Below are 44,914 nucleotides of genomic sequence, written 5' to 3'. Positions count from 1 at the left end.
GAACCTAAAAAAGATGACCCCTGTTCAATACAGAGATCATCTTTTAAAAATTGCTTAGGCTTTTTTAAAATGTCCTTTACACAGGGTACACTTTATAAAGGAAGAGATCTTTTATTAGGATGGGCATATAATATGTCTTCCGTCACTGGACGGTATCTTAATTTATAGAATATATAGGAGCCTGTAATCCTTTTACAAAAAAAAGACCGCAAGTAAATTCAGAAGAATTTCTTGAGGTCTTTTTATATTTCACTTTTTACTCGAGATTTGCGTGTCGGCCATACATTTTATTCGTATCCAATCCCTTTTTATCCATTATCCTTAAAATGACGCTATCGAAGAAAAGTAAGAGAGTCTGCTCAAATAGAGAGCCCATCGGTTGGATTGTTTGGTAATCACCTTCCGACTGGTCTTTAGGTGAACCAGGTAGCTTTATTGAGAAATCCGCCAATTTTCCAATGGTCGATTCGGGGGAAATTGTTACGGTCGCAATGGTTCCACCGATGTTCGTTGCTTTCTCTGCTATGGAAATCAAACTTTTTGTTTCTCCCGAACCGGTTCCAAGGATTAAAAGGTCATCTTTTTCGAAGGTAGGGGTGACGGTTTCACCTAATACATATGCATCTATCCCCATATGCATCATTCGCATGGCAAAGGATTTACCCATCAGCCCGGATCTTCCTGCACCTGCTACAAAAACTTTCTTTGCTTCAAGAATCCCATTAACCAGTTGTTCAGCTTCTTCGTCAGCTATTAAGTCTACTGAACGACTTAGCTCTTGTATGATTTTAGCCATATATTGTGAAGTCTGCATGTTAAATATTAGCCTTGTTTAATTAATTCTTGTATTTGGGCAGCTGTCCCTTTAATATCGGCTTGTCCAGTGATGCCTCCGCCAACAATGATAAGGTCAGGTTGTACTTTAATGACTTCCGGAAGTGTATCTAATTTTATGCCGCCTGCAATAGCCGTTTTTGCATTCTTTACAACGCGTTTAATGGTTTGAAGGTCCTCAAAAGAGTTTTTTCCAACAGCTTGAAGATCGTAGCCAGTGTGCACACAGATATAGTCGACGCCAAATGCATCCAATTCTTTCGCACGTGTTTCAAGATCTTTCACAGCGATCATATCAACAAGGATTTTTTTGCCTTGTTTTTTAGCTTCTTCAACAGCCCCTTTGATGGACATGTCTTCAGCTGCACCAAGAATCGTGATGATGTCAGCGCCAGCTTCAGATGCCTTCATCACTTCGTAACCGGCTGCATCCATAATTTTAAGGTCAGCTAATACTTTTAAAGAAGGGAAAGCTTCTTTCATTTCTTTAACAGCCCGAAGCCCTTCATTAATAACTACCGGTGTACCGATTTCTACGATATCTATATATTCTTCCACCTGTTTAACCAATTCAATTCCTTCTTGAATGTTTACTAAGTCCAATGCCAATTGTAATTCCATTTATCCTTCACTCCCACTAGTATGTTTTAGTATGTTGCACAGTAAGTATGTACCTCTCACGTTCATTCAATGCACAGCAAGAAAATCATCTTGGCTATACAATGTATCATATACTAAGTATAATATTTTTGTTAGTACGCACTTTTATTATACATAGTGTTAAAAAGTATACTATGGGATTTAGGATTATAAATATGGAGGTAATTCAGATGACAAGGCTAGAGAATAAAACATTCAATTGTGAGAAGGAATTGACCCTTTCTGTTATAGGGGGCAAATGGAAGATGCTTATTTTATGGCACTTAGGCAAGCAGGGGACCAAGCGTTTTGGTGAATTGAAGGCACTTATGCCGGGCATCACTCAAAGAATGCTGGTTAACCAGCTTCGAGAGCTGGAAGAAGATCTTATTGTTCATCGCGAGGTCTATCCAATCGTACCTCCCAAAGTGGAATACTCTCTGACAGAACAAGGAGAAAGCCTGATGCCGATTCTTGATTCGATGTATAATTGGGGTAAAAATTATATGGAGAATGTCGTTGGAGGCCAAGAAGATAGTAAAGAGAGTATCAAGTAGAAAACGATTTCTTTTAAGCCTTATAAGGATAGCATTAAAAAAGTGCTGACCCCGTACAAAGTTCTGTACAAGGTCTGGCACTTTTTTATTTTTCATCTATATAGCTGTCTTTCTTCTTGTAAGGGATATTGCCCATTTTAGAATCAATCTTCCGGTCATCGAGCATGTCTTCGTATTCTTCTTTGTTCTCGTTGGATACGACTTGACGATTTTTCCCTTCTATATCATTGGCTGCATAACCTTCATAGTCTTCAGGGAATGTCTCGGTATCGTCTTCTGTATCATAAAGTTCGTTATAGCTTGTGCGATTATGCTGATAGTCTGCCGGAGTGTCTGATGTTCCGAATTGAGCGACTTCACCGAAACTGTCCTCTTTGACCGTATTTTCGTCGTCTGTATCTGAATGGCGCCTGTTCTCAAAGTTATCTCCCTTAGAAGGGATCAGGATATCTTCCTCGGCTGGCCTATATTCATCGGTCACGTCGTCATGGACTTTTTGTTCTGGTGTATGCTCGATACAATATAAGGTGGAAGGAACCACTTCAAGCCGTTCATATGGGATATCTTTGTCGCACTCCTTACAAACACCGTATGTTCCTTCTTTTATGGCTTCTAGGGCAAGATCGATTTTTCCGATTTCCTCTTCCGCGTGCTCATTGATGGCTTGATATCGTTCCTTGTCGAAAAGCTCGGTGCCTAAGTCGGCGGGGTGATTATCATAGGAAGAGATTTCGCCGGAAAAGTCGGTTTGTGACTGTTTGGTTACAGTCTCATCATTCTTGATTCTTTGTTGAAGCTGTTCTTTTTCACTTAACAGTTCTTCTTTTAATTTCAGGATTTGTTTTTCAGTCGCCATTGGTTTCCTCTCCTTTTATAAGTACGATTATGGTTTCATCGTTGTTTTTTGTGTAGTTATTAGTAAGTACCCGAATCAGCGGGGTGGGAAACAACGAAAAAACCCCATGCACCATGCACGGGGTTTAAAGCTTTGCGTTTATTGAATGAAATAATGGATGAGTAAACCGATGAACATCAGTAAACCGAAGAACGTATTCGTTTGTGCCGTTGCTTTCATCGCTGGCACCATTGTGATGGCTTCCGTTTTACCTGCAAAGCCTTTGATGGCAGTCAGGGCCTTCGGAATGCTTAGGAAAGAAAGCAGGATCCAAGGTGTTACATCTCCCAAGAGAATCAGTCCGACAACCCACACATAACAGAATGCAAACATGACGGACATGAAAGTTAGTGCATTTTTCCTTCCCATAACGACAGGCATCGTTTTGCGGCCATGGGCCTTATCGCCGTCATGGTCCCGAAGGTTATTCGATAGATTGATCAACCCGACAAGAACACCGCTTGGTACGGCAATCAGGATGGCTAAGGAAGAAACTGTACCGGTCTGGATGAAGTAGGCGATCAAGATGATCAAGAAGCCCATGAATAGACCGGAAAAAAGTTCCCCAAATGGTGTGTATGATATCGGTAGCGGACCTCCGGTATAAAGGTAGCCGACCAGCATGCAAACAAGGCCGATAGCGGCAATCCACCAAGATGAAGCGGCGCAAATATAGATTCCTAGTAAAAGAGAGATTCCATACATGCTAAGGGCCAAGGTCATGATCAGTTTCGGGGTCATGCCATGACGGACGATACCGCCACCGATGCCGACTGATTCTTCGGTATCAAGGCCCCTTTTGAAATCATAGTATTCATTAAATAAGTTCGTTGCAGCCTGAATAAGGATGCTTGCAATCATCATGGCCGCAAATAATAGCCAATTTACGCCATCCTCTAACAAGGCAATGACGGTTCCAAGCAGGACGGGAACAAAAGCTGCGGTAAGTGTATGTGGACGAATTAACTCCCACCAGATTTTCCAGGTTCGTTTAAGGGGAAGCTCGTCGTATTCTGTGTGCATTATTTCTCTCCTCAAAATCATGATCAGTACCTTAAAATTATAACAAAGATTGAATTTGTTCACAAAAGGATATCCTATAAAATGTAGGAAAAGTGTTCGAGCGTGTCAAAGGGATTTGATGAGCCGGGACTTCCAAATTGAAGGAGATGCTACATCATTATCTAAGAATCATATAATAAGGAAAAAAGCTGGCATGATTTGTCGGTTCGAGGGTGGTTTTATTGACATGAGGTTAAACGGAGGTGTATCTTTAAATAGGTTAAAAAGCTTTTAAAATGTACGATTTGGGGGGATATTTTTGGCTATCTCGAAAGAAACTGAACGGTTTCAGGGACTGGCTATGGCCATACAAAAGGCGAAGAACTTGAATGAACAAGTTCTATTCAGTCATATTAAGAAAATAGAGTGCAACAACCCCCTTTCATTTTATCAAGCTGGAAGAGAACGGTATAAGGGTGAACGCTTCTTTTGGCAGGATCCCGCAAAAGATATAACCATTACTGGTTTAGGCAACGTTAAGAAAATCCAGGCGGCACCAAATGCCGACCGTTATAGAGAAGTTGAAATGAGCTGGATCAAGCTGCAGAATACTGCTGTTACAACAGGAGTGACCGATGTGGATGCGACCGGCCCTTTGCTATTTGGGGGCTTTTCTTTTGATTATGAAACCAACAGTTCGTTCCTATGGAATCAATTTGGGGACAATCTGTTCTATATACCTGCCTTCATGCTATCGATAGTGGAGGGGGAGGCCTACTTAACGACAAACCTACTTTGTTCGCCGGATGATTCAGAAAAACTCTTCATAGATATGATAAACGAAAGGGAAGCATTCCTTACCGAAAACTTGGATGATGGCGAAATACCGGCCAATGTCTTTGTTGAGCAGAAGGAAGTCGAACCTGAGGCATGGAAGAAGACCGTTGCGCGGGCCGTTGAGGAAATTAAGACGACGGATCTTGATAAGATCGTTCTGGCAAGGGAATTGCGCCTTGTGTTTGAACGCTCCATCGATTCGAAACAGGTTCTAGAGCAACTGCTTGCCGAGCAGCCGATGAGCTATATTTTCTGTTTAGAGGCAGGCGGTGACTGTTTTGTCGGGGCCACTCCTGAGCGATTAATCAAAAAGCAGGGAAATGAAGTCTTTTCAACTTGTCTTGCCGGATCAATGGGCCGGGGGAAAAGCGAAGAAGAGGATACTCGTCTAGGTAATGAACTTCTTTTGGATCAAAAGAATCTACAAGAGCACAAGTACGTCGTTTCGATGATTACCAACGCTTTTGAAGCCGTATGTGATGAGGTCATCATTCCATCAGGACCGAAGTTGATGAAGAACCGTCATATACAGCATTTGTTTACACCGGTGAAAGGAACGTGTAAAGCGGATACGACTATTTTCGAGTGTGTCGAGAACCTCCATCCAACGCCGGCATTGGGTGGGCTTCCAAAAGAGAAAGCTGTCACACGCATTCGGGAAATAGAAGGTCTGGAACGAGGCTTTTATGCGGGACCACTCGGCTGGGTGGATTCGAAGGGGAACGGTGAATTCGCGGTTGGAATCCGTTCCGCACTATTACAGGACAATGAGGCATCGCTTTTTGCAGGATGTGGCGTGGTAGAAGATTCAACACCGGAAAGTGAATTCCAGGAAACGGGGATTAAATTCAACCCGATGTTAAGTGCTTTAGGAGGAAAAATGAATGAATGACCGAGATGCATTGACAGCCTATGCTGCTTCATTTGTCGATGAGCTGGCACAAAATCGAATGAAGCATGTGGTCGTGAGCCCTGGTTCACGTTCTACACCTCTTGCTTTATTGATGGTGGAACATCCTGATATTCAGGTACATATTAATGTCGATGAGCGTTCGGCGTCTTTTTTTGCTCTTGGATTGGCTAAGGCATTAAAAGAACCAGTCGGACTTCTTTGTACGTCCGGAACGGCTGCGGCGAACTTTCATCCTGCCGTCATTGAGGCTTTCTATTCAAGGGTGCCCCTAGTTGTCCTGACAGCTGATCGCCCCCATGAACTGCGAGATGTCGGAGCTCCACAGGCCATCGACCAAATCAATTTATATGGAAAGCAAGTGAAGTGGTTTGTCGAGATGGCGCTTCCGGAGAGCAGTGATGAAATGATCCGGTATGCGAGGACCATTGGGGCAAGAGCGGTAGCGACGGCATCCATGGAACCTTCAGGACCTGTCCACTTGAACTTCCCTTTACGTGAGCCACTCATTCCAGATTTAAAACAAGCCAAGGAATATAGGCAAAGTAAAGAAACGCCGACTGTGATGATCGATAGTGGGATACGCTCACTAACGGCCGCACAATTAGACGGATTGACCTCTACTTTGTCAAAAGCAAAACAAGGCATCATCGTGTGTGGGGAACTTAGGAACCCAGAGATGAAGGATGCCATCATCACATTAGCAGACAAGCTTGGGTTCCCGATACTGGCTGACCCGCTTTCTCAGTTACGGAGCGGCACACATGACAAAGACGCCATCATCGAGGCTTATGATACATTTTTGCGTGATGAAGCTGCCAAGGCTGCATTCCAACCGGATGTCGTGCTTCGATTCGGCTCGATGCCAGTTTCGAAGCCCCTGCTTTTATTCTTGAAAAAACAAAAGCAGGCTTTGACATTGGTCATCGATGGTGGTGCAGGATGGCGTGAACCGGCTGGATTGGCCACGAGCATGATCTATTGTGATGAAGTCGACTTTTGTCATCGCATCGGTGAAAAATTACCTGAAGCAACAGACAGAGACTGGCTTGGTTTGTGGCAATCCATCAATGGAGCGACGAAGAATGCCTTATCTTCCATCCAGGATGAATCGGAGTTGAGTGAAGGAAAGCTCTTTTCCTTACTCCAGGACATGATGCCGGTAGGTTCGACCATATTTGTCGGGAACAGTATGCCTATCCGGGATTTGGATACGTTCTTTTTAAACAACGAGAAAAGCATCAAGACGATGGCGAACCGTGGGGCAAACGGAATTGATGGTGTCGTTTCCACGGCAATCGGGGTGAGCACGGTTACCGAAAATACGGTGCTGGCCATAGGTGATTTAAGCTTTTTCCATGATATGAACGGATTGCTTGCAGCCAAACTGCAAAAGCAGAACATCACGGTCCTGTTGATCAACAATGATGGCGGAGGGATCTTCTCCTTCCTTCCACAGGCGAAAGAAAAGGAACATTTCGAAACGTTATTCGGAACGCCGCACGGACTTGATTTCTCCCATGCTGCTTTGCTTTATGGAGGGAAATATAACAAGGTGCGGAATTGGGATGAATTAAAACAAGTGTTCACGGATTCCTTTGAAATACCTGGATTGAAAATCATTGAAGTGCCTACAGAGCGGGAATCCAATATGCAAACCCATCGAAATTTGTGGAGTTTTGTTTCCCAGGAAATAAAACGGGTGCTTGATGGGGAAATTTCATGAAAATTGTCAGTGGAGATGTCACATATGCTGTTGAAATAGCGGGAAATGGTGAACCTATAGTATGTCTACATGGGTTCACCGGGAACCGGGATACATGGGACTTTCTTGTTCCCATGTTGCAGGACCGCTATTCTTTGATCATGGTTGATATCATCGGCCATGGGGAAACGATGGCGCCTGATGATTTCCAGCGGTATGGGATGGAGCAAGTAGCAAAGGATTTGAAGCTTATTCTAGAGAAATTGAAGCTGCGAAAAGCCCATATCCTTGGTTACTCGATGGGTGGCAGATTAGCATTGGCGTTCTCTTGCTTGTATCCAGAGTATGTTCATACATTGATGCTGGAAAGTTCCTCTCCGGGTCTAAGGACAGAAGAGGAGCGAGAACACCGCAGGGGCAACGATGCGAAGCTTGCCAAGCGAATCCTTGAACATGGCATGGAAGCGTTTGTCGAACAGTGGGAAAACATCCCGTTGTTTGAAACCCAAAAAAGGTTGTCCACAGATATACAAACTGCCATTCGACAGCAACGGCTCGCAAATACACCGATCGGTCTGTCGAACAGCTTGCTCGGCATGGGGACAGGAAACCAACCATCCTATTGGGAAAATCTTGAGACCCTGGATTTTCCCGTGTTGCTTGTGACAGGTGAATTGGATGAAAAATTCTGCCATATCGCTGAAATGATGCAAAGTCGATTGAAAAATGTCGAATGGAAAAAAATTAATGACGTCGGGCATGCAATTCATGTGGAAGATGGGCAAAAGTTTGGTAAAATAATAAATGGGTTTTTAAAGCGAAATTAAGGAGGAAATACGATGACAATTCAATGGGAAACTATTCGTGAATATGACGAAATTTTATACGAGAAGTATAATGGCATTGCAAAAGTATCGATTAACCGTCCGCATGTACATAATGCATTCACGCCAAAGACGACTGCAGAAATGATTGATGCTTTTGCTAGAGCACGTGATGATGCAAGCATCGGTGTTATCATTTTGACAGGTGTAGGCGGAAAAGCCTTCTGTTCAGGTGGAGACCAAAAGGTACGCGGGAATGGCGGATATGTTGGGGAAGATAATATCCCACGCCTGAACGTACTTGATTTACAACGCTTAATCCGTGTGATTCCAAAACCGGTCGTAGCGATGGTTGCAGGTTGGGCAATTGGCGGCGGTAATGTATTGAATGTCGTTTGTGACTTAACAATCGCTGCTGACAATGCGGTCTTCGGTCAAACTGGTCCGAACGTGGGAAGCTTCGATGCCGGTTACGGTTCAGGTTACCTAGCTCGTATCGTTGGACATAAGAAAGCGCGTGAAATCTGGTACCTATGCCGTCAATACAATGCACAAGAAGCATTGGATATGGGCTTAGTCAACACAGTTGTGCCTCTAGATCAATTAGAAGCCGAAACAGTTAAATGGTGTGAGGAAATGCTTGAGAAGAGCCCAACAGCGCTTCGTTTCTTAAAAGCAGCGATGAACGCCGATACAGATGGACTTGCTGGACTTCAACAACTTGCTGGAGACGCAACTCTTTTATACTACACAACAGATGAAGCAAAAGAAGGCCGCGACGCGTTCAAAGAAAAACGTGATCCAGACTTCGGACAATTCCCTCGTTTCCCTTAATGAAAAAAGTAAGAGAATGAGTGGTTAGATTAGGGGGCAGCTTGGCGGAATTATTCGTCGAGCTGTTTTCTATATACAAAGGAAAAGGAGAGGGCTCTTGGATGACTGAAGAGAAATTGCCGAATTGGCTGAAAAACCGTGCTCATTTATCACCTGACCGTCCGGCGATCGAGTTTGAAGGGAGCACGTATACGTTTCTTGAATTACATAGGTTGACGGAAAATATGGCGGGGAAATTGGCAGCTAGTGGGATAAAGGCTGGTGAACCATGCGCGGTTTTACTTCGGAATCATATTGATAGCGTCGTCATGATTCATGCACTCTTTTATTTGGGCGCGAAAATCGTGGTGCTCAATAATAAGCTGACGGTCAGGGAATTATCTTGGCAAATCAAGGACAGCGAGTCAATGAGGCTGATTTCGGAAGAAGGGTTTATCGAAAAGCTTTCCGGGATCCAATCGTTGCTTCCGGATGTAGAGGTTCTTTTAAAAGAAGAGTTGCCTGCCCAAGGAACCGCTGATGTACGCGATGACTTCTATCTGGAAGATACTGCGACGATCATGTATACATCGGGTACGACGGGCCATCCAAAAGGCGTCATCCAATCGTTCGGCAATCACTGGTGGAGCGCGGTCGGCTCCGTATTGAACCTTGGCTTGAGGGAAGAGGACAGCTGGTATTGTGCCGTTCCAATTTTTCATATAAGCGGGTTATCGATTCTGATGAAAAGTGTAATCTATGGAATGAAAGTCGTGTTGGTCGAGAAATTCGATGAACATGAGGCAAACCGGGCCATCTTGAATAATGGTGTGACGATGATATCGGTTGTGACGGCGATGTTGAATAGAATGCTGCATGACCTTGGTGCTGCGCGTTATCCGGAAACATTCCGCTGTGCACTGCTAGGCGGAGGCCCTGCACCTGTACATATGCTCGAAGCCTGCAGGGAAAAAGGAATACCCGTTTATCAGACCTACGGCATGACGGAAACAGCTTCGCAAATCGTGACACTTGCCCCGGAAAATGCGATGACAAAGGTTGGGTCTGCCGGTAAGGCCTTGTTCCCTTCCCAACTAAGGATAGAGAAGGACGGCAAGATATGCGGACCGGGTGTACCGGGTGAGATTGTCGTATCGGGTCCGAATGTAACGAAAGGCTATCTCAATCGTTTGGATGCGACAGAGCAAGCGATTTCAGGGGGCTGGCTTTACACGGGGGATCTGGGTTACCTTGATGAAGAAGGGTTTTTATACGTGCTTGACCGGCGTTCGGACTTAATCATTTCTGGAGGGGAGAATGTCTATCCAGCCGAGATTGAGAATGTCCTAAGTACGCACCCAGCCGTTTTCGAGGCGGGTGTCACCGGTATCGATCATGAAACATGGGGGCGGGTGCCGCTTGCTTTCGTTGTCAGGCATAAAGGCATGGAAGTTAGCGAAGCTGAGCTGTTGGCCCATTGCCGAGAGGGGCTAGCTGCTTATAAAATTCCCCGCAACGTATTATTTCTTGAAGAACTGCCACGCAATGGTGCAAGTAAGCTCTTGCGCAGGGAACTGAAGAAGCGATGGGGGGACCAGAAATGAAGTTGACATCCATCACTTTAAGGCTCGTGAAGGCCCCTTTAAAGCGGCCATTCACGACCCATCTGGAAACCGTGACGGAACGGGAAGTCATCGTTGTCGAAGCACGAGATCAAGATGGGGGTATTGGATACGGGGAGGCAGTGCCATTTTCGAGTCCATGGTACACCGAGGAAACGGTGAAAACCTGTTTTCATATGTTGGAGGACTTCCTGATTCCTAAGACGTTGGCATTCGATTTGACGCATCCCAATCAGCTTGCGGGCCTTTGGAGCGGTATCAGAAGGAATGCCATGGCAAAGTCGGCCTTGGAACAGGCAATCTGGGATTTGTATGCCAAGCAAGAGGGCATCTATCTCGGAAAGCTATTCGGGGGGGAACGAACCGAAGTGGATGCTGGGGTCGTCGTTGCCTCCGATCACATAGAGGATGCACTCCGGCAAATAGAGGAAGGCTTGGCGGTCGGCTATCGACGCTATAAAATCAAGATCAATCCAGCAAATGATACGGAATACCTGACGCAAATCCGGAGGGCCTATCCAGATATCCCCTTGATGGTGGATGCGAATTCGGCCTACTCGCTTTCGGATGTCCCTCACCTGCAAAAGCTGGATGACTTTCAGCTTATGATGATCGAGCAGCCTCTTGGGCATGATGATATCGTCGAACATGCCATTTTGCAAAAGCAGCTGAGGACACCGATCTGCCTTGATGAAAGCATCAATTCCTACCATGATGCGAAAAGTGCGCTGATGCTAAAGAGCTGCGGAGTGATCACGATCAAAATGGCGAAGGTCGGAGGTTGGTCCCAAGCGGTCAAAATCCATGATCTTTGTGTGGAGCAGGATATTCCCCTTTGGTGTGGTGGCATGATCGAGTTCGGCATATCACGTGCCCATAACCTTGCACTGGCCACGTTAAAGGGATTCACGATTCCGGGAGATATTTCTTCCTCGTCACGTTATTGGGAGCATGACATCATCGAACCGGAAGTCATCGTGAAAAATGGCGTCATTAAGGTTCCGGACAAACCGGGAATCGGTTTTGGCATCCGTGAGAAGAGGTTGGATGAACTGACAAGCTATAGGATCGTGTATAAGTAATGTAAACCACGATGCATTTGGGAAATGATAGAAGAGTGGAGGAAGCTGTCATGGTGCAGCTTTTTTTGCTATGGATAAAGGAGAGAACTGGATCGGTTTCCGATTCGGCGCCTCTATTACAATCGTAACTGGTTTTACCTTCCTCCTCATTTATCGATTGAATGATTAGTCCTTATTAAAATAACTCAAAAATGGGTCTTTGTCTATTTTTCCTTTTATGGATTATTTTGTATAATGTAAGAAAGCGAAAACATTTTAGAGAAAGGGAGGGGGGAAGAATATGAAAAAGCCGTACCTTATTGCAGAGGTTTTGTTAAGAAGGGGGATGCCGGATTTTGTCATTAAGGAAATCACTGCATTAGCGGAGTGCGAGTTGTTTCTTTTGAAAAGAAAATGGGGAATGTATGACCGGACGAAGGAAGCATGAAAGGAACCGTCTTCATGGTATGAATCGGTCCCTTTTCATATGGGCTATTCCTTGTTAAGGCGGTATCGATTGACAGGGCGGCCAATATTGCCATACTGGACATCAAGTTGAAGGATTTCTTCATCATGTAAGTACTCGAGATAGCGTCGGGCCGTCACCCGCGCAATGCCGATTCCATCGGCGACGTCCTCTGCGGATAGAGAGCCAGGTTGGGTTTTGATGAATTTCGTGACCTGTTCCAGAGTGGATCCGTTCAACCCTTTGGGGACATCTTTTTTCAATGTCTGCTTAGGAGACGATTGGTTTTGGAAGAGAAGGCGATCCAGTTGGGTTTGAGAGATAGAATGATCTGGCTCCACTTCCATGCGAAAGGCATAATATTGCTCAAGTGTGTGTTGCAGCCTTTCGAATTTAAAGGGTTTGATTAAATAATCAAAGGCTCCATTCTGAATCATTTTCCGGATGGTTTTCTGATCATTGGCCGCCGAGATGATGATGACGTCGACATCAAGTTGATCTTTCCTTATTTGATAAAGCGTATCCACGCCATTCAAGTTCGGCATGAAGATGTCCAAAATGACAAGATCCGGTTTTAGCTTCTTGATTTTTTCAAGACCTTCCAGTCCATTATTAGCCGTATCCACCACGGTAAAGGCGGAAAGGCGCTCGATAAATTGTTTATTTACCTCCTGGACCATAGGGTCATCTTCAATTAAAAGTACACATATTTGATTGGTCATTTGATCTCCTCTATGTCCTGCATGGGAAAGGAAAGAAAAAAGCTGGTCCCTTCGTTAGGCCGCGTCGTAAAACTCATTTCGCCATGCGCCTTTTTTACAATTTGATTGATTAGATAAAGTCCTATTCCCGATCCCTCGGAACCTTTTGTCGTGAAACCATACTCGAAAATATCCTTATGTATAGGTTCGGGAATGCCCGGTCCATTGTCTTCCAGCACGATTTGACAATGCCGTTCATCTTGATAGATGGACAGATAGACCTGCTTGGATTCTTCGGTCGAATATTTGAGTGCCGCAAAAGAATTCTCAATCAGATTTCCGACGATCAAGACAAAATCATGATAATCCAAGTCAGGTGGAAAGCGGTCCAGCTTCGTATGCTTATCCATGGTAAGCTCGATGCCAAGCTCCCTGCCTATGGAAACCTTACTCAAAAGCAGCCCCACTAAATTATCATCGTGTATGTGCTTCGTTAAGAACCTGGTCAATTCCTCCTGTTCCTCGGTGATCTGAAAAATATACTGTAGAGCATCGTCTAAATTTCCTAGTTGTATCAATCCGGCGATCGTATGTAGCTTGTTCATATGTTCATGATTTTGTACACGCAGAGCTTCCACGAATGCCTTTACGCTTGTCAGTTCCTCGGCAAGCTTCGTCACATCCGTCCGGTCTTGGAAAATGGCCACGGCGCCGACGGTCTTATCGTCTATCTTGATCGGTACCCGGTTGCTCAGGATGTTTTTTTGTTGGACGGAAATTTCCTGATTGACGATGGGAGTTGTCCGTTCCAAAACTTCTGGGAGGCGGGTATCATCCACCACATCCGTGATTTTTTTGCCGATCACGGAACCGCTTATGTTCAGCATCTGTTTGGCCTTTTCATTGAATATCGTAATGATCTGATTAGTGTCAATGGCGATGACCCCTTCATGCATGGCATTGAAGGCGGCCGTCCTTTCAACGAGCATCTGGGAAATCTGGTGGGGCTCAAGCTGGAAGGTTTCCTTTTTAATGCGCCTGGCCAGGAGCCATGAGCCGCATACACCAAACAGAAGCGTCAAAAAGAGAAGAATCAGGATTTCCGTCTTTAAGTCAGTGATGACTTCCGGGATCGTCGGCAGGATGTTCCCGACAAGGACGACACCTATCTGTTTGTTTTCTTCATTTAGGATGGGAACGAAGGCACGAACGGAAACGCCAAGTTTCCCTACGGCTTTCGAGATATATTCATGTTCTGCAAAAGCGGCCCGCTCGTCATTGCTTTTCGATAAGGTCCCCAGTTGGCTATAAACCGGATGGGAGTACCGTATATGCTGATCATTCAGGACAACGATATAATCGGCCTGATGAATCTTTCTTAAATTTTCAATGATGGGATTCAGTTCGGTCCAGCCTTCCGGTTCCAGGACCATCTTTTGTACTTCGGGAAGTTCCGCAATCGTATGGGCCGTGATCATCGAACGGGTACCGGTTTCCTCTTCCCTGATGGAGACGATATTCCCAAAAATGATAATTCCACCAATGAGGATGGAAAAGGCCACGATTATAAAGGATAGCAGGGTGATCTTTAATTGAATCGGCATATGAAAGGATTTATCCATTTGTTTTCCTCCATTAGATCTCTCCTTAATACTACCAGAATCTTCGGTTATTTTCGCCCAATTTCCTAGGTTGTCAAACAACGGTGAAAAAGCTGTGATAGAATGAACGTATAATGTGAAGCGTTCGTTAAGGAGATGTCACTATGCGTGCTTACGGGGGATACCTGGTGTTGATCGGAATAGGGGTATTTGTTGCGGTTTATATCGCCTTTCAATCGTTCTTTACAAGCTTTGGGTTCGATTTGCCCATAGATGAGGAACAGGTTGGAATGGAGGATCAAATCGTGATTAAGTTCAGTCATGTGGTGGCTGAGAATACACCCAAGGGTTTGGCTGCAAGCAGGTTTGCGGCCCTTGTGGACGAATATACCGATCATCGTGTCAAAATTGAGGTGTATCCGAATCAATCGTTGTATAGTGATCGCGAAGAAATAGAGGCATTACAAGAAAATAAGGTGCAGATGATTGCACCGACCACTTCTAAAATTACGAACATATCGGAAAAATGGATGCTTTTGGACCTTCCTTATATCTTTCCCACGGATGCTGCCCTCAAAGAAGCGCTGAATGGGGAAGTGGGAGAAGAACTTCTGAATCATTTAGCTGAGGTAAATATCGAGGGTCTTGCCTTTTGGTCCAATAACTTTAAACAAATGACAAGCAATGAGCCCATCCGCCGTCCTGAAGACTTGTCCGGGAAAAACTTCCGGATCATGCCTAGTCCTGTGCTGGAGAGTCAATTCGAACACTTTGGCGCGTCAACCTCGAAGTTGGAGTTTAATGACACATTCAAAAGTCTGGAAATCAAGAAGACGGATAGCCAGGAAAATACGATCTCCAATATCTATTCCAAGAAGCTATATGACGTGCAGAAATATTTAACCATAAGTAACCATGGCTATTTAGGGTATGTCGTCATGATGAATCAATCCTTTTGGGAAGACCTTCCTCCGGATATCCAACAGCAAATCACGCGGGCGATGGATGATACAACATCTTGGCTTTGGGACAAGGCGAAGGAAATGAACCAAACCCAGCTACAAGCCATTAAAGAGAAATCCACGATTGAAGTCTATACCTTATCCGATAAAGAGAGAAAGCTGTGGATGAAAGAAATGACAAGCATCTATCCTGAATTCGAACCAGTCATCGGAAAAGACTTGATGGAGAAGATGGAAAGAATACGCGAGAAATATATCGAGTGAAAAAATCCGGACTCAAATCCAATCTTTGAGTCCGGTTTCTTATGCTTACAAATCCTCAGCGGGTTTGAAGGTGCGGCATCCAGTTTGATGGCTTGTGTGAGCACGTTCTTCGGAATAGTGCTCGATTTTAATCATATCAGCGGAACAACGATTGCCGTGCTTCCAAAACGTACAGCTGTCAACAGCACATTTTACATCCTGAGCCATATGAATTCCTCCTCCTTTAATGGTACATCTATAGCTTTGAACAAAGGAAGTGCATTTACACTGGATTAAAAATGGAAAAGAGGCGAACCATGTGGGTTCGCCTCCTGATGTGTTTAGTGTAATGCCGTTTGTAGGGTCTTGATGTTATTTTCCATGAGGCTGAAGTAATCCTCACCGGCTTCGATGTCCTTATCTGTCAGAACGGAAAGATTGTGGAACTCGAGTGCTTCCGCTCCCATTTCCTTCTGGATGATTTCGGTCAGCTTGGAACTGATATTCTGTTCGAAGATGACGTAATGAAGGTCTTCATCTTTAGCCATGGAGACGATGCTAGCCAGCTGTTTTTGGGACGGTTCATTTGACGATGTAAGTCCGGTTACCCCGATTTGTTCTAGGCCGTAGCGTTCTTCCCAATACCCATAAGCAGAATGGGAAACAATTACCTTATTCGTACGGCCGGCCTTGATTGTTTTCGCGAACTGCTTGTCGAGTGCCTTCAATTTATCTGAAAGCTCGTTAAAACGCAATGTGAAGTAGCTTTCCTGTTCCGGCATCTGCTTCGTTAACTCGTCTTTCACGGTTTCGGCCATCTGAATGGAATAGATGGGGTCTAGCCATAGATGTGGGTTGACGCTGCCATGATCATGGCCATCGTCATCGGTTTCTCCATGATCGTGTTCCTCATTATGTTCATCTACTGAAACGGTTTCACCTACAGCGACCGTAGTTACGCCTTCACCCTTTAAGATCGGTTCAGCTTTTGTGACAAAGCCCTCTAAATTATATCCAATATAGAAAAATAGGTCTGAGTTCGCCATGCCTACAATATCCTTTTGGGAGGGATCGAAGGTATGCTCATCTGTACCCGGAGGATAAACCGTTTCAACGTTCACAAATTCGCCCCCAATGGTTTCCGTGAAATATTCCAGAGGATAAACGGTCGTGTATATATCCAGCACATCTTTATCTTCCTTCTGCTTTCCTTCAGACTTGCCGCAACCTGTAAGGGCCAATGCTGCAATGAGTGAAAGAGAAAGTAATAATTTTCTTTTCATGAAAAAATTCTCCTTTTTAAATAATTCGTATTGATTACGATTTAAAATGTATGGTTTTGAAAACGAAATGATTACGATTTGACTATAGTATAATACATAAAATCGTTCCGAAAAGCAAGGTTTTTTTGACTCGTTCCTTCTTATTACTGTTTTTTCTTTTTTTCTGGAACAAGGTCAATACCACCTGGATGGAACGGATGGCATTTAAGAATCCTGATGATGGCTAGCCAGCTTCCTTTGATCGGACCGAAACGGTTCACGGCCTCTAAACCGTAATGAGAACAGGTAGGGTAAAAACGGCAAGTTGGCGGTTTTAATGGAGAAACCACGATCTGATAAAAACGTATGATGCCCATGATCATTTTTTTCAGCAAGGCACTTTCATCTCTTTTCGAATAAATTCACTATCGTTTATTATACCATATTTCTTTTGTTTTCTAGAAGGTTAATAAAGGATGTGGGAAAGGATTTTAGGCCTGGTCAGCCAATTGGCATAAATTTAAAAGGGTGAAATATATTGTGTTTCAAGGTAAAATAGAAGAGACATACAATTAAGGAGTGAATAAAATGCCTTCAGTTGAAAGCTTTGAATTAGATCATAATGCTGTTAAAGCCCCCTATGTAAGACATTGCGGTGTCCATAAGGTCGGAACAGATGGTGTTGTTAATAAATTTGATATCCGTTTCTGCCAGCCGAACAAGCAAGCGATGAAGCCGGATACGATCCACACTTTGGAACATTTGCTCGCGTTCAACATCCGTAAGCATTCCGAGCAGTACGATCATTTTGATATCATCGATATTTCGCCAATGGGTTGCCAAACAGGATATTACCTGGTTGTGAGTGGTGAGCCGACCGTGACGGAAATCATCGACGTTTTGGAAGATACGTTCAAGGATGCACTACAAATCACGGAAATTCCAGCTGCTAATGAAAAGCAATGCGGCCAAGCAAAATTGCATGATCTTGAAGGAGCCAAGAAATTGATGAATTTCTGGTTATCACAAGATAAAGCGGACCTTCATAAAGTATTCGGTTAAACTCTAAAAAAATCCTGTCTTTTCCAAGACAGGATTTTTTTATTTATCTTGGTCTTTTTCCTCTTCTTCGTTTTTTGGCAGCGGGTCAATTGGATCGACAGTATGCTTGTAGCTATAGCCTTTACCGATCGTCAGGACGGATAGCCCTAGTACAATCAAGATGACTATGATGGATATCACTAAAACCGTAAACATATTGACAGCTCCTTTGGGACAAATTATATATTCATTTTAGCATAAGAATTGAAGCGATAAAGGTTTCAATTTTTGTGGAGAGGGAACTATATAGGTATAACCAACTAACGGAGGTAGATATTATGACTCAAAAAAAATTAGGTAAATTAGTAAACAAAGAAATTGCAAACTTCAATGTCCTTTATACAAAAATCCACAATTTCCACTGGTTCGTAAATGGACCCCACTTCTTTGAACTTCACCAAAAACTAGAAGAATTATACACAGAAATCGGTACAGACATGGACGAGCTAGCTGAACGACTTTTAGCCATCGGAGAAAAACCGGTCGCTACGCTTAAAGAATATTTAGAATTGACGACTCTTGAAGAAGCGACAGGTAAAGAAAATACAGAAGATATGGTACAAAGCGTCATCACCGATTTCGAAAAACTTTCTACGGAATTCCTAGAAATCATCGAAGCCGCTGAAGAGGAAGATCCAGTAACAGCCGATATGCTTACTAGCATGAAGAAAAGCTTGAACAAACATGCTTGGATGCTACGTGCTTATTTAGGAAACTAAGCTTAGAATGAGATGGGCCCTACTTCGGTAGGGCCTTTTTTTGTTTCTAGATCTATTTCGTCAAATCACTTCTCGTGTCTTCTGTCTCGGTTTTCATTCGTGGTGTTCTTGCTACACGCCGAGTCGCTGCCACACAAAGCACCACAGCTATATTCACAGCTATGAGTGTGGGACCAATCTCCTCATGCAGAAAGACAGCTGCAAGCAACAGCCCGAAAAATGGTTGAAGGAGCTGCAGTTGCCCAACCGCCGCTATACCACCCTGAGCGAGACCACGGTACCAGAAGATGAAGCCGATGAGCATGCTGAATAAAGATACATAAGCAAGGCTCAATAGTGAAGGTCCACCAATGTCGTCCCACGAATCCGGGGATAGATAGACGGAAAGTGGAAGCATAAGGGGAAGGGATAGAACGAGAGCCCAACAGATCACCTGCCAGTCCCCTAGCTTCCGTGAGAGTCGAGCGCCTTCAGCATAACCGAGACCACATATGATGATCGAGGCCACCATGTAAATGTCGCCGATTGGGGAAGCTTCCCCATCTTGGATGAGGGCATACCCTGCAACCAGGAAGCTACCAGCAGCAGAAAATATCCAGAAGGAGGGACGTGGGCGTTCCCCACCCCGAATCACTCCAAATATAGCCGTCGAGAGCGGAAGTAGACCAATGAAGATGATAGCATGTGCCGATGTGACAGATTGCAGGGCCAAGGCAGTCAGCAGTGGGAAACCGACCACGACACCAACCGCTACGATAATAAGAGGGACGATATCCGTTCTTTCAGGACGTGACTGCCGGAAGAGAAGAAGAAGGGCACCTGCCAATACACCTGCTATCGCCGCGCGGCATAAGGTAAGGAACACTGGATCGAAATCCGCTACAGCTAAGCGAGTCGCAGGCAGTGAGCCGCTAAAAATCAGTACGCCAATAAAACCGTTCACCCAACCATTTGATGTTTTCTTCATTACAATCACTCCCAATCATATTTCTCCAACATCCTTTTTTATCTGCGTCTTATTCCTTTTTATGGATTACAATGAATATAAACAGAAAATGGTTCTTAATAAACAGCCAGTTTCTTTAAATAAAAGCATGCCAGTTAGGAGGGATCATCGAAGTGGATATCACATTTTTTTTAAATCGAAACCACGATACGCCCCTTTATCAACAGCTCTATCAGCTTTTCAAGAAAGAGATGCAGGAAGGGCATCTTCAAAACGGGATGAAACTTCCTTCCAAAAGGGTGCTCGCGTCTCAGCTTTCAATCAGCCACACGACAGTCGAGCGTACCTATGATCAGCTTGCGGCTGAAGGGTACATTGTGAGCAAGCCGAGAAGCGGCTGGTATGTGGATTATAGGGAAGCCGATTTTGTACATATGGCAAACGACTCTTCCATTAAGCCCAAAGTAAAGGAGAATGAACAATGGATTGATTTTCATTATGGCCATGTGGATTCAACTCACTTTCCTTTTTCTTCTTGGCGAAGAAGTATGGTCAGTAGCTTAGATCAATATGGTCAACAGCTTTATCGGCCAGGGAATATATTGGGGGAACCTGTGTTGAGAGAGCTTATTGCCGAACACTTATATCATTCACGCGGTGTTCATTGTCAACCTGAACAGGTCATTTTAGGGGCGGGTAATCCTATACTGTTGCAGATCTTATGCCAAGTCTTTGGGCGGGATATTTCCATAGGGTATGAGGATCCGGGCTTTCCGAGAGCGAGGAGGATCTTTGAAATCAATTCTATGAAGATTCTCCCTATGCCAGTGGATGAAGAGGGAATCGATATGCAGGGAATCCGAAATAAAAATCCATCTCTTGTGTATGTAACGCCTTCTCATCAATTTCCACTCGGCACCACCATGACGATCAACAGAAGAAGGCAGCTCCTTAAATGGGCAGCGGATAATCAATCTTATATCATTGAGGACGATTATGAGGGGGAGTATAGATACAGCGGACAGCCGATTCCTTCTTTGCAAGGGATTGACCAGCATAACCGGGTCATTTATATGGGCACTTTCTCTAAATCCCTTCTCCCCTCGTTGCGCATCAGCTATATGGTTCTTCCTGCACCTCTATTAGAAAAAGGTACCGAAATCACTTCCTTGTATAAACAAACGGTATCCTGTCACATTCAGTTTACGCTTGCTGAATTTATCAAAAGGGGCGAATGGCAAAAACACATCAACAGAATGAGAAAGCTGTATCAAAAAAAGAGAGAGATGGTATTAGAGACCATCCAAAACGAATTAGGAAGACATGTGAAGATTCGGGGAGGAGACTCAGGACTACATATCCTGCTTGATGTGGACTCACGGTTTAATGAAGTAGAGCTCATTGAGAGAGCAAAAGTGCATGGCGTGAAAATTTATCCCGCTTCACTGTTTTATACAAAGCAACCTCCGACCACCACCGTCTTAATAGGGTTCGCAGGGGTATCAGAAGAAGACATACAAGCGGGTATGAAGAAATTGAAAGGAGCCTGGAATCTAGAAGACGATAAGTTGAAGTAGGTAGACTGAGGAAATTAGGAGGGTCTTCGATGGAACGCAATATTCGGTTATTAACAGATACGGATTTAGAGGAAGCAGCAAAACTGTTCACCAGCGTTTTTAGTTCCAATCTTTGGAATGAACCTTGGAGTGTGAAGACTTCTTACAAACGCTTGTTGGACATAAGCAGGACTCCTGGATACATAGGAATCGGTTATTATAATTCCGAGGAACAATTAATTGGATTTTTAGTTGGAAATGAAGGGCAATGGGCTGATAACAAGAGCTACTATATAAACGAGATTTGTGTGTGTGGTAGCATTCAACAAACAGCTATTGGCACAAACTTGTTAAACTATTTGACGGAAATCTTAGCAGAGAAAAAAGTTGATTCGGCCTATTTATCGACTGAGAGAGGCGAAGGAAAACCGGAGATGTTTTTCACGAAAAATGGTTATACGACAAGTGAGTCTAGAGTGTTAATGACGATGAAGATATGTTGAATCGAAATGATCGAATTTTTTTAAGAGAGAATCTACAATCAAAATGATAGCAAATTATCTAAATAGACATTTTAATCGTTATATAACACTTTTTCAGCTCTATTTGTTTCAATAATGAAGATTATCAAAAAAAGGGGCTGTCCAAAAAGGGGGGAGCCCGAATTGAAAAAAGTGAAGAGGCATAAACGTTGATGTAACAACATTTATGCCTCTTCACTTTGTCGTCCGTTTCCTTCCTAGTATAGTTCCAGCTTTAGTTGTTCTCTGCTATGTATATCTAAAAAAAAGAATCGAAATAACATCAAAAAAGGACCAATATGTTCACATAATGGTCCTTACCGAAGACCTGAGCAATGTACAGGTATAACGTTTTTTTTATAAGAACTCTTGTTTTTGTATGCCTTCCTTCAGAAATAAAAAAGGAAGGCATACAAAAACCTAATATCCAAGCTTAGACAAAGTATTAAATGAACTGATTTTTTTTGTAAAGCTTTTATTCACATTTTCTTTACTCAAATTGCTGACTGTGAAATACCTACAAGAAAATATCTTTCGTTTTTTGTACATTTGCAAACCATTGAGCATGTATATCGTTATGGTGATTGATAATTTGAGAAGCGTTTAAAATGTTAGAGTCGTATGTGCTATGACCATCCTCTGCAAGAATCACTTCATAACCTAGGCTATATGCACGACGACAAGTAGCATCTACACAAACTTCCGATTGAATCCCTGTTATAATAATTCGACTGATTTTTTTGTTTACTAATTGTTGCTGAAGATCCGTATGTTGGAAGGAATCAGGAAAATCTTTTTCAATGATAACGTCCTCTTTAAAAAGAGGGATCGACGGATGAACTTCCCATCCACGATTTCCTTTCTGATTAAGGGTTCCCGCTTTACCATTGTGTTTCGTGAAAAAAATGGGGATCTGCTCAATACGGGCTTTTGAAATGAGAAATTGAATATTGTTTAATAATTCATCTCCTTTATATATCAGTTTTTCCTTCAAAAATGATCCTATCTGAAGATCAATTATAAGTAATGCCGTGTTTTTTTCCGTGTTCATAACCATCCCCGCTCATTCTGGATTTTTCCTTTCTAATGCTTTTTTAAAATGAGGTAATATTCTATCTAGTTTCCCCTAAATCAAGAGTTTATCCCTAAGATGATTAGCCTATTAAAACCGGAAAAATTAGAGGAAGTACAAGCCGTTGTATGACAATTTTTAGCGAACTTCGGCAATAAATAAGGGTAACCCTTTTAACAGACAACAAAAAGAAAGGCGTCCCAAGATGCGGGACGCCTAATATGGTATGTAATTAATGTATATTCCTTGGTGAAAAGTGAGTAGGTTTCGTATCATTTAAACTATTTTGTGCGAATTTTCCTTTTAACGTTTCAATAATGTAAAGGCCCATAAGATCGGTTAGTTCTTGGTCATCCATCTCTTGAAGCAATTCGAAAATTTCCTTGCGGTCCAATTGTTCCAGGACAGCAAAGGTTAGCATATCAATGTCTTCTTCATCACCAGTCAATTTATTACGGTACATGTTGTACAATTCTTCAATCAACTTCATAACTTTCACCTCACATTTCTTGAAAATCCGTTATCTCTTTATATGTAGGTTATCAAAAAAACCTCATGATGCATATAAAAATCTGTAGGATGCTTGGGCTTATTATATGTTTTACCCTTTGAAAGATACTTTAATCTATTATTTAACATCTTTCCCATTTGTGCAAACAAATTTTTCCATCGTATGAAGGTGGAATCTGGTGAGAAAATAAGCGTAGGAGTTAGGGAAAGGATGATGATGAATGGAAGAAACCAGGAAAAAGTATTACGTATACATCCCAAACGGGCAAATCACGCAGGACCGGGAAAGTTCTCCATGGAATTTTGAAATCGAGGCAACGGATAATGAAATCATCCAGCTTCGGGAATTGTTCGATTACAATTATTCTGTAGGGGAAGATAATTTTTATCGTGCCCACGTACCGTATTTACAATATCATTATGACCGTGAAAACGATGAACAGGATGTCACGCTTCAAAAGATTTATGAAATGATCTATATGCTAGGAACAGAAGAAGGCAAGCGGCATATCGAAAGCATGGGTATTCTGCAGGCAAAGCGGACAGATGATGGCCTCGAATATTAGAGGTCATCTTTTTTGCTACATTCTCATTTTTTTATCTTATAATAAGTATAACTCAAATGGAGAGAAATGGGTGAAATAAGGATTGGTTGTGGGAAATATGAAAAGCTTTATAGACGAAAATGGATATATGGTCGAGTTTTCACATGATGAGGCTTTCGGGGATGCCTATCATGTATTTGTCATATGCCGATACAGTGGCAAGTGGGTATTGACGAAACACCGGAAGCGCGGGTTGGAATTTCCAGGTGGCAAGCGGGAGGATGGAGAAACGATTGAAGGGGCAGCCAAGCGTGAAGTGTATGAAGAAACAGGCGGATTGGTGAACGAGTTGATTTTTTTAGGGCAATACAAGGTCCATGATCCCATAAAACCGTTCATTAAATCCATCTATTTCGCCGAGCTAGGTGGTCTGGAAAGCAAAAAGGATTATCTGGAGACGGACGGACCGCTCCTTTTGGCTAAGCTGCCGGACGTCCCAGGGAAGGAGTACAGTTTTATCATGAAAGACGAAATCCTGCCGCTTAGCCTGAAACGGCTTAAAGACATGATGAAAGGATGACAAAGAGACAGTCAGCAGGCTGTTTTTTACGGCAATAGGTGGTAAAATAGTAATGGATATAAATACCTAGTTATGGGGTGAGTGAATTGAGGAAAAAAGGTACATTACTATTGATTGTCCTGTTCATGTTTAGTCTGGTCTTTCCGTTAACGCATACCTCAGCAAAAGCAAAGGCGAAGGTCTATCCCGTACATATGAATGATAGTGGAACAGGTGAATTTTCCAAAAAGCTAAAAAATGGGTTGAGCGTGGGAATAGAAGAAAGAGATGAATGGAACTATACGCCTTTTATTAAAAAAGGGAAAAAGAAAGTGTGGAGCTTGAAATATTTATCGAGCACATTTGGATATATGCAATATACAGAAACAAAAGAGAAGGATACGTTTCTGTATTATACGGAAATCGCTGGCGGCGGTGCGAGAACGACCATCGTAGGCGTCCATTCTAATGGTAAAGTCTTTTTGAAAAAAGGATATACAAGTGGAGCAGGATTAGACACGAAGTTCCTTTCTGCTAATACGATAGAAGTGGCAATAGAAAGAATGAAGAAAAATTGGGATCCAGGTAAAGAACCGAATGCTGAAAAATATACGGATACTTGGGACGTGAAAAAATATTCATTATCTAAAAATGGGAAAATGAAGCTTGTTAAAAAGTACGTACAAAAAAACAGGAAAACTAATTATTGATTGTAAAACAGCATGGCCCCTTACAAGGCACATGCTGTTTTGCCTATCATGAAAAGGAATAACTACAAAAAAACTGCCGATGTACGATCAGCAGCTAGGTCAGTCCTTGATCAATTTTCGTTCAAGCAGTTCGACAAGCTGGTACATGATAGTTGCGAAGACAGCGATGATCATCAAGGCAAGCATCACGAGGGTGAAATTGAAGACTTGGAATCCATAGATGATTAGGTAGCCGAGCCCTTTTGCGGAAACTAGGAATTCTCCGACGATGACTCCCACCCATGAGAGTCCCACGTTCACTTTCAAGGTGGAGATGATGGTTGGAAAGGAAGCGGGTAATATGGCTTCCCGGAACGACTGTAACCGTGTGGCACCAAATGTTTGAAGGACTTTCAGGTAGTTTGGGTCGACTTCCCGAAATGCGGTATAGACGACAATCGTGGTGATGATGATGGAAATGATCGCTCCCATGGAAATAATCGAAGGGAAGCCGGGACCGAATGCGACGATGATGATGGGACCAAGGGCCACTTTTGGCATCGCATTTAAAATGACGAGATAGGGATCAAGGATATTGGATAGTCTAGGAGACCACCAAAGTACGGAAGCGAGCACCGTCCCAAGCAGTGTTCCGATAAGAAAGCCGAGTACGGTTTCGAATAGCGTCACGCCCGAATGGGAGAGCAGGGAACCATCAGCCACTTTCGTTAAAAATAACTGCCAGACTTTCGAAGGGGAACTGAAGATGAGCGGATCGATCCATTTCATCCGTGAAAACAACTCCCACCCACTGAAAAAGACGATGAAAATGAGGAGCTGATAAACACGGACCAGCTTTTTTTCTTTTTTCAACGAGGCTTTATATTGGCCATGAAGCTGTTCAATATTCAAGACTTTCAAGCTCCTTCCAAATTGTTTGGAATAACGCGGTGTACTCTGGATGGTTACGGGCATGGAATGGTGTCAGTTCACGCAGTTCCATGGGCACATCGAATGTCTTATGGATTTTACCCGGTTTCGCAGCGAACAGATAGATCCGGTCACTCATCGCAATCGCTTCACCGATATCATGGGTCACAAGGACAGCAGTCTTTCCGAATGATTTCAGTGTTTCCGATACAAGGTCCTCGAGTTTCAGTTTCGTTTGATAATCCAGGGCAGAAAATGGTTCATCAAGAAGCAGGATCTTCGGGTCAACGGCGAGAGTCCGGGCCAGGGCGGCACGTTGCCTCATTCCACCAGAGAGTTCGCGTGGATACGACTTTTCAGATCCGGCCAACCCCACCTCATTCAATAACTTCAACGCTTTGACCCGTTCTAATCCTTCATTTTTCTTCAATAGACGTAACCCCAACGTAACATTTTCATCTATCGTCTTCCATGGAAAGAGGTAATCCTGTTGAAGCATATAGCCAATCGGAAAATCATGATCCGTCCCAAGCGGTTCGTTTTCGAGCAGGATTTTCCCAGAAGTGGGTGGAAACAGTCCGGCGATGATGGAAAGCAGGGTCGTTTTCCCGCAACCGCTCGGGCCAAGAAAAGAGACGAATTCACCTTTTTCAATATCGAGAGAAATGCCCCCAAGTGCGGTTTGGGCCGCCTGATTTGAAAAATACGTGTGGTGAATGTCTTCGATCGTCAAAAATCCCATGAGACATCCTCCTTACTCTGTACCTTATTTGGTGACTTCTTTTGCAAAGTCCGTATTGACAAGCTCATCATGGCTGATGCGTGTAGGCAATTCACCGGCTTCGTCCATGATATCCTGCAAGTTATTCCATTCTTCTTCATCCAGAATCGGATCCGGTGCAAAGGAACCTTGCTCCTTGTAACGGTCGATAACGGTCTCCATCGTCTCAACGTCGATATCATCGAAGAATGGTTGGATCACTTTGGCGACTTCTGCTGCATCATTTTCCTGCACCCAATCCTGTGCCTTCTTCAAGGCTCGAGTAAATTTCTCTACGGTCTCTTTATCGTCCTTCAGATAACTTTCCTTGGCCATAAAGGTGGTATAGGGAAGATGACCGGACTCTGCACCAAAGGAAGCGACAATATGGCCCTTGCCTTCTTTCTCGAACACACTGGCAGTCGGTTCGAACAATTGGACGAAATCACCTGTACCGGATGCGAAGGCAATGGATAACAAGATACATACTTTTTTGAGGATCATGGTATGGGAAGATTAGTGAATCTATTTTTATGGTCTATGTCATGATTTCCAGTTTGGCGGAATAAATAGAGGGGGAGAGTTTTGAGTTAAAATGAATAAAAAAACCTTCAATCCTTTTCAGATTGAAGGTTATCGAATATTAATTATAGGCTTTTTCTTTTTTTTTGTGTAAACCAAGTACCTCTGCTGTAGAAGCATGAACTTCTTCAAGAACGTCTGGGTTATCTTTCAAGGAAATGCCGTAAGACGGAATCATTTCTTTAAGTTTCGGTTCCCATTCTTGCTTCTGTTCAGGGAAGCATTTGTCGATGATTTGAAGCATAACATGAACGGCTGTTGAAGCACCTGGTGATGCACCCAATAATGCGGCAATCGAACCGTCAGCCCCTGTAATGACTTCCGTACCAAATTGAAGCGTTCCTTTTCCTTTATCCGTATCTTTGATAACTTGAACACGTTGTCCAGCTACGACCAAATCCCAATCTTCAACTTTAGCGTTAGGGATGAACTCACGTAATTCTTCAACGCGTTGTTCTTTCGATAACATAAGTTGCTGAACCAGATATTTAGTCAAAGGCAATTCTTTTGCGCCAGCTGATAACATCGTCAAGACATTATTCGGTTTGACGGAAGTGATTAAATCAAACATGGAACCTGTTTTCAGGAACTTCGGTGAGAAGCCGGCAAACGGTCCGAATAGCAATGATTTTTTATTATCGATGAATCGTGTGTCAAGATGCGGAACAGACATTGGTGGAGCACCAACTTTAGCTTTTCCGTATACTTTGGCATGATGTTGCTCGATGATTTCTGGATTATTACATACCATGAAGATCCCGCTGACAGGGAATCCACCAATATGCTTCCCTTCAGGGATACCGGATTTTTGCAGTAAGTGCAAGCTTCCGCCCCCGCCGCCGATGAAGACGAATTTAGCATTATGGCGTTCAACATTACCCTTGGCGTTACGAACTTTCAATTCCCAAGAACCGTCGTTAGCCCGTTTAATGTTATCAACAGAATGTTTATATTTAATATCTACATTTTTATTTTCTAAGTGGTCAAATAACATACGCGACAAGGCACCAAAGTTAACATCTGTTCCAGAGTCGATTTTAGTGGCCGCAATGCGGTCATTCGATGGACGGTTTTCCATGATAAGTGGAATCCATTCCTTTAATTTTGCAGGGTCTTCAGAAAATTCCATCCCTTGGAATAGAGGGCTTTCTGATAGCGCTTTAAAACGTTTCTTTAAGAACGCAATATTTTCTTCCCCTTGAACCATGCTCATATGTGGCAATGACGTGATGAAGTCTTGTGGATTATTTATCAGCTTGTTCTTTACAAGATAAGACCAAAACTGAGTTGAAAGTTGAAATTGTTCGTTAATTTTAAGGGCCTTGCTAATATCAATAGAACCATCTGGTTTTTCAGTTGTGTAATTAAGTTCACACAGTGCTGCATGACCTGTCCCCGCATTATTCCACTCGTTAGAGCTTTCTTCCCCCGCGCTTTCAAGCTTTTCGAACACCTTGATTTCCCATTCCGGTACTAGTTCTTTAAGCATTGTCCCCAAAGTCGCGCTCATGATCCCGGCACCAATTAAGATGACGTCTGTTTTGATTTCTCCGTTGCTCATCATTACCATCCTTATACCCTAAAATTTGCAGAAAGGATGTAGGTGGTCCTGCTTAGGCGTCACAATAAGCCAAGGCGTGACCTGGTCACACATCATTCCTGTCTTTATTATAAGCATATCATACTGTATTGCTTTTTTTAATAGATTAAAATAGCCAATAATACTATATCGTTAAAATATAGATGATGTGAAGTAGTGAACGTAAATTATATCGCTGCTTTGGTTATGAGCATAAACCCAATACCAATAGGTAAAACCAATGAAACATGACCTACCTTATACATTATCTCCATTATATCTTAAAAACACTCTCAGAAAAAGTTTATCAAATTGGATTTTCCACCCGTATTTCTTATAGAAGGAAAGTAATGGAGAACGTAAATAAAGACGAAATATGGGACTGTATAGTTTGATAAATCCGGTCGATATTTATTTTACACCTTTTAATGAAAAGAATGCATAATAAATGTAAAAAAAGAGCATTTTAATTATTTGGTTTGTTAATCTTATTATCGATAGAGTTCAATAATTTGTTTGGCAATATATTCGGAACTGAAATGAACGCCATCTTTAAGCCACCACATGATGACACCCAGGATGGAGGAGGCGAGAATATCCATGGATAACGTTACTTCCTTTGTCCGGTCCCTTACACGTTTTATGGCAATGGAGTCCTTTAAGATCATATGCAATTTTTTCTTGAAACCCGGGTGGGCAAAAAGCACGGCAAAAAGCTTTCGGTGCTTATAAAAGTAATCCAAAAACGTAATTAATTGCTCTTCATTATTCAAATTATCAATTTGCAAGATGGGTGACAATTCCAACGACAAGTCGTCGAAAATATCATAGACCAATTGTTTTAACAAATCATTAATATCGACAAAGTGTAAATAAAAAGTTGCACGATTCAGCTCCGCGCGGTCCGATATCTTTTGGACGGTAAGCTTCGATATATCAGGGTTTTCAATCAAGATATCCGTGACGGCCTTTTTAATCATTCGCTTAGAGCGAAGGGCACGGGGATCCTGCTTTTTTTGTGTCGACAACGTAAACCTCCTTCATCTATTATCTCGAACTTCTTCAATATATTTTTAAAATCTGTTGTTTAATTAACACTTCATAACAAATTGTGAATAGGCATCCAAAAAAATGAATGGTACTATCTATTTTATTGACAAGGTGTTAAAAAAGCAAATGAAGTGAGGGGTAATATGTCGGAACCAATCAATAAAAAGGTATTATTAACCGTGTTGATTTTAGGGTGTTTTTTATCCACTTTAAATCAAACCCTTTTAAACGTTGCACTAAGTAACTTAATGGAGGTATTTTCTGTATCTGCTACAACCGTGCAGTGGATATCCACTGGGTTTATGTTGGTGAATGGGGTGTTAATCCCGATTACGGCCTATTTAATGAAACGTTTTTCTACACGCCAATTATTTATAAGTTCGATGCTGTTTTTATTAATTGGCTCTATTTTGTGCGCGGTAGCACCGAATTTCGCTATTTTACTGATGGGACGTATGATTCAGGCCATTGGGGCAGGAATTATTATGCCATTGCTAATGAGCGTCGTCATGTTTATTTTCCCTCCAGAAAAAAGGGGAAGCATGATGGGGTTGATGGGACTGGCGATCATATTCGCTCCAGCCATTGCACCGACATTGGCCGGTTTCGTTATTGAATATTATTCATGGCGCTGGTTATTCATCGGGATCATTCCATTTGTCGTGATCGTCATATTATTAGCGGTGAAATATTTAATCAATGTTTCGGAAACGGAAAAAGTGAAGTTGGATGTAGCAAGTGTTATTTTATCAACCATCGGATTTGGTCTTATTCTATATGGCTTCAGTAATGCCGGGAGCCATGGGTGGGATGATAAGGTTTTCATAATGACCATACTTGTAGGGATCGTGACGATAGCGATTTTCTGTATGAGACAAATAAAATCATCTGATCCGTTCCTTAACTTATCGGTTTTTAAGAATAAAGTATTTACGCTAACTTCCATCATTAACATCTTCGTTACGATGATGATGTATGCGGATATGATCCTATTGCCGATCTATTTACAAAATGGTCGAGGATTCACTGCATTTGACGCCGGTTTATTATTATTGCCGGGTGCTATCATCAACGCCTTGATGTCTCCGGTCACGGGGAAATTGTTTGACCGCTTAGGCGCGAAACCGGTATTCATCATCGGGTTGATTTTCATCATTCCGTCCATGTGGGTGGTTACAGATTTAACCGAATCGACGACCTTCGTCTTTTTGATGGTGCGGACCATTTTCCTTCGCATAGGATTGAGCTTTATTACGATGCCATTAAACACGGCTGGTTTGAATGCCTTACCGAAAACACTAGTGACACATGGTACAGCCGTGAATAATACGGTTCGCCAAATTGCAGGGGCAATTGGAACGGCTATTGTCGTTACCGTGTTTACGGCACAAACGACAAAGCATGCGGACACATTGTTGGGGGATACACCAAATGCTACAGGTGAATCCATCCGCGCACTAGCTTCGATCTTGGGTTCGAGTGATGCCTATTATTTCATGACCATCCTAGCGATTATCGCGTTCGTGTTAACCCTGTTTGTTCCGTCTAAAGCAAAGATTAAACAACCATCATAATTGGTCAGCCAGTACTTTCGGGTACTGGCTTTTTTCTATCCTTATGTATCTCATTCTGCCCCAGTATTCTACGGGTAGTGATTAGAAGACTATTAATACTATCATCGTGACGGCCATAGATTATAGGAATCCATGGCAACGGGGTGATGGCGATGACAGAGGAAGCAAATGGAGGGAAAGGGAAACTGATTGTATGGGACACAACGGAATACCAGCACAGAACAGATGAAGAATACGATTATTTGTTGGAGATCTCCGATTATAAGGTGAAGGTGACTTTGAAGTTCGCTAAGAGTGAGGCGAGGAACGAGGTGGCGAGAAAAGGGCTTAAAGCGTTTTTTAGGGGGATATGGTTTTGAGGCACCGTTTTAATGAGGGTTTTATTTTAACCGAATGAAACAGGGAAAAAGGGGTGTGCAAATGAAACGGGTTTGGTGCCTGTATCGAGTATCCACCATGAAGCAGATGGCTACGGATGATGATATTCCCATTCAAAAAAACGCATGCCAAGAATTCGTGAAAAATAGGCCGGATTGGCGCATCACTCAGGAATTAATAGAAAAAGGGGTTTCGGGCTGGTCGAAGAAAGCGGACGAAAGGGATGCCCTGAATACGATTAAACAAGGGGCCCTGGACAAGGAATTGGATGTTCTTTTGGTGTTCATGTTTGACCGATTAGGGAGGCGGGAGGATGAAACGCCTTTAATCGTCAATTTCCTGAATCAGAATGCCGTAGAGGTCTGGTCCACGCAAGAAGGAAAGCGGAACACGGAAACACATATCGACAAGCTGTTGAACTATATCAGTTTCTGGCAATCCGACGGGGAAAGCCAGAAAACTTCTATGAGGGTACGGGAAGCTAAAAAGCAGCTAAGTGAGCAAGGCTATTTTCAAGGTGGGGCCGCCCCGATTGGTTATAGAATCCTTGAAACAGACCGGGTGCATTGGAAGAACAAAGACAGACACCTGAAAGAGTTGGCGGTGGATGAGGAAGAGTCCGCCATGATAAAGCTGGTTTTCCGTTTATACGTGGACCGACACATGGGGTATCGAAAAATTGTTGATTACTTGAACAACAAAGGCTATCGAAATAGGGACGGGAACATATATGGGGTAAGTACCATTCAGCGCATCTTGGCCAACCCGATTTATATCGGGAACAAACGCTATAAAGGCTTTAATGGGGAAGACGGAAATACACAGCCATATAATGAGAAGTTACGAATTATTCCGGATGAAGTATTCAAGGAAGCGGAGCGGATCAGGAGTGCAAGGAGCAGTAAATTAAACCGGCAAGACAAGGAAGGCATCCCGTTGGCAGGGAAGCTGATGTTTTCGGGGTTGGCCTATTGCCAGTATTGTGGGGCAAAGTTGAGTGGCAACTACTTGTACCGCAAAAGTAAGGGGAAGGAGGATCACTCCGCCAAAGTTATGTATCGCTATAGGTGCCCGCTTAATAAAGGCAGGATGAATGGCGAACATGTAAGCAGTACGTGGGAAGGCAGAAAATACGATGCCATCGTGATGAAAAGGGTGAAGGCCGTTCTGTCTCAACTGGATATAGGCTCCTACTTCGCTCTCTCCTCTCACAAGGCATCACATCTAGCCCAGCTTGAGCGGAACCTAAAGCAGCTGGAGAAGGAACATCAGGTTCTGACGAAGCAATTGGCTAAGCTACATGGTGAAATCATCAAATCATTGGGGGGAGATAGTGCATTTACCCCGGACCAACTGTCGGGTGCCATGGGAAGTGTAGAGAAAAAGATAGCTGAAAGTACGGCACGTATGACAGGATTGAAAGCAAATATCGAAAAGGAAGCCTCATCAAGGCATGTCGATCTAGCTGACCAGTGGGAGGTCGAATTCGAGCAGGCGGACAATGATTTGAAAAAGGCTATGCTTTCCAGGGTTGTGGATAAAGTGGTTTTTGGAAAAAATGAAGTCCAGATTACGTTCAATTTAGCTCTTCGGGAATGTTTACATGAAAATACGGAGGAACTTCCTGATAGCGAGGCGCCTTGAAGTATGCATTTTGTTACTGGATGCGAATGCGGTCGCGATGTTCGCAAAATCAATATTCTGAATGAGCGTCAGATCTTTTTGCGGGTCGATATTGTGTTTTTTCAAGACAAATTCCCCCGCCATTTGCGGCATTCCGCCTTTACGCTGTCCGAGGAAGGTGGAGTCTTTCAACATATCCCATTCAAAATTTTCAATCTTTTCACGTGAAACAAGGAAGGTCCCATCCGTTTGCGTTAGCTGGGCAAAGTTAATGACCGGGTCACTGGACCCTTGCGCCTGGACATAGATGGATGTTTCCGATCCGACGAGTGCAATGTCCGCACCATCAGACAGTAGAGTGGTCATCGTCTTATCGCCGCCAGCAGTCGTTTTTAAATCGATTTTTAGGCCTTCTTCTTCAAAAAAACCTTTTTCAATCGCGACATATTGCGGCGTATAGAAAAGCGAGCGTGTCACTTCGGCCACACGGACCTTCGTCGTTTCTTCTTTCTTTGAACCACATGCCCCAAGGGGAATGACTAGCATGCATACAAGTAAAAATAGGACACCCGCTTTACACCATTTCTTCAATTTACCTTCCTCCTTGATATATAGGAATTTTGCCTATCTTATCGTATGAACGAGTGGGAAAATGGTGAATGCCTAACAGGGGATAAAATCGATTGAATGTTTTACAATAAGGGAAACAGAAAGGGGGAGCGGAACATGGAGAACGGAAGGATGATTTCAAAGCAACGGTTCCCTTCACCACATCCTGGCATTCACCTTTTTTTAGTCACATACATGTCTCAAGGTTTGAAGGTAAAGGGATTACTGGCTGAGCCGGTGGATGGGGACATTCACGATGCTTTCCTTTATTTACGGGGTGGCATTAAAAACGTCGGCAAGGTAAGGCCTGGACGTATCATCCAGTATGCGGCAGAAGGGTTCATCGTCTTTGCCCCGTTTTATAGGGGCAACCAAGGCGGCGAGGGGGACGAGGATTTTGCCGGAGAAGATCGGTTCGATGCGATAGCAGGCTTTAACCTGTTGGAGCAGCATCCACGGGTGAATAAGGAGCATATTCATATCCTCGGCTTTTCCCGGGGTGGCATCATGGCACTATGGACGGCGATCCATTGTCAGACGGCTGCGTCCCTTGTCACATGGGGTGGAGTGTCGGATATGTTCATGACGTATGTCGAACGAGTCGATATGCGGCGGATGATGAAGAGGGTCATCGGTGGTAGTCCTAAGAAATGCCCGGAGCAATATGAATACAGGACGCCGTTGTTTGCCATCGAGGAATTGAATGTTCCGGTTCTGATCATTCATGGGGAAAGGGATGATAATGTATCGGTGGAACACGCCTATCGACTGGAAAAAAGGTTGAAGGCCCACGATAAGCCTGTCGAAAGTTGGTATTTCCCACAATTCACGCATTTTTTCCCGCCTGCGGTCAATCGAAAAGTGGTCGAAGATTTAACAACTTGGATGAAAAGTAAAACCGAATAATGGTAGAATGAAGTATATTGACCAGAGGAGGAGATATACATGGGCATGCCTATGGAACTCAACACCATGATCGTGACAAAGGGAAACGAAATTCGTGAAGAAGAAAATGTGTTCAGCCTGACGAAAGCCGGGTACCGAATATATCCAATCGACATCCCGATTGATGTCCGTAAAACGATTCAATCCGATTCAAGTGGAACGGCCGTCATCCGCAAAGTCGAATGGATGAATGAAAAAACCAACATTACATATCAATTGATCTCACTGAATTCAACGAATTGAATACATGAGGCGCATGCGAATCTAGCATGCGCTTTTTTATGTGGTAGAGAACGGACGGAATTCGACCGAACTATCCAGCATTCCGCCATTGGTGGCACATAATTCGACGTTCGTGCGATTAATTCGACATTCACGCGGATAATTCAACATTCACAGCGTGCAGACCGGTCGTGGGCCGTTGATTCGCCCACGTTATAAGATCAAACCGAAATTTTATGAAGAATTGTTTGATATTTATAAAAAATCCGGGACACCGGAGTATAATGGATGAGATATTGCTGTTGAAAGAAGGAATGTAGATGGAGGATATTAATCTTTATACGTTGCTGTTTTTGGTGATAGCGGGTTTCATCGCTGCGTTCATTGATTCTGTTGTGGGCGGGGGCGGTCTTATTTCCATACCTGCTTTATTGTTTACGGGAATTTCACCATCTGCGGCTTTAGCGACGAATAAGTTTTCGAGCTCGATGGGTTCCTTGACGAGTACGATTTCATTTATTCGGGCAGGGAAAGTGAACTTCAAATTTGTCATCAAGTTTTTGCCGCTGACCATAATCGGGTCGATATTGGGGGCCTATGTCGTTCACTTTGTTTCGCCTGACATATTGAAGCCGTTGATTCTGTTGATATTAGTGATTGTCGCGATTTACACGATCGTCAAAAAGGATTGGGGTAAAGAAACCTTGTATAAGGGATTGACCCGGAATAAGCTCATCCTGATGTTAGTGGTCATTTTTGCAATTGGTTTTTACGATGGTTTTCTTGGACCAGGGACGGGTTCTTTTTTATTGTTTGCCTTTTTGATCATAGGATTTGATTTTGTTCAAGCGGCTGGCAATGCCAAGATTTTGAACTTTGGCAGTAATATTGCAGCACTCGTTGTTTTCCTATCGATGGGCACGGTCAATTTTGCTTACGGAATTCCGATGGGAATCGCCATGGTGGCCGGGGCTTTAGTCGGGACGAACTTCGCGATTAAAAAGGGATCTTCCTATGTTAGGCTATTATTCATTTGCGTCACCGTCTTATTGATCGGCAAGAATATCTTAAACTATTTCCATGTGATTTAAATGCAAGTATACATACCAGTGGCCGTGGAATGATCTGCGGCTGCTTTTCCCTGTTTACAGAATGGAATTTCTGTGTGATAATTGCCTGACGAACGTTCGTTAGGATAATGAGCGTACCAGTGCGGGTAAAATATTGGTTGATGAAGGGTGAAGGTAATGAAAAGTGAAGAAATTAAAAAAGCGGCACTCAAACATTTTGCGGTTAACGGATATGAGGGCACGTCGCTTTCTCAAATAGCTGATGATGTGGGAATTAAAAAACAATCGATTTATTCTCATTTTAAAGGAAAGGATGATTTATTTTTAGCCGTCCTTACAGATGCCAAGGAGATGGAGCTATCCTTCTATGAGGCGTATTTTAAGCAAAAACAAGATCCGGAAAGGATGCTATATGGATTCTTGGATGAGATGAGAAGGATGTTTCAGGAAAATGAGAATTTAAAGTTCTGGCTCAGGATGGAGTTCTTTCCGCCTACCCATTTGTATAAAGAGGTGCAGCAGGAAGCGGCGGATCTCGAGAATCAACAGGAAGCACTGTTAGAAAAGTTATTCGATTCATGGATAGCAGAAGGGGCGATTCGTTCGGGAAATGCCCGGACGCTAACATTGGCCTACACAGGTGTGATCGTGGCCATCTTGGTCGAACTTGTATACTCCGATGACCCTAAGCGGTTGGAAGATAAATTTGACGCATTATGGACCGTATTTTGGAGCGGAATTTCCAAGTAAGGTTAAGCAATAGGAGATGGGAACATGGCAATGAGAGAACAACAACAGAAAAGTCTTCTGGAAATAGAATCGACAGGAAAGATCTTCTTACGCTATTTGATTCCTTCCATGATCGGAATGATCTTGATGGCATTGAACTTTGTCGTCGATGGCGTCATGGTCGGTAACAAACTTGGGTCCGTTGCCCTTGCAGGGGTAAATATTGCTGGGCCCATTTATACCATTTTTGTCGCCATGTCGATCTGGATTGGTGTCGGCGGTGCAACGCTATACTCCCAAAGCATGGGAGCGAAGGATTATGTGCGTTCCCGCTTCATTTTTACGCATTCCATCGTTCTAATTACAGGCTTCACCATCGTCATTGGTTTGATTGCCTATATGTTTCACAATCAGCTCGTTTTCGCATTAGGGGCAAATGAAGCGACCGCTCCCTTTGCGACGGATTATATGAACGTTTTCTTGATGCTCGGTTTTGTTTTCACCTTAGAAAATGCCTTGAGTATTTTTATCCGGAATAATGGAAATCCGACACTGGCCATGACGGCATTGATCGTGACGGCTGTTTCGAATTTCGTATTGAACTATATCATTTTGTATGTGTTCGATTTAGGGGTGCGTGAAATCGCGTTTGGGACAATCACCGCGTCGGCGCTTGGAATCGTCGTGCTTTCCGCCCATTTCTTCACGAAGAAAAATACCCTTCGTCTGGTCAAGTTCCGTTTTGATAAGCGGCTTTTCCTTTTGACCATGTCCATCGGTTTTCCCAGCTTTTTATCTGAACTCGGTGTATCCGTCTTTACGATTGCGCATAACAATGTGTTTTCCCGGTTGGCGGGAACGGACGGATTGTCCGCCTTTTCCATCGTCAATTATGCCCACAGTGTGATGCTATTGATGTTTCTTGGCATCGGGTCGGCCATCCAACCGCTCGTTAGCTATTACCATGGAGCAAAAGATGAGAAGCGAAAACGCGAGACGGTTCGCATCGCCATTTTTACGGCCATCGGTGCGGGGGTATTCATTACCTTACTCGGACAAGTGACGGCACCGTATATAGTTGCTTTATTCGGGGACTTTTCACAAGACGTGAAGGAACTTGCGACAATCGGCATTCGGATTTTCTTTGGCGGGTATATTCTGATGGGGGTCAACTTCGTCATGATGACCTATTTTCAATCGGTCGGGCAAGTCAAGATGGCAGCCTGGATCACGATTGGCCGGGAATTTCTCTTCATGCTCATATTCCTGGTAACCCTTCCTTTCCTATTCGGAACCAATGCGGCATGGCTGTCGATTCCTTTATCAGAAGTAGTCATTTTCTGTACCATCCTGCTTTATTTGAAAAGAGAAGGTACGTTCTTTGGTAAAAGAGGTCATGGAATTTAGAGATCACCTATTCGGTGGTCTTTTTTTGTTTTTTAAAATTTCTGAAAAAATATTGACAGAATGATCCACCCTGTTATATATTATTAATACAATAAATAATTTGTTATATAACAGAGGAGGAAAAGTAAAATGAATATGTATACTAAAGCGTATGAAACCTATTTAATGATTTGCGAAAGATATGGAATCGAGTCGATTAACTTTCACCATTTCATCAAACATTTAACCGAGGATCAGTTAGACGAATACAGCAAATTAGCCATTTAAATTGAAAAGGACGTGTTCTTGTAGATGGATCTAGCCGATGTGGAAGCCCTATAGAAACCCCACCCGTTACGAATAGTAGAGGTGGGGTTTTGTTATGTCTAAAAAGAAAAAGAGATATGGATAAGACGAGGAAACCTAATGACTCTTTAACGAGCATTAGGTTTTTTTTTCCTTGAAGTGACAAAATATTATGTAGAATATGGTAAAATGGATATAGGACTTTATACTCTTATATGATGGTCAAAGAAGATAGAAAACCGACTTGGGGGATGCTATATGAAATTAACTGTATCAAAAAAATTATGGGGTAGTTTTTTATCTTTACTTGTATTTTTATTGGCCATTGGGACTGTATATTTGTTGATTATCGATGATCTTAATAAACAATATACGTTTTTATTGGATAATCGCGTGAAAAAGACTCAACTTGTGGATGACCTGATCATCAATCAGCAAGATTACTCCAACGATATTCGGGGATATATGATCTATGGAGATGCCAAGTATTTAGAAGGCCGGTCCGAGAAGTATGATAGGTTTGAAGGTGCCTATAAAGAGTTAGAAAAGACGATGGAAAAGAAAGAAGATCGGGTTTTACTGGAAGAGGCATATAAAGCACAACAGAAGTATACAGAACTTTCAGAAGAAATAATCAATAATGTCCAGAAAGAGAAAACACAGGAAGCTTTGGTCATTGCAAAAGAGACCAGTGTACTAGAAGAAACAATCATCGAAAAAGCCATACAGTTAAGTGACAACCAGAAGGTTTATATGCAAGAGAAAAGGAAAGAGATTGATGCTTTGGTAAAGGATATGCTGAGCTTCATCACGTTGGTCATCATCGGAGGCTTCATACTTAGTATCGTAATGCCGACTGTCCTGAGTCGCAGCATTACCCGCCCGGTCCGCAAGCTCACTGCGGCTATTGGTGAGGTTTCTGGAGGAAATCTCCAGGTGGAAAGCATACAGGTCAGGAACAAGGACGAGATTGGGGAAATGGCCGGTGCATTCAACAAAATGGTTAATGAACTGAAGTCGATAGTCTCGAGTATGAGGGATTCTTCGAGCCAGTTAGCTGTTCAAGCGGAGCAAATGTCAGCCAGTTCCGAGGAAAGCCTTGCCTCTTCGGAGATGGTTGCTAAAACGGCAGAGGATAATATGCAAGGAACGAATCAGCAGGTGGTCATTATTGAAAATTCGGTGGATTCCATGAATGAAATGGCTGCAGCCGTCGGGAGAGTTACGGAAAGCAATGTCGACATGCTTCAATCTGCTGAAACGGTGAATTCGCTAGTTCGTGAGGGATCATCCAGCATGAATGCGGTGACAAAGGAAATGAATCATATCAATTCCACCATTCAGGACTCGGCGAAAATCATGGAAATGATGACGAGCCATTCAAGTGATATTCAAAGAGTGACAGCCTTGATTACGGACATTTCCGACCAAACTAATTTACTGGCATTGAATGCCGCGATCGAGGCTGCCCGTGCCGGGGATCATGGAAAAGGTTTTGCGGTCGTGGCAGATGAAGTCCGGAAACTGGCTGAGCAATCGAAATTGTCCGCCTCAGAGATTGCAAACATGGTCAGCATGATTCAAGATGCGACCAAAAAAGGGGTGGAATCCATCAAGATGGGAACCAAGAAAGCGGAAGATGGACTCATTGCCTCGGAGAATTCCTTGCAGGTGTTCGACCAGATCAAAGTGGCAGTCGGTGAAGTGGGAAAACGGATAGAGTCGGCATCCAATGCTATCGAAGACATTCAAGCCATGACCGAAGAGGTGGCAGCAGGGGCCACTTCCGTAAAGGAAATTGCGGTGAGCGCTGCTGAACGGGCACATGATACAAGTGCAGCCACAGAAGAGCAGCTAGCGGCGAATGAACAGATTACGACAGGCGCCCAATCACTAGCAATCCTGGCCGAAAACCTACAGAAGGAAGTAAGCCATTTCAAGATTTAAGAACACGATGAAGAACCCGAACGAAGAACACCACTCACACGGTGTTTTAGTCGTTCAGGTTTTTTCTGTTGCAATGCGGTTTGTCACATGAAATAGGAGGAAGGGGATGGGGATAGCCAAGGGGTGTGCGCGTAGAAAGCTAATGTGAATATGGGGAAGAGGAGGATATCCAGGGACTATGCATTCTTGCTTTGATGATAAAGAAAAGGACCAAGCGATTTTCGCTTGGTCCTTTCTCCTATCTTTATTATGCAATCGGCCCGCCAAGTTCTTCGATTTCGTTTGGTACGCTACCGAATTTCTTGAAGTTTGCACGGAATTGAGCGGCAAGGTCTTTTGCTGATTTTGTGTATGCAGCAGGGTCTGCCCATGTTTTGATTGGTTGAAGCACTTCATCAGGAACACCAGGAACATGAACCGGAATGTTCAAGCCGAAGATATCATCTTGAACGGTTTCAATGTTGGCTAATTCACCTTCAAGTGCTGCTTGGATCATGGCACGAGTATAAGCAAGCTTCATACGGCTTCCAGTTCCATAAGCTCCGCCAGTCCATCCTGTGTTAACCAGGTATACTTTTGCGTCATGCTCGTCGATTTTTTCTCCAAGCATTTCAGCATAGCGTGTAGCAGGAAGTGGTAGGAACGGTGAACCGAAGCATGTAGAGAATGTTGCTTCAGGAGACGTCACGCCTCTTTCTGTACCTGCCAATTTGCTTGTGTATCCGCTCAAGAAGTGGAACATGGCTTGTTCTTTAGAAAGTTTGCTGATTGGAGGCAGTACGCCAGAAGCATCAGCCGTTAAGAAAATGATTGTATTCGGGTGTCCCGCAATACTTGGATTCACGATGTTATCGATCGCTTGCATTTGGTATGCAGCACGGGTGTTTTCCGTTAATGAGCTGTCATCGTAGTCCGCCACGCGTGTTTCGGGATCTACCACGACATTTTCCAATACGGCGCCGAAACGGATGGCGTCGAAGATCTGTGGTTCTTTTTCACGTGAAAGGTTGATGGTTTTTGCATAGCATCCGCCTTCGATGTTGAATACACCGTTAGAAGACCAGCCGTGTTCGTCATCACCGATCAGTTTACGGTTCGTGTCGGCAGATAAAGTCGTTTTACCAGTACCGGACAATCCGAAGAATAAAGCGACATCGCCTTCACGACCTACGTTTGCCGAACAATGCATTGGAAGGATTTCTTCTTCCGGAAGTAGGTAGTTCATGATTGAGAAAATCGATTTCTTCATTTCACCTGCGTATTCAGTTCCACCGATTAGGATAGTACGGCGTTCGAATGATACCATGATGAACGTTTCGGATTGCGTTCCATCAACTGCTGGATCCGCTTTGAAATTAGGTGCGGAAAGGATGGTGAATTCTGCTTCATGCCCTCTTAGTTCTTCCTCATTCGGACGGATGAACAATGTATGAGCAAAAAGGTTGTGCCAAGCATATTCATTAACCACTCGGATAGGAAGGCGTGATGATTCGTCTGCTCCAGCAAAACCTTTGAAGACAAAGACTTCTTCTTTTGTCTTTAAGTAATCCACTACTTTACTATATAGTTTATTGAATACTTCCTCGGAAATGGGTTGGTTCACTGGGCCCCAGTCAATTTTGTCCTTTACAGAAGCTTCTTCCACAATATATTTATCTTTAGGTGAACGGCCCGTGTATTTGCCCGTTTCAGCTTTTACTGCGCCGGTTGAAGTTAAAACGCCTTCATTTCTGCTTAATACTTTTTCCACTAATTGAGGAACTGAGAGTTGAGTTTGCACATTATTTCCTGCTAATAATTGGTGTAACTCATTAACGTCAACAGAATTCATATATGAGATACCTTCCTTTGTTTAAGTTTTTATAATACAATTAGTATAACACATTGGATTGAATAGTCTATACTATTTAACTTTTTTTGTGAATGAAAGTGGAATAGTCACATTAATCAATTATCTCACTTCGAGTGTAACCTTATGTATAGTGCGGGCATATACTTGCAGTGAGTCATCCTGGATGGATGTTTTTGAATCTGGTTGAATCGGGAGACGATCTGGATGAAGTGAATCTAGGGTGTGAAAAACGATTGCTGCCACAAGTCTTTGTGAAGTCCCGTTTTAGGATTAGTGTACCTTTTCATTTATAATAGGAAGAAAAGAAGTGAACAACCATTTATGTATCTGAAAAAGGGATGAATATAGGGGTTCGGATGGTATGTTCATTTTGTCCGATTTATCCATTGTAAGTCAATGGTCTTATCTTCTTAGTTTACACTCTTTAAGAATACTATTTATAGTCCGGCTGTGCCAGATAAAAAGTTTTTTTATTTTTCATTGGGGAAAAATGTTCTATTTAGAAAAACATTGACAAATTCAGACTAAATACGATAGTATCTTAAATTGTACGGATTCTCTTATCCCGAGTTGGTGGAGGGACAGGCCCTTTGAAACCCAGCAACCTGCCATATTGAACTTGACTCCAAGGTCAATCGCCGAAAATAAAGCGATGAACCTTCAAGGAATAGTGGTGATGGTGCTAACCTGAGCAAGGTAAAAACCCTTGAACGATAAGAGTGAAAGGATAGATGATAGAATTTTTAAACCTTTCCTCATTTGCCAGGGAAGGTTTTTGTGTTTTTATTCATTAATTCTGTGTCTATGATTGAAACTAATAAGGGAAACGAGTTCCGTAAAAGATCAGGCTCATGCCTACAACATACTAACTTCCAAGGAGGAAATAAGATGTCAAAGAAACGTCTATTTACTTCTGAATCTGTGACAGAAGGCCACCCGGATAAAATTTGTGATCAGATTTCAGATTCCATTTTAGATGCAATCCTAGCTAAGGATGCTAATGCGCGCGTTGCGTGTGAAACAAGTGTAACGACAGGTCTTGTACTTGTTGCTGGAGAAATTACAACATCGGCTTACGTGGATATTTCACGCATTGTCCGCGATACGATTGCAGGTATCGGGTACACTCGTGCGAAATATGGTTTCGATGCCGAGACTTGTGCTGTGCTAAGCTCGATCGATGAGCAGTCTGCTGATATTGCAGCGGGTGTTGATAAAGCATTGGAAGCACGTGAAGGTACGATGTCCGATGAGGAAATCGATGCTATCGGTGCAGGGGACCAAGGTCTTATGTTCGGATTCGCGTGCAATGAAACGGAAGAGCTTATGCCACTTCCCATTTCATTGGCTCATAAGCTATCATTCCGTCTTTCTCAAGTTCGTAAAGATGGCACGCTAAGTTATTTACGTCCTGATGGAAAAACGCAGGTAACGGTTGAATATGATGAAAATAACCTACCTGTACGTGTAGACACAATCGTCATCTCCACACAACATGATCCTGAAGTGACACTTGAACAAATTCAAGCCGACTTAAAAGAACATGTGATTAATGCGGTCGTACCGGCTGACTTAATCAATGAAGATACGAAATACTTCATCAACCCGACTGGCCGTTTTGTAATCGGCGGACCTCAAGGGGATGCTGGTCTTACTGGCCGTAAAATCATCGTTGATACGTACGGCGGATACGCTCGTCACGGCGGCGGTGCTTTCTCTGGTAAAGATGCAACAAAAGTGGACCGTTCTGCTGCATATGCCGCTCGTTACGTTGCGAAGAACATCGTAGCTGCTGGCCTGGCTGACAAAGCGGAAGTGCAATTGGCCTACGCAATCGGTGTGGCTAAGCCTGTATCCATCTCAATCGATACATTTGGAACGGGAACAGTAAGTGAAGAGGTGCTAGTGGAATTGGTAGAAGCGAATTTCGACCTACGTCCAGCTGGTATCATCAAGATGCTTGACCTACGTCGCCCAATCTACAAGCAAACAGCTGCATATGGTCACTTCGGCCGTACAGATGTTGATTTGCCTTGGGAGCGTACGGATAAAGCAGAAGCTTTAAAAACACAAGCTAAAGCGTAAATCATATGAGAAAAGGTGCCTTGCTTTAATGCAAGGCACCTTCAGACTGTAGACAAACTCGATGAAAATCGACTTTGCCTACAGTCTTTTTTATTTTAAAATAAAAGTATTAAAACTTGAGGTGATAAAGATGCT

Annotated in this window: 45 protein-coding genes, 2 pseudogenes and 1 riboswitch; of the genes and pseudogenes, 27 read left to right on the top strand and 20 right to left on the bottom strand. The window is 43.2% G+C overall.

From position 1 onward, the window contains the following. Positions 1-256 precede the first annotated feature (256 nt). Both hxlB and hxlA read right to left on the bottom strand, forming a co-directional pair. The gene (hxlB, locus tag ACIQXU_RS19825; protein ID WP_402991868.1) at positions 257-814 is read right to left on the bottom strand and encodes a 6-phospho-3-hexuloisomerase; all 558 of its coding nucleotides are present in this window, start codon (positions 812-814) and stop codon (positions 257-259) included. A gap of 8 nt (positions 815-822) precedes the next feature. Continuing rightward, entirely contained in the window at positions 823-1,455 is a 633-nt protein-coding gene (gene hxlA, locus ACIQXU_RS19820) for a 3-hexulose-6-phosphate synthase (protein WP_402991865.1), read from the bottom strand. 209 nt (positions 1,456-1,664) lie between these two features. Between hxlA and hxlR the strand changes: the two genes are divergently transcribed. After that, on the top strand, positions 1,665-2,030 hold the full coding sequence (hxlR, locus tag ACIQXU_RS19815; protein WP_402875234.1) for a transcriptional activator HxlR: 366 nt from the start codon (positions 1,665-1,667) through the stop codon (positions 2,028-2,030). 85 nt (positions 2,031-2,115) lie between these two features. On the opposite strand, the gene ACIQXU_RS19810 is transcribed toward hxlR, so the two are convergent. Beyond that, positions 2,116-2,886 carry a TraR/DksA C4-type zinc finger protein gene (locus ACIQXU_RS19810; RefSeq protein WP_402875231.1) on the bottom strand — a complete coding sequence of 257 codons (771 nt, stop codon included), beginning with the start codon at positions 2,884-2,886 and terminating at the stop codon, positions 2,116-2,118. A 138-nt stretch (positions 2,887-3,024) separates the two neighbouring features. Further along, positions 3,025-3,948, bottom strand: a complete 924-nt coding sequence (locus ACIQXU_RS19805; protein WP_402991862.1) for a 1,4-dihydroxy-2-naphthoate polyprenyltransferase — start codon at positions 3,946-3,948, stop codon at positions 3,025-3,027. Positions 3,949-4,246: 298 nt separating this feature from the next. Between ACIQXU_RS19805 and ACIQXU_RS19800 the strand changes: the two genes are divergently transcribed. The 7 genes from ACIQXU_RS19800 to ACIQXU_RS19770 all read left to right on the top strand — a co-directional run bounded on the left by ACIQXU_RS19800 (position 4,247) and on the right by ACIQXU_RS19770 (position 12,147). Further along, positions 4,247-5,656 carry an isochorismate synthase gene (locus ACIQXU_RS19800; RefSeq protein ID WP_402991859.1) on the top strand — a complete coding sequence of 470 codons (1,410 nt, stop codon included), beginning with the start codon at positions 4,247-4,249 and terminating at the stop codon, positions 5,654-5,656. Continuing rightward, positions 5,649-7,400, top strand: coding sequence for a 2-succinyl-5-enolpyruvyl-6-hydroxy-3-cyclohexene-1-carboxylic-acid synthase (gene menD / locus ACIQXU_RS19795; RefSeq protein WP_402991856.1), 1,752 nt, complete (start codon positions 5,649-5,651; stop codon positions 7,398-7,400). The genes ACIQXU_RS19800 and menD overlap by 8 nt, the downstream gene beginning before the upstream one ends. Next, on the top strand, positions 7,397-8,206 hold the full coding sequence (gene menH / locus ACIQXU_RS19790) for a 2-succinyl-6-hydroxy-2,4-cyclohexadiene-1-carboxylate synthase (protein ID WP_402991853.1): 810 nt from the start codon (positions 7,397-7,399) through the stop codon (positions 8,204-8,206). The genes menD and menH overlap by 4 nt, the downstream gene beginning before the upstream one ends. Before the next feature lie 12 nt (positions 8,207-8,218). After that, on the top strand, positions 8,219-9,037 hold the full coding sequence (menB, locus tag ACIQXU_RS19785) for a 1,4-dihydroxy-2-naphthoyl-CoA synthase (RefSeq protein ID WP_402991850.1): 819 nt from the start codon (positions 8,219-8,221) through the stop codon (positions 9,035-9,037). A gap of 101 nt (positions 9,038-9,138) precedes the next feature. Then, a complete protein-coding gene (locus ACIQXU_RS19780) occupies positions 9,139-10,620 on the top strand; it encodes an o-succinylbenzoate--CoA ligase (RefSeq protein WP_402991871.1) in 1,482 nt (493 codons plus the stop codon). Next, complete coding sequence (gene menC, locus ACIQXU_RS19775) at positions 10,617-11,720, top strand: o-succinylbenzoate synthase (RefSeq protein ID WP_402991847.1); 1,104 nt, start codon at positions 10,617-10,619, stop codon at positions 11,718-11,720. The genes ACIQXU_RS19780 and menC overlap by 4 nt, the downstream gene beginning before the upstream one ends. Positions 11,721-12,000: 280 nt before the next feature. Further along, positions 12,001-12,147: a hypothetical protein gene (locus ACIQXU_RS19770; protein WP_402991844.1), complete on the top strand. Its 147-nt coding sequence runs from the start codon at positions 12,001-12,003 to the stop codon at positions 12,145-12,147. A gap of 44 nt (positions 12,148-12,191) precedes the next feature. Here the strand turns inward: ACIQXU_RS19770 and ACIQXU_RS19765 are convergent, their stop codons facing one another. Continuing rightward, complete coding sequence (locus ACIQXU_RS19765) at positions 12,192-12,887, bottom strand: response regulator (RefSeq protein ID WP_402875198.1); 696 nt, start codon at positions 12,885-12,887, stop codon at positions 12,192-12,194. Next, positions 12,884-14,488 carry an ATP-binding protein gene (locus tag ACIQXU_RS19760; protein ID WP_402991841.1) on the bottom strand — a complete coding sequence of 535 codons (1,605 nt, stop codon included), beginning with the start codon at positions 14,486-14,488 and terminating at the stop codon, positions 12,884-12,886. Before ACIQXU_RS19760 ends, ACIQXU_RS19765 begins: the two co-directional genes overlap by 4 nt. Positions 14,489-14,631: 143 nt before the next feature. On the opposite strand from ACIQXU_RS19760, the gene ACIQXU_RS19755 reads away from it, so the two are divergent. Beyond that, positions 14,632-15,693 (top strand): DctP family TRAP transporter solute-binding subunit, encoded by a 1,062-nt coding sequence (locus ACIQXU_RS19755; protein ID WP_402991838.1) that lies wholly within the window; start codon positions 14,632-14,634, stop codon positions 15,691-15,693. Between the two features lie 45 nt (positions 15,694-15,738). Here ACIQXU_RS19755 and ACIQXU_RS19750 read toward each other — a convergent pair whose 3' ends face one another. The 3 genes from ACIQXU_RS19750 to yidD form a co-directional block, all read right to left on the bottom strand. Continuing rightward, positions 15,739-15,900, bottom strand: coding sequence for a DUF1540 domain-containing protein (locus tag ACIQXU_RS19750; RefSeq protein ID WP_402875188.1), 162 nt, complete (start codon positions 15,898-15,900; stop codon positions 15,739-15,741). Positions 15,901-16,013: 113 nt separating this feature from the next. Continuing rightward, the gene (locus ACIQXU_RS19745) at positions 16,014-16,955 is read right to left on the bottom strand and encodes a metal ABC transporter solute-binding protein, Zn/Mn family (RefSeq protein ID WP_402991835.1); all 942 of its coding nucleotides are present in this window, start codon (positions 16,953-16,955) and stop codon (positions 16,014-16,016) included. A 143-nt stretch (positions 16,956-17,098) separates the two neighbouring features. After that, positions 17,099-17,317, bottom strand: a complete 219-nt coding sequence (gene yidD, locus ACIQXU_RS19740) for a membrane protein insertion efficiency factor YidD (RefSeq protein WP_402875252.1) — start codon at positions 17,315-17,317, stop codon at positions 17,099-17,101. 205 nt (positions 17,318-17,522) lie between these two features. On the opposite strand from yidD, the gene ACIQXU_RS19735 reads away from it, so the two are divergent. Continuing rightward, positions 17,523-17,996 carry an S-ribosylhomocysteine lyase gene (locus ACIQXU_RS19735; protein WP_402957008.1) on the top strand — a complete coding sequence of 158 codons (474 nt, stop codon included), beginning with the start codon at positions 17,523-17,525 and terminating at the stop codon, positions 17,994-17,996. A gap of 39 nt (positions 17,997-18,035) precedes the next feature. Here the strand turns inward: ACIQXU_RS19735 and ytzI are convergent, their stop codons facing one another. Continuing rightward, positions 18,036-18,191 carry a YtzI protein gene (gene ytzI / locus ACIQXU_RS19730; RefSeq protein ID WP_402875181.1) on the bottom strand — a complete coding sequence of 52 codons (156 nt, stop codon included), beginning with the start codon at positions 18,189-18,191 and terminating at the stop codon, positions 18,036-18,038. A 122-nt stretch (positions 18,192-18,313) separates the two neighbouring features. On the opposite strand from ytzI, the gene ACIQXU_RS19725 reads away from it, so the two are divergent. Continuing rightward, positions 18,314-18,754 (top strand): Dps family protein, encoded by a 441-nt coding sequence (locus ACIQXU_RS19725; protein WP_402875179.1) that lies wholly within the window; start codon positions 18,314-18,316, stop codon positions 18,752-18,754. Positions 18,755-18,806: 52 nt separating this feature from the next. Here the strand turns inward: ACIQXU_RS19725 and ACIQXU_RS19720 are convergent, their stop codons facing one another. Continuing rightward, positions 18,807-19,721, bottom strand: a complete 915-nt coding sequence (locus tag ACIQXU_RS19720; protein WP_402991832.1) for a DMT family transporter — start codon at positions 19,719-19,721, stop codon at positions 18,807-18,809. A 152-nt stretch (positions 19,722-19,873) separates the two neighbouring features. On the opposite strand from ACIQXU_RS19720, the gene pdxR reads away from it, so the two are divergent. Further along, entirely contained in the window at positions 19,874-21,277 is a 1,404-nt protein-coding gene (gene pdxR, locus ACIQXU_RS19715; RefSeq protein ID WP_402991829.1) for a MocR-like pyridoxine biosynthesis transcription factor PdxR, read from the top strand. Between the two features lie 29 nt (positions 21,278-21,306). Beyond that, the gene (locus ACIQXU_RS19710) at positions 21,307-21,759 is read left to right on the top strand and encodes a GNAT family N-acetyltransferase (protein ID WP_402957014.1); all 453 of its coding nucleotides are present in this window, start codon (positions 21,307-21,309) and stop codon (positions 21,757-21,759) included. A 535-nt stretch (positions 21,760-22,294) separates the two neighbouring features. On the opposite strand, the gene ACIQXU_RS19705 is transcribed toward ACIQXU_RS19710, so the two are convergent. Together ACIQXU_RS19705 and ACIQXU_RS19700 are read right to left on the bottom strand one after the other, a co-directional pair. Continuing rightward, positions 22,295-22,828, bottom strand: a complete 534-nt coding sequence (locus ACIQXU_RS19705) for an isochorismatase family protein (protein ID WP_402991826.1) — start codon at positions 22,826-22,828, stop codon at positions 22,295-22,297. A 253-nt stretch (positions 22,829-23,081) separates the two neighbouring features. Beyond that, positions 23,082-23,339, bottom strand: a complete 258-nt coding sequence (locus ACIQXU_RS19700) for a DUF6154 family protein (protein ID WP_402875161.1) — start codon at positions 23,337-23,339, stop codon at positions 23,082-23,084. 241 nt (positions 23,340-23,580) lie between these two features. Between ACIQXU_RS19700 and ACIQXU_RS19695 the strand changes: the two genes are divergently transcribed. From ACIQXU_RS19695 to ACIQXU_RS19685, 3 genes are all read left to right on the top strand, one after another. Next, a complete protein-coding gene (locus ACIQXU_RS19695; protein ID WP_402875159.1) occupies positions 23,581-23,925 on the top strand; it encodes a hydrolase in 345 nt (114 codons plus the stop codon). A 97-nt stretch (positions 23,926-24,022) separates the two neighbouring features. Beyond that, complete coding sequence (ytkD, locus tag ACIQXU_RS19690; RefSeq protein WP_402957018.1) at positions 24,023-24,484, top strand: RNA deprotection pyrophosphohydrolase; 462 nt, start codon at positions 24,023-24,025, stop codon at positions 24,482-24,484. A gap of 86 nt (positions 24,485-24,570) precedes the next feature. Next, entirely contained in the window at positions 24,571-25,173 is a 603-nt protein-coding gene (locus ACIQXU_RS19685) for a hypothetical protein (RefSeq protein WP_402875153.1), read from the top strand. Positions 25,174-25,272: 99 nt separating this feature from the next. On the opposite strand, the gene ACIQXU_RS19680 is transcribed toward ACIQXU_RS19685, so the two are convergent. The 5 genes and pseudogenes from ACIQXU_RS19680 to ACIQXU_RS19660 form a co-directional block, all read right to left on the bottom strand. Next, positions 25,273-26,064, bottom strand: coding sequence for an ABC transporter permease (locus ACIQXU_RS19680; protein WP_402875150.1), 792 nt, complete (start codon positions 26,062-26,064; stop codon positions 25,273-25,275). Then, entirely contained in the window at positions 26,054-26,824 is a 771-nt protein-coding gene (locus tag ACIQXU_RS19675) for an ABC transporter ATP-binding protein (RefSeq protein ID WP_402957022.1), read from the bottom strand. Before ACIQXU_RS19675 ends, ACIQXU_RS19680 begins: the two co-directional genes overlap by 11 nt. 24 nt (positions 26,825-26,848) lie before the next feature. Continuing rightward, positions 26,849-27,310: pseudogene (locus tag ACIQXU_RS19670) on the bottom strand (ABC transporter substrate-binding protein); the annotation flags it as partial. Between the two features lie 175 nt (positions 27,311-27,485). Further along, on the bottom strand, positions 27,486-28,985 hold the full coding sequence (locus ACIQXU_RS19665; protein ID WP_402875147.1) for a malate:quinone oxidoreductase: 1,500 nt from the start codon (positions 28,983-28,985) through the stop codon (positions 27,486-27,488). Between the two features lie 509 nt (positions 28,986-29,494). Continuing rightward, positions 29,495-30,031, bottom strand: a complete 537-nt coding sequence (locus ACIQXU_RS19660) for a TetR/AcrR family transcriptional regulator (RefSeq protein WP_402991823.1) — start codon at positions 30,029-30,031, stop codon at positions 29,495-29,497. Positions 30,032-30,196: 165 nt separating this feature from the next. Here ACIQXU_RS19660 and ACIQXU_RS19655 point away from each other — a divergent pair, with 165 nt between their 5' ends. From ACIQXU_RS19655 to ACIQXU_RS19645, 3 genes are all read left to right on the top strand, one after another. Continuing rightward, positions 30,197-31,627 carry a DHA2 family efflux MFS transporter permease subunit gene (locus ACIQXU_RS19655; RefSeq protein WP_402991820.1) on the top strand — a complete coding sequence of 477 codons (1,431 nt, stop codon included), beginning with the start codon at positions 30,197-30,199 and terminating at the stop codon, positions 31,625-31,627. Positions 31,628-31,779: 152 nt separating this feature from the next. Then, the gene (locus ACIQXU_RS19650) at positions 31,780-31,986 is read left to right on the top strand and encodes a hypothetical protein (RefSeq protein ID WP_402875142.1); all 207 of its coding nucleotides are present in this window, start codon (positions 31,780-31,782) and stop codon (positions 31,984-31,986) included. Positions 31,987-32,047: 61 nt separating this feature from the next. Further along, positions 32,048-33,649, top strand: coding sequence for a recombinase family protein (locus ACIQXU_RS19645; protein ID WP_402875139.1), 1,602 nt, complete (start codon positions 32,048-32,050; stop codon positions 33,647-33,649). Between the two features lie 18 nt (positions 33,650-33,667). On the opposite strand, the pseudogene ACIQXU_RS19640 reads toward ACIQXU_RS19645, so the two are convergent. Further along, a pseudogene (locus ACIQXU_RS19640) lies at positions 33,668-34,174 on the bottom strand (ABC transporter substrate-binding protein); the annotation flags it as partial. Positions 34,175-34,354: 180 nt separating this feature from the next. Between ACIQXU_RS19640 and ACIQXU_RS19635 the strand changes: the two are divergent. From ACIQXU_RS19635 to ACIQXU_RS19605, 7 genes are all read left to right on the top strand, one after another. Beyond that, positions 34,355-35,143, top strand: a complete 789-nt coding sequence (locus ACIQXU_RS19635; protein ID WP_402957029.1) for an alpha/beta hydrolase family protein — start codon at positions 34,355-34,357, stop codon at positions 35,141-35,143. 39 nt (positions 35,144-35,182) lie between these two features. After that, entirely contained in the window at positions 35,183-35,425 is a 243-nt protein-coding gene (locus ACIQXU_RS19630; protein ID WP_402875134.1) for a DUF2584 domain-containing protein, read from the top strand. A 299-nt stretch (positions 35,426-35,724) separates the two neighbouring features. After that, entirely contained in the window at positions 35,725-36,495 is a 771-nt protein-coding gene (locus tag ACIQXU_RS19625) for a TSUP family transporter (protein ID WP_402875132.1), read from the top strand. 156 nt (positions 36,496-36,651) lie between these two features. Further along, a complete protein-coding gene (locus tag ACIQXU_RS19620; protein ID WP_402957031.1) occupies positions 36,652-37,224 on the top strand; it encodes a TetR/AcrR family transcriptional regulator in 573 nt (190 codons plus the stop codon). Positions 37,225-37,248: 24 nt separating this feature from the next. Further along, the gene (locus ACIQXU_RS19615; RefSeq protein WP_402957033.1) at positions 37,249-38,610 is read left to right on the top strand and encodes an MATE family efflux transporter; all 1,362 of its coding nucleotides are present in this window, start codon (positions 37,249-37,251) and stop codon (positions 38,608-38,610) included. A 129-nt stretch (positions 38,611-38,739) separates the two neighbouring features. Further along, positions 38,740-38,877 (top strand): hypothetical protein, encoded by a 138-nt coding sequence (locus ACIQXU_RS19610; protein ID WP_402957035.1) that lies wholly within the window; start codon positions 38,740-38,742, stop codon positions 38,875-38,877. Positions 38,878-39,153: 276 nt separating this feature from the next. Next, complete coding sequence (locus ACIQXU_RS19605) at positions 39,154-40,842, top strand: methyl-accepting chemotaxis protein (RefSeq protein ID WP_402991811.1); 1,689 nt, start codon at positions 39,154-39,156, stop codon at positions 40,840-40,842. A gap of 247 nt (positions 40,843-41,089) precedes the next feature. Here the strand turns inward: ACIQXU_RS19605 and pckA are convergent, their stop codons facing one another. After that, a complete protein-coding gene (gene pckA, locus ACIQXU_RS19600; RefSeq protein ID WP_402875118.1) occupies positions 41,090-42,673 on the bottom strand; it encodes a phosphoenolpyruvate carboxykinase (ATP) in 1,584 nt (527 codons plus the stop codon). 578 nt (positions 42,674-43,251) lie between these two features. Next, a riboswitch (SAM riboswitch) is annotated at positions 43,252-43,414 on the top strand. Positions 43,415-43,582: 168 nt separating this feature from the next. Here pckA and metK point away from each other — a divergent pair. Further along, entirely contained in the window at positions 43,583-44,779 is a 1,197-nt protein-coding gene (gene metK / locus ACIQXU_RS19595) for a methionine adenosyltransferase (protein WP_402875116.1), read from the top strand. Positions 44,780-44,914 lie beyond the last annotated feature (135 nt).

The organism is Peribacillus sp. NPDC097284, from assembly GCF_044761765.1.
Lineage (GTDB): Bacteria > Bacillota > Bacilli > Bacillales > DSM-1321 > Peribacillus.
The sequence above is the reverse complement of the archived record's forward strand: the minus strand, read 5'-3'. Positions and strand labels throughout refer to the sequence as shown.

Excerpts from the sequence above, each read along its gene's own strand:
- ACIQXU_RS19735 (WP_402957008.1), top strand. The coding sequence starts at position 17,523 with ATGCCTTCAGTTGAAAGCTTTGAATTAGATCATAATGCTGTTAAAGCC.
- ACIQXU_RS19635 (WP_402957029.1), top strand. The coding sequence starts at position 34,355 with ATGGAGAACGGAAGGATGATTTCAAAGCAACGGTTCCCTTCACCACAT.
- ACIQXU_RS19645 (WP_402875139.1), top strand. The coding sequence starts at position 32,048 with ATGAAACGGGTTTGGTGCCTGTATCGAGTATCCACCATGAAGCAGATG.
- ACIQXU_RS19650 (WP_402875142.1), top strand. The coding sequence starts at position 31,780 with ATGACAGAGGAAGCAAATGGAGGGAAAGGGAAACTGATTGTATGGGAC.
- ACIQXU_RS19625 (WP_402875132.1), top strand. The coding sequence starts at position 35,725 with ATGGAGGATATTAATCTTTATACGTTGCTGTTTTTGGTGATAGCGGGT.
- ACIQXU_RS19780 (WP_402991871.1), top strand. The coding sequence starts at position 9,139 with ATGACTGAAGAGAAATTGCCGAATTGGCTGAAAAACCGTGCTCATTTA.
- ACIQXU_RS19705 (WP_402991826.1), bottom strand. The coding sequence starts at position 22,828 with ATGAACACGGAAAAAAACACGGCATTACTTATAATTGATCTTCAGATA.
- ACIQXU_RS19770 (WP_402991844.1), top strand. The coding sequence starts at position 12,001 with ATGAAAAAGCCGTACCTTATTGCAGAGGTTTTGTTAAGAAGGGGGATG.
- hxlB (WP_402991868.1), bottom strand. The coding sequence starts at position 814 with ATGCAGACTTCACAATATATGGCTAAAATCATACAAGAGCTAAGTCGT.
- ACIQXU_RS19620 (WP_402957031.1), top strand. The coding sequence starts at position 36,652 with ATGAAAAGTGAAGAAATTAAAAAAGCGGCACTCAAACATTTTGCGGTT.
- ytzI (WP_402875181.1), bottom strand. The coding sequence starts at position 18,191 with ATGTTTACGGTTTTAGTGATATCCATCATAGTCATCTTGATTGTACTA.
- ACIQXU_RS19750 (WP_402875188.1), bottom strand. The coding sequence starts at position 15,900 with ATGGCTCAGGATGTAAAATGTGCTGTTGACAGCTGTACGTTTTGGAAG.
- ACIQXU_RS19765 (WP_402875198.1), bottom strand. The coding sequence starts at position 12,887 with ATGACCAATCAAATATGTGTACTTTTAATTGAAGATGACCCTATGGTC.
- ACIQXU_RS19605 (WP_402991811.1), top strand. The coding sequence starts at position 39,154 with ATGAAATTAACTGTATCAAAAAAATTATGGGGTAGTTTTTTATCTTTA.
- ACIQXU_RS19720 (WP_402991832.1), bottom strand. The coding sequence starts at position 19,721 with ATGAAGAAAACATCAAATGGTTGGGTGAACGGTTTTATTGGCGTACTG.
- menB (WP_402991850.1), top strand. The coding sequence starts at position 8,219 with ATGACAATTCAATGGGAAACTATTCGTGAATATGACGAAATTTTATAC.
- yidD (WP_402875252.1), bottom strand. The coding sequence starts at position 17,317 with ATGATCATGGGCATCATACGTTTTTATCAGATCGTGGTTTCTCCATTA.
- ACIQXU_RS19760 (WP_402991841.1), bottom strand. The coding sequence starts at position 14,488 with ATGGATAAATCCTTTCATATGCCGATTCAATTAAAGATCACCCTGCTA.
- hxlA (WP_402991865.1), bottom strand. The coding sequence starts at position 1,455 with ATGGAATTACAATTGGCATTGGACTTAGTAAACATTCAAGAAGGAATT.
- ACIQXU_RS19630 (WP_402875134.1), top strand. The coding sequence starts at position 35,183 with ATGGGCATGCCTATGGAACTCAACACCATGATCGTGACAAAGGGAAAC.
- ACIQXU_RS19745 (WP_402991835.1), bottom strand. The coding sequence starts at position 16,955 with ATGAAAAGAAAATTATTACTTTCTCTTTCACTCATTGCAGCATTGGCC.
- ytkD (WP_402957018.1), top strand. The coding sequence starts at position 24,023 with ATGAAAAGCTTTATAGACGAAAATGGATATATGGTCGAGTTTTCACAT.
- ACIQXU_RS19710 (WP_402957014.1), top strand. The coding sequence starts at position 21,307 with ATGGAACGCAATATTCGGTTATTAACAGATACGGATTTAGAGGAAGCA.
- ACIQXU_RS19675 (WP_402957022.1), bottom strand. The coding sequence starts at position 26,824 with ATGGGATTTTTGACGATCGAAGACATTCACCACACGTATTTTTCAAAT.
- menD (WP_402991856.1), top strand. The coding sequence starts at position 5,649 with ATGAATGACCGAGATGCATTGACAGCCTATGCTGCTTCATTTGTCGAT.
- ACIQXU_RS19810 (WP_402875231.1), bottom strand. The coding sequence starts at position 2,886 with ATGGCGACTGAAAAACAAATCCTGAAATTAAAAGAAGAACTGTTAAGT.
- ACIQXU_RS19695 (WP_402875159.1), top strand. The coding sequence starts at position 23,581 with ATGGAAGAAACCAGGAAAAAGTATTACGTATACATCCCAAACGGGCAA.
- metK (WP_402875116.1), top strand. The coding sequence starts at position 43,583 with ATGTCAAAGAAACGTCTATTTACTTCTGAATCTGTGACAGAAGGCCAC.
- menC (WP_402991847.1), top strand. The coding sequence starts at position 10,617 with ATGAAGTTGACATCCATCACTTTAAGGCTCGTGAAGGCCCCTTTAAAG.
- hxlR (WP_402875234.1), top strand. The coding sequence starts at position 1,665 with ATGACAAGGCTAGAGAATAAAACATTCAATTGTGAGAAGGAATTGACC.
- menH (WP_402991853.1), top strand. The coding sequence starts at position 7,397 with ATGAAAATTGTCAGTGGAGATGTCACATATGCTGTTGAAATAGCGGGA.
- ACIQXU_RS19610 (WP_402957035.1), top strand. The coding sequence starts at position 38,740 with ATGAATATGTATACTAAAGCGTATGAAACCTATTTAATGATTTGCGAA.
- ACIQXU_RS19655 (WP_402991820.1), top strand. The coding sequence starts at position 30,197 with ATGTCGGAACCAATCAATAAAAAGGTATTATTAACCGTGTTGATTTTA.
- ACIQXU_RS19805 (WP_402991862.1), bottom strand. The coding sequence starts at position 3,948 with ATGCACACAGAATACGACGAGCTTCCCCTTAAACGAACCTGGAAAATC.
- pckA (WP_402875118.1), bottom strand. The coding sequence starts at position 42,673 with ATGAATTCTGTTGACGTTAATGAGTTACACCAATTATTAGCAGGAAAT.
- ACIQXU_RS19725 (WP_402875179.1), top strand. The coding sequence starts at position 18,314 with ATGACTCAAAAAAAATTAGGTAAATTAGTAAACAAAGAAATTGCAAAC.
- ACIQXU_RS19665 (WP_402875147.1), bottom strand. The coding sequence starts at position 28,985 with ATGAGCAACGGAGAAATCAAAACAGACGTCATCTTAATTGGTGCCGGG.
- ACIQXU_RS19755 (WP_402991838.1), top strand. The coding sequence starts at position 14,632 with ATGCGTGCTTACGGGGGATACCTGGTGTTGATCGGAATAGGGGTATTT.
- ACIQXU_RS19615 (WP_402957033.1), top strand. The coding sequence starts at position 37,249 with ATGGCAATGAGAGAACAACAACAGAAAAGTCTTCTGGAAATAGAATCG.
- ACIQXU_RS19700 (WP_402875161.1), bottom strand. The coding sequence starts at position 23,339 with ATGAAGTTGATTGAAGAATTGTACAACATGTACCGTAATAAATTGACT.